This window comes from Streptomyces sp. bgisy130, assembly GCF_057708345.1.
Genome location: NZ_JBYISA010000010.1, coordinates 56,188 through 113,858 on the forward strand (window position 1 = coordinate 56,188; position 57,671 = coordinate 113,858).

The following is a 57,671-nucleotide window of genomic DNA, read 5'->3' on the forward strand; positions in this document are numbered from 1 at the left end:
CTCACCCGGCTCGGCTGGGCGCAGTTCTGGCTCGTCATGAGCAATGCCGTCATCGGCGGGGTCACGGTCCTGACCGGCCTGAACCCGTACATCGTCAGCTCGCACTTCCTCGCGGCCACGGCGCTGCTCACGGTCGCCGTGCTGAGCTGGAAGCGGGCGAGTGAGGGCGACGAGGAGCCGCGCGACCTGGTCGCCCGGCCGGCGCGGCAGCTGGCCTGGCTGCTGGTGGCCGCGACCGGCGCGCTCACCGTCATCGGCACGGTCGTCACCGGCACCGGCCCGCACGCGGGCGACGCCAAGAAGGTCCACCGCATCCCGCTGGACTGGCAGGAGATCACCCAGCTCCACGTCGACTTCGTCTACATCGTCGTCGGCCTGTCGGTCGCCCTGTGGTTCACGCTGCGCGCCGTCAAGGCACCGGCCGCCCCGCGCCGGACGCTCCTGGAGCTGTTCGCCTGCATCGCCGCGCAGGGCGTCATCGGCTACGTCCAGTACTTCACGGGTCTGCCCGAGATCGTCATCGGGCTCCACATGCTGGGCTCGTCCCTGGTGTGGATCTGGGTACTGCGGGTCTGTCTTTCCCTGCGCGACCGCGGTCCGCTCCTGGAGGAGGACCCCGGCGAGCCCGCCCCCTCGGGCGAGCACGAGGCACCGGAGCCTCAGGCGGCCTCCGCGCTCAGCCGGTAGACCCGCCGCGCCGTCCCGAACCCGACCGTCTCGGTGATCCGCCGCCCGTCCCCGGGCCCGCACAGGCCCTCGTCGGTCCACTCCCGTACGAGCCGCGCCATGGCCCGTACGAAGCACCGGGCGCCGGTCACATAGAGCTCGGGCAGCCCCCGGGCCCCGGACGAGAACAGCAGCTTGCCGAACGGTGCCCGGCTCAGCGTCTCCTCTGGGCAGGGCCCGGCGTCCGCGTACACATGGGCGTGCGCCGCGGCGAGCTGAGCCGCCCGCCGGTGGTGCGGTGCCTCGGGCAGCAGGACGAGGTCCGAGCCGATGCCGGTGGTGGCGCGCAGAAAGGCCGCCAGCGGCTGTGGATCGGGGCAGTGCAGCTGCACCGGCAGACCGGTCGCCACCGCGCTCCACAGCAGATGCCGTACGAGCGCGGGCTCCCCGAGCCGCTCCCCGGGCCGGCGGCGGCGCAGCCAGCGGTCCGCGGCCCGCCGCACCTCACCGGCCTCCGGGGCGCGCCCCTCGCAGTGGGTGGCGCGGGAGGCGAAGGCGGTGGCGTGCTGGGCCGCGGCGTAGAGGGCCTCGGCGGTGTAGCCGATGAAGGCATCGACGCTGCCGGAGGTGTCGGCGACCTGCTCGGCGAGCGGTTCGAGCCGCACCACCTCGTGGGCGTGGGCCGCGGCGGCGGTGGCGAGTTCGGTGGCCGAGGTCAGATCGCTGGGCGCCCCGGCCGCCAGCAGGAACGTGCCGATCCCGGAGCCGCGCAGCAGCATGCGTCCGGCCCGGTAGGCGCCCATCTCGCGGCGGCGTGCCAGGTAGCGGGCGGGCGGGCAGTGCGGTTCCAGGCCGAGCAGCGGGGGGCACCAGCGGCGTATCGCGAGGCCGGTGAAGCTGTCGAAGTAGCTGGTGCCGGCGGGGGCCGGGCCATGGGCGCCGGCCGCGGCGGCGAGGTGGGTCTCGAAGGAGCCGAGGCCGAGCTCGTCGTGCACCGCGCCGAAGCTGTACTGATCGATGAGCGGTGGCTGATCTACCAGGAAGGGAAGGCCGTCCATCCGCTTCTCCTCGCCGAGAGCCCGCCGGACGCGGCCGAAGCGCCGCACCTGGTGGGCTTAACGGACGAGGTGGTGGTGAGGTAGCGGGCTCCGCTTCCGGCGTACGCTCCGGCGCACGGCGCCCGGGCAGCGCGCGTCAGGCGTTGGACGGGCCGCCGACCTGGATGCCCGCCATCCGGGACCACTCGTAGCGGCCGGTGCGGACCTTGGCGGCGAGGTCGCCGTCGAAGTCGTCCTGAAGGGTGATGCCGGACGCCGTGGCGGCGTCCTTGGCGGAGTCGAAGGAGTCCGCGACGAGGTTGCCCCACTCGCCGTTGGCCCCGACGAGGGCGATCCGGACGCGGCCGCGGCCGATGTGCGCGAGCTGGCCCTCGGCGCTGCCGCCGTGGCTGTCGGCGAAGGCGCGGATCTGCTTGGTGAGCCTGGCCGTGCGCCGGCCGGCCCGCTTGTCGGCCGCCGTGCCGGCCGCCGCCTCCACCTGCTCTTCCGCCTGCTGGGTGTCTGCCATACCCAGCATGCTACCCGCGAGTACTGCTTTTGGTGAGGGTGATCCCCCACACCTCTCAGCGAAGGAAGGGGTCCACGGCGACGGCGACGAACAGCAGCGACACATAGGTGATGGACCAGTGGAACAGCCGCATCTCCTTGAGCTTGGCGCCCGTGATGCCGGCCTTCGCGCGGGCCTGGAGACCGTGCGCCTCCTTGAGCCAGAAGGCTCCGCAGGCGAGCGCGACCGCGGTGTAGAACCAGCCGGTGTAGCCCAGCGGCTGGAGCAGCAGCGAGACCGCCACCATCACCCAGCTGTAGGCGACGATCTGCCGGGCGACGACCTTGTTGCCCGCGACGGCCGGCAGCATCGGCACCCCGGCCCGCTCGTAGTCGTCCTTGACCTTCATCGACAGCGGCCAGTAATGCGGCGGCGTCCAGAAGAAGATGACGAGGAAGAGGACGAACGAGGCCCAGGAGACGGAGTTCGTCACCGACGACCAGCCGATGAAGACCGGCATACAGCCGGCGATCCCGCCCCAGACGATGTTCTGGCTGGTCCGCCGCTTGAGGATCATCGTGTAAACGACGACATAGAAGAGCAGCGCACCGAGCGACAGCATCGCCGACAGCGGGTTGACGAGGACCCAGAACCAGGCCGTGGAGCCCACCGCGAGGGCGGTCGCGAAGACCAGGCATTCGCCGGGGCTCACGATGCCGGTGACCAGCGGCCGCTGGGACGTGCGGTCCATCAGCGCGTCGATGTCGCGGTCGAGGTACATGTTGAAGGCCGCGGCGCCGCCGGCGGAGAGGTAGCCGCCGATGCAGGTCGCCAGGACCAGCCACAAATCGGGCACACCCTTGGCCGCCAGGAACATCACCGGCACAGTGGTCATCAGCAGCAGCTCGATGACCCGTGGCTTGGTCAGCGCCACGAACCCTTTGACACGGGCCCCGAACGGCCGCTCACCGGGATTCCCGGGGACCTGAGAGAGCTCCCCCACAGCCTTGACGGCGTGGGCGGTGCCCCCACCCGCAGGACGGGATTCGACGGCCGTCACGCACACCCCTGGAAGTAACGTCAGCGGCCTCTGCCGCAGAAGAGAAAGGCATGCAAGCCCATCCAGCGGTGAAGACGCGGTGCAGGGCTTGCGCGTACCACGCCACTTTAGACGTTGGCCATACAGCGATCTTCGCGGGGGTGGGGTCGTGTTGGGCGGCGGGCGGGGTCGCACCCCCGGTACCTTTCCCCGGCCGTTCGCCCGGCGTTCAGGAGGCGAACCGGACCGCTGCCCGGCAGTCTGGTCGTATGGCTCGCGCAACTGGGACCGGAACGCCCGAAGTCCTGATTTGGTTGCCCAAAGCGACGGGCCGCGGTGACCGCGCCGCACCGACTGAGCGCCGAAAACACCGACTGAGCGTCGAAAAGACGCACGCACTCGCGGGGGTAGGCTCGACACCGCCTGGCGGACATACCGTCCGCGGCATTCGACATGTGGAGAGGAGCCCTGACTCAGGGTGAGCACCAAGCCGACCACCACAGATCTCGAGTGGACCGAACTGGATCAGCGGGCAGTGGACACCGTCCGTGTCCTGGCCATGGATTCCGTGCAGAAGGTCGGTAACGGCCATCCCGGTACGGCCATGAGCCTGGCGCCGGCCGCCTATCTTCTCTTCCAGAAGCTCATGCGGCACGACCCGGCGGACGCGAACTGGACCGGCCGCGACCGGTTCGTCCTCTCCGCGGGCCACTCCAGCCTGACCCTCTACGTCCAGCTCTACCTCGCCGGTTACGGCCTGGAGCTGGCCGACCTGGAGGCGTTCCGCACCTGGGGCTCGAAGACCCCGGGCCACCCCGAGTACGGCCACACCACCGGTGTGGAGACCACCACCGGCCCGCTGGGCCAGGGTGTCGCCAACGCGGTCGGCATGGCGATGGCGGCGCGCTACGAGCGCGGCCTGTTCGACCCCGACGCGGCGCAGGGCAGCTCGCCCTTCGACCACACCATCTACTGCATCGCCGGTGACGGCTGCCTCCAGGAGGGCATCTCCGCCGAGGCGTCCTCCCTGGCGGGCCACCAGAAGCTCGGCAACCTCATCCTGCTGTGGGACGACAACCACATCTCCATCGAGGGTGACACCGAGACCGCGGTCTCCGAGGACACCCTCAAGCGCTACGAGGCCTACGGCTGGCACGTCCAGCGTGTCGCGCAGCTGCCCAACGGCGACCTGGACCCGGCGGGTCTCGCCAAGGCCCTGGAGGCCGCCAAGGCGGAGACCGAGCGGCCGTCGTTCATCGCGATGCGCTCGATCATCGCCTGGCCCGCCCCGAACGCCCAGAACACCGAGGCCGCGCACGGCTCGGCGCTGGGTGACGAGGAAGTCGCGGCCACCAAGCGGGTCCTGGGCTTCGACCCGGAGAAGTCCTTCGACGTCGCCGACGAGGTGCTCGCGCACACCCGTGCCGCCCTCGACCGCGGCCGCGACGCCAAGAAGGAGTGGGAGAAGTCGTTCGCCGACTGGCGCGCCGCCAACCCGCAGCGTGCCGCGGAGTTCGACCGGATCGCGGCGGGCGAGCTGCCCGCGGGCTGGGAGGACCACCTCCCGTCCTTCGAGACCGGCAAGTCGGTCGCCACCCGCGCCGCGTCCGGCAAGGTGCTGCACGCGCTCGGCGCGATCATCCCCGAGCTGTGGGGCGGCTCCGCCGACCTCGCGGGCTCGAACAACACCACGATCGACAAGACCTCGTCGTTCCTGCCCGAGGGCAACCCGCTGCCGGGCGCGAACCCCTACGGCCGCACGATCCACTTCGGTATCCGTGAGCACTCCATGGCCGCGGAGATGAACGGCATCGCGCTGCACGGCAACACCCGCATCTACGGCGGCACCTTCCTGGTGTTCTCCGACTACATGCGCAACGCCGTCCGGCTGTCCGCGCTGATGCACCTCCCGGTGACGTACGTGTGGACGCACGACTCCATCGGTCTGGGCGAGGACGGTCCGACCCACCAGCCCATCGAGCACCTCGCCTCGCTGCGCGCCATCCCGGGCCTGAACATCGTGCGCCCGGCCGACGCCAACGAGACCGCCATCGCCTGGCGCGAGATCCTCCGGCGCTACACCAAGGAGTACGGCGTGGGGGCCCCGCACGGCCTCGCGCTGACCCGTCAGGGCGTGCCGACGTACCCCGCCAACGAGGCCACCGCCAAGGGTGGTTACGTGCTCTTCGACGCCGCCGGCCCCGAGGGGCAGGACGCCGCGCCGCAGGTCGTGCTGATCGGCACCGGTTCCGAGGTGCAGCTCGCCGTCGAGGCGCGCGAGCAGCTCCAGGCCGAGGGCATTCCCACCCGTGTGGTGTCGATGCCGTCCGTCGAGTGGTTCGACCAGCAGGACCAGGCCTACCGCGACAGTGTGCTGCCGCCGTCCGTCCGGGCCCGGGTCGCCGTCGAGGCCGGCATCGGGCTGACCTGGCACCGCTTCGTCGGTGACGCCGGGCGCATCGTCTCCCTGGAGCACTTCGGTGCCTCGGCCGACGGCAAGGTGCTCTTCCGCGAGTTCGGCTTCACCGCCGACGCGGTCGCCGCCGCCGCCCGGGAATCGCTCGAAGCCGCCGCGCGCTGACGCCCGTACACGACAAGTAGGAGATGCAGAACCCATGACAGACGCACTCAAGCGCCTCTCCGACGAAGGCGTCGCGATCTGGCTGGACGACCTGTCGCGCCAGCGCATCACGTCCGGCAACCTCGCCGAGCTGATCGACCAGCAGCACGTCGTCGGTGTCACGACCAACCCGTCGATCTTCCAGAAGGCCATCTCGGACGGCCACGGCTACGACCAGCAGGTCGCCGACCTCGCCGCCCGTAAGGTCACCGTCGAGGAAGCCATCCGCATGATCACGACGGCGGACGTCCGGGACGCCGCCGACATCCTGCGGCCGGTCTTCGACGCCACCGGCGGCCAGGACGGCCGGGTCTCCATCGAGGTCGACCCGCGCCTGGCGCACCACACCACCCCGACCATCGCCGAGGCCAAGCAGCTGGCGTGGCTGGTGGACCGCCCGAACACGCTGATCAAGATCCCGGCCACCAAGGCGGGCCTGCCGGCGATCACCGAGGTCATCGGCCTGGGCATCAGCGTCAATGTCACGCTGATCTTCTCGCTGGAGCGCTACCGCGAGGTCATGGACGCCTACCTGGCGGGCCTGGAGAAGGCCAAGGCCGCGGGCCTGGACCTGTCGCTGATCCGTTCGGTGGCGTCGTTCTTCGTGTCCCGTGTGGACTCCGAGATCGACAAGCGCCTGGAGAAGATCGGCACGGACGAGGCCAAGGGCCTCAAGGGCCAGGCCGCGCTGGCGAACGCCCGGCTCGCCTACGAGGCGTACGAGGAGGTCTTCTCCTCGGACCGCTGGGCCGCCCTCGACAAGGCCGGCGCCAACAAGCAGCGTCCGCTGTGGGCCTCGACCGGCGTCAAGGACCCCGCGTACAAGGACACCCTGTACGTGGACGAGCTGGTCGCCCCGGGCACGGTCAACACCATGCCGGAGGCCACCCTGGAGGCCACCGGCGACCACGGTCAGATCACCGGTGACACCGTGCGCGGCGGCTACGACGCGGCCCGGGCCGACCTGGCCGCGATCGCCGGACTCGGGGTCTCGTACGACGAGGTCGTCCAGCTCCTGGAGGACGAGGGCGTGGAGAAGTTCGAGGCGTCCTGGAACGACCTGCTCAAGTCCACGGAGGCGGAGCTCAAGCGCCTCGCTCCCTCGGAGGGCTGATCTCCCTTGACTGATTCCCACGGAGCCAACCCGCTCCGTGACGCCCTGGACCGACGGCTCCCGCGTATCGCGGGGCCGTCGGGCCTGGTCATCTTTGGCGTCACGGGCGATTTGTCCCGTAAAAAGCTGATGCCCGCCGTCTACGACCTCGCCAACCGGGGGCTGCTGCCCCCGGGTTTCTCGCTCGTCGGGTTCGCCCGTCGCGAGTGGGAGCACGAGGACTTCGCGCAGGAGGTCTACGCGGCGGTCAAGGAGCACTCCCGTACGCCGTTCCGCGAGGAGGTCTGGCAGCAGCTGGTCCAGGGCTGCCGCTTCGTCCAGGGCAACTTCGACGACGACGAGGCCTTCGAGACGCTCAAGGAGACGATAAACGAGCTCGACAAGGCGCAGGGCACCGGCGGCAACTTCGCCTTCTACCTGTCCGTGCCGCCGAAGTTCTTCCCCAAGGTCGTCCAGCAGCTGAAGAAGCACGGGCTGGCCGACCAGAAGGAGGACTCCTGGCGCCGCGCGGTCATCGAGAAGCCCTTCGGACACAACCTGGAGAGCGCACAGGAGCTCAACCGGATCGTCCACGAGGTCTTCCCGCCGCACGAGGTCTTCCGGATCGACCACTACCTGGGCAAGGAGACGGTCCAGAACATCCTGGCGCTGCGGTTCGCCAACACGATGTTCGAGCCGCTGTGGAACCGCAGCTATGTCGACCACGTCCAGATCACGATGGCCGAGGACATCGGCATCGGCGGCCGGGCCGGCTACTACGACGGCATCGGCGCCGCCCGTGACGTCATCCAGAACCACCTCCTCCAGCTGCTCGCGCTGACCGCGATGGAGGAGCCCGCCTCCTTCGAGGCGGACGCGCTGGTCGCGGAGAAGACCAAGGTGCTGGGCGCCGTCCGGCTGCCCAGGGAGCTCGGCAAGGAGACCGTCCGCGGGCAGTACGCGGCGGGCTGGCAGGGCGGCGAGAAGGCCGTCGGCTACCTCCAGGAAGACGGTATCGACCCCAAGTCGAAGACCGACACCTACGCCGCGATCAAGCTGTCGATCGACAACCGCCGCTGGGCGGGCGTCCCCTTCTACCTGCGTACCGGCAAGCGCCTGGGCCGCCGGGTCACCGAGATCGCGGTGGTCTTCCAGCGCGCTCCGCACTCCCCCTTCGACCACACCGCCACCGAGGAGCTGGGGCAGAACGCCCTGGTCATCCGGGTACAGCCGGACGAGGGTGTGACCGTGCGGTTCGGCTCCAAGGTGCCGGGCACCTCGATGGAGGTGCGGGATGTGTCGATGGACTTCGCGTACGGCGAGTCCTTCACGGAGTCCAGCCCCGAGGCGTACGAGCGGCTGATCCTCGATGTGCTGCTCGGCGACGCCAACCTCTTCCCGCGACTGGAGGAGGTGGAGCAGTCCTGGCGGATCCTCGACCCGATCGAGGAGTACTGGGACCGGCACGGGAAGCCCGCGCAGTACCCGGCGGGCACCTGGGGCCCGGCCGAGGCGGACGAAATGCTCGCACGAGACGGACGGAGCTGGCGTCGGCCATGAAGATCGATCTGACGGAAACCACCTCCAGCAAAATCAACAAAGCCCTGGTGGAGGGCCGCCGCGCGGTGGGCACTCCCACCAGCGGCATGGTGCTCACCCTCGTCATCGTCACCGACGAGGAGAACGCCTATGACGCCCTGAAGGCGGCCAACGAGGCGTCCCGTGAGCACCCCTCGCGCACCCTCGTCGTCATCAAGCGGGTCAGCCGGTCGCCGCGCGACCGCGCCAAGGCCCGGCTGGACGCCGAGGTGCGGGTCGGCACGGAGGCCGGCACCGGCGAGACGGTGCTGCTGCGGCTGTACGGCGAGGTCATCGACCACGCCCAGTCCGTGGTGCTGCCGCTGCTGCTGCCGGACGCCCCGGTCGTGGTCTGGTGGGCGGTGAACGCCCCGGCGGCCCCCGCACAGGACCCGCTCGGTGCGCTGGCCCAGCGCCGGGTCACCGACGCCTACGCCGACGAGCAGCCCATCCATGAGCTGTCCGCCCGCGCGGAGACCTACATCCCGGGCGACACGGATCTGTCCTGGACCCGGATAACGCCATGGCGCTCGATGCTGGCGGCGGCGCTCGATCAGGCTCCGTGCACGGTCACCTCGGCCGAGGTGACCGGCGAGGAGTTCAACCCCAGCTGCGAGTTGCTCGCCATGTGGCTGGCCGACCGGCTGAACGTCCCGGTCACCCGCAAGGTGTCCGAGGGCCCCGGTCTGACGGCCGTCCGGATGGAGTCCAGCATCGGCGCGATCGTGCTGGACCGCCCGGACGGCTCGCTGGCCACGCTCTCGATGCACGGCCAGCCCGACCGGGCGGTGGCGCTCAAGCGGCGGGAGACCGCCGAGCTGCTCGCCGAGGAGCTGCGCCGGCTCGACCCGGACGAGATCTACGCCCGGGCGCTGAAGTTCGGCGTGGACCGGCTCGGTCACGGCAACGGCGGGCAGCCGGCGGACGGGCAGCAGCCGGCCGCCGCCGAGGAGCAGGCATCGGACGGGAGCGGCCAGGCCAAGCCCGCGGCGAAGAAGGCCGCGAAGAAGGCGGCCGCCAAGTGAGTGCTCCGCAGGTCGTCGTGCACCGCGACAAGGAGCTGATGGCCAAGGCCGCGGCGGCCCGGCTGATCACGAAGATCGTGGACGCCCAGTCCGCCCGCGGCTCCGCCTCCGTGGTCCTGACCGGCGGGCGCAACGGCAACGGGCTGCTCGCGGCCCTCGCCGAGGCGCCCGCCCGGGACGCGGTGGACTGGTCCCGGCTCGATCTGTGGTGGGGCGACGAGCGGTTCGCACCGGACGGCGATCCGGAGCGCAACCACACCCAGGCCCGGGAGGTGCTGCTGGACAGCGTCCCGCTGGACCCGGCCCGGGTGCACCCCATGCCACCGTCGGACGGCCCGTACGGCCATGACGCCGACGCCGCCGCCGAGGCGTACGCGGCCGAACTCGCCGCCGCCGCGGGACCCGAGGACCACGGCCCGGTGCCGTCCTTCGACGTCCTGCTGCTGGGCGTCGGCCCGGACACCCATGTCGCCTCGCTCTTTCCGGAGCTGCCCGCGGTGTACGAGACGGAGCGGACGGTGGTCGGGGTGCACGGCGCGCCCAAGCCGCCGCCCACCCGTGTCTCGCTGACCCTGCCCGCGATCCGTGCGGCGCGGGAGGTCTGGCTGCTGGCGGCCGGCGAGGACAAGGCCAATGCCGCGGCCATCGCCCTCTCCGGTGCCGGTGAGGTCCAGGCCCCGGCGGCCGGCGCACGGGGCCGCAGCCGGACCCTGTGGCTGCTGGACGAGGCGGCGGCGTCCCAGCTGCCGCGCGATCTCTACCCGCCGGCTTCGGCCTGAGGATCACCGCAGCAAGGCCGTAGGCCCCGCGCCCCGAAGGGTGCGGGGCCTACGGCGTCAGCGCGACGGTCCTGCGGCGGTCCCGGGGATCAACGCCCGCGCAGCTCCCGGTACTTGGCGACCAGACCGGCCGTGGAGGCGTCCAGCCCCGGCACCTCGGCGCCCTCGGTCAGGGCCGGTTCGACGCGCTTGGCGAGCACCTTGCCGAGCTCCACGCCCCACTGGTCGAAGGAGTCGATGTTCCACACCGCGCCCTGGACGAACACCTTGTGCTCGTAGAGCGCGATCAACTGGCCCAGCACGGACGGGCTGAGCTCGCCGGCCAGGATGGTGGTGGTGGGGCGGTTACCCGGGAAGGTCTTGTGCGGCACCAGTTCCTCGGCCACGCCCTCGGCGCGCACCTCATCCGGCGTCTTGCCGAAGGCCAGCGCCTGGCCCTGGGCGAAGAGATTGGCCATCAGCAGGTCGTGCTGGGCGACCAGGCCCGGCTGGAGATCGGCGACCGGCTCGGCGAAGCCGAGGAGATCGGCCGGGATCATCTTCGTGCCCTGGTGCAGGAGCTGGTAGTAGGCGTGCTGGCCGTTCGTGCCGGGCGTGCCCCAGACGACCGGCCCCGTCTGCCATCCGACCCGGTTGCCCTGGCGGTCCACGGACTTGCCGTTGGACTCCATGTCCAGCTGCTGGAGATAGGCGGTGAACTTGGAGAGGTAGTGGCTGTAGGGCAGCACGGCATGCGACTGGGCGTCCCAGAAGTTGCCGTACCAGATACCGAGCAGCCCCAGCAGCAGCGGGGCGTTCTCCTCCGGCGGGGCGGTGCGGAAGTGCTCGTCGACGAGGTGGAAGCCGGCCAGCATCTCGCGGAAGCGCTCCGGGCCGATCGCGATCATCAGCGACAGGCCGATCGCGGAGTCGAAGGAGTAACGGCCGCCGACCCAGTCCCAGAACTCGAACATGTTGTCCGTGTCGATGCCGAACTCCGTCACCTTCTCGGCGTTGGTCGACAGCGCCACGAAGTGCTTGGCGACCGCCTCTCCCCCGGCGCGCAGACCGGTCAGCAGCCAGTCGCGGGCCGAGGTGGCGTTGGTGATCGTCTCGATGGTGGTGAAGGTCTTCGAGGCGATGATGAACAGCGTCTCGGCCGGGTCCAGATCGCGGACCGCCTCGTGCAGATCGGCGCCGTCCACATTGGAGACGAAGCGGAACTGCATGTCCCGGTGGGTGTAGGCGCGCAGCGCCTCGTACGCCATCGCCGGGCCCAGGTCCGAGCCGCCGATACCGATGTTGACGACGGTCTTGATGCGCTTGCCGGTGTGGCCCTTCCAGTCGCCGGAGCGGACCCGGTCGCAGAAGATGCCCATCTTCGTCAGGACGTGCTGCACGCCGGGGGTGACGCTCTCGCCGTCGCTCATGATGACCGCCGAGCCGGGCGCGCGCAGCGCGGTGTGCAGCACGGACCGCCGCTCGGTGATGTTGATCTTCTCGCCGCGGAACATCGCGTCCCGCAGCTCGGCCACGCCGGACGCCGCGGCCAGCTCGCGCAGCAGCCCCAGCGTCTCGTCGGTGACCAGGTGCTTGGAGTAGTCCAGGTGCAGATCGCCGACCTGGAGGGTGTAGCGCTCGGCGCGCGCCGGGTCGCGCTCGAACAGCTCGCGCAGATGCACCTCCGCCATCTGCTCCCGGTGCTTGCCCAGCGCCGTCCACTCAGGCATCTGATCGAGCCTGCTGCGGCCTTCTGCGTTCATCTCGGACATCAGCCTTCTTCATCTCGTACCGGCCCCGCCATCTCCCAACCTAATTGATCAGCGCCTGGTAGGAGGTATCTGTCCGCTGTCGGACGGGGCGCCGTCGGCCGTCTGAAGAACCGGTGTCAGCGCGACGGTGCCCAGGGCCAGCAGAGCGGCGGCCAGCAGCGCGGGGGCATTGGGCCCGAAGGCCGTGGCGGCCGCGCCGCCGCACACCGCGCCGAGCGGTGTCCCGGCGACGGAGACCGTACGGAAGGCGGAGCTGATCCGGCCGAGCATCCCGGCCGGACTGCGCTGCTGCACGGCCGTGGTCTCCAGGACGTTCCACACCATCCCGGCGAAGCCGAACAGGCCCAGGAGCAGCGCTGCGAGCCAGACCGAGCTCAGCGCCCCGAGGCCCACCAGGGTCACGGCCTGGAGCACTCCGGCGAGCAGCAGGGTGCGGCCCGCGCCGCCGGCCACGGCGACCGTCCGGACCGCGAGGAGCCCGCCCAGGACCATCCCGATGCCGTAGCCGGTGGTCACGACGACATAGCCGAAGTCCCCGGCGCCCAGCCAGCCCTTGACGACCACCACCAGGGTCGCGATCAGCGCGCCGATGCCGACATTGCCCAGCGCCACCGACACACAGAACGCGCGCAGCACCCGGTCGCGCCACAACTGCCGTATCCCCTCGGCGATTTCGCGCCGGACGGTGCGACCGGCGGTGGCCGGCCGCTGGGCCGGAGGGCCGGTGCGCAGGGAGGCGACGAGGGCGGCCGCGACGAGGTAGGTGGCCGCGTCGGCCAGAAACGGGAGTGCGGCACCGAGCGCGATCAGCACCGGGGCCAGCGGTCCGCCGACGAACCGGCCGGCCAGCTCCTGACCAGTCATCAGCCGGGCGTTGGCGGCGGCCAGTCGCTCCTTGGGCACCACCGCGGGCAGCAGGGCCGTGGCGGCGTTGTCGAACAGGGTCTGGAGGGTGGTGAGCGCGAAGGACAGCGCGAGCAGCAGCCCGATACCCGCCCGGTCGAGCGCCACGGCCACGGCGAAGCCGGCCATCAGCAGCCCGCGCAGCACATCGACCGCCCACATCGCCCGCCGCTGGTCCCCCTGGTCGGCGACCGCGCCGCCCAGCAGCCCGAAGAGCAGCCAGGGCACGAAGCCGCAGGCCGTGACGAGCGAGATCAGCAGCGGCGAATCGGTCAGGGTGTAAGCGAGCAGCGGCAGCGCCGTGCCGCGCAGGGCATCGCCAAGGCGGGAGACGGCGGCGGCGCCCCACAGCCGGCCGAAGCCGCCACGCGGGGCGAGCCCGCCCGCCGCTGTCGTGTGCCCCGCTCCGGTGCCCGTCCCGCTGTCCGCCATGCCGCCCCCCGTCCGCATCGTGCGCGTACGGAAAACGGTAGGGGCAGCCACTGACAGTGGCCCTCGGGCGACTTCCCCATCCGCTACCTCAGATGCGGCCGCGGAGCGCGCGGACGGCTCGCGGGAGGGCGCACGGACGCGGCCGGCCCGGCCGGAAGGGGTGTGTGTCCTTCCGGCCGGGCCGGCCGTGTCAGGTGCTGGTCCGTCAGATCTCGCCGCGGAGCTTGGCGAGTGCCTCCGCGAGGATCGCCTCACCGTCGGCGTCGCTGCGACGCTCACGGACATAGGCGAGGTGGGTTTTGTACGGCTCGGTGCGCGGCGGGTCCGGCGGGCTCTCCCGGTCCTTGCCTGCCGGGAAACCACAGCGCGGGCAGTCCCAGGTGTCCGGAACCTGCGCATCGCCGGCGAAGCTGGGCTGCGTCTCGTGCCCGTTGGAGCACCAGAAGGAGATGCGGGTGCGCGGCGCGGACTCGCCGCGCTCGGCCTCCCCCATCGGCCCCGCCCCGACCCGACTTCCTCGGATCGCGTTGCCACTTGCCACGGTCGTAACTCCCTGCGTAATGGTGCTGCACAGCCTCTCGCAGCAGCTGCGCTGCGGAACGCCCCAGTCTACGTAAGGCCCAACGCGCGTCCAGTGGCTGGAGTTACCCGTCCGAGGACGCCTCCCTCATGATAGGCCGCACCTCCGACACTGTGTCAGTTGCTGAGCTTCATCAGGATGCCGAGCACGACGATGCAGGCGAACCACAGCAGACCGATCACGATGGTGATGCGGTCGAGGTTACGCTCGGCGACCGAGGAGCCACCCACCGAGGACTGCATGCCGCCACCGAACATGTCGGACAGGCCGCCGCCCTTTCCCTTGTGCATGAGCACCAGCATCATCAGCAGCAGGCTGAAGACGATGAGGGCGATCGAGAACCCGATGACCACGGCTGGACCAACTCTCTAGGACTGACGGACGGACTTATGGATCACGATATACGGAACAAATGGTGCGGGGCCGGGGGCGGTGCCGCTGCACCGGTCCCGGCCCCGACAGGGTACGACGAGGGTTCCCCCTCGTCATAGCTGCTACTGGTCGCGGAAACGGACGATCTTCACGAACTCGTCCGCGTCCAGCGCCGCGCCGCCGATCAGCGCGCCGTCGACGTCGGGCTGCGCCATGATCGCCGCGACATTGCCGGACTTGACCGAGCCGCCGTACTGGATGCGGACCTTGTCGGCCAGCTCCTGGCTGTAGAGCTCGGCGAGACGGCCGCGGATCGCACCGCAGACCTCCTGCGCGTCCTCGGGGGTGGCGACCTCACCGGTGCCGATGGCCCACACGGGCTCGTAGGCGATCACGATGGTCTCGGCCTGCTCGGCCGGGATGTCCGCCAGACCGCCGTCGACCTGGGCGAGGGTGTGCGCGACCTGGTTGCCGGCCTTGCGGACGTCCAGGCCCTCGCCGACGCACAGGATCGGGGTGATGCCGTTGCGGAAGGCGGCCTTGACCTTGGCGTTGCAGATCTCTTCGTTCTCGCCGTGGTACTGGCGGCGCTCGCTGTGACCGATGGCCACGTACGCGCACTTGAGCTTGGCGAGCATCGGGCCGGAGATCTCACCGGTGTAGGCGCCGGAGTCGTGCGCGGAGAGATCCTGGGCGCCGTACTTGATCTTGAGCTTGTCGCCGTCGACCAGCGTCTGCACCGACCGCAGGTCGGTGAACGGCGGCAGGACCGCGACCTCGACGGCGTCGAAGTCCTTGTCGGCGAGGGCGAAGGCGAGCTTCTGGACGTGGGCGATGGCCTCGAGGTGGTTGAGGTTCATCTTCCAGTTGCCCGCCATCAGCGGGGTACGGTCAGTCACGTTGTTCAGTCCTCCAGAGCGGCGAGGCCGGGGAGCGTCTTGCCTTCGAGGTATTCGAGGCTGGCGCCACCGCCGGTCGAGATGTGGCCGAAAGCGGTCTCGTCGAATCCCAGCAGACGCACGGCGGCTGCCGAGTCACCGCCCCCCACGACCGTGAAGGCGGGCGAGTCCAGCAGCGCCTGGGCGACGGCCTTGGTGCCGCCGGCGTAGTCGGGGTGCTCGAAGACACCCATCGGGCCGTTCCAGAAGACCGTGCCCGCGTCGGCGAGCTTCGCAGCGTACAGCTCACGGGTCTTCGGGCCGATGTCCAGGCCCTCCTGGTCGGCCGGGATGGCGTCCGCGGCGACGGTCCCGGGGTGCGCCGGGGCCTTGGTCTTCAGGTCCGGGAATTCGGCGGAGATCAGCACATCGACGGGGAGCACGAACTCCACACCGCGCTTCTCGGCGCGCGCCAGGTACTCCAGGCAGGCCGGCACCTGGTCCTCCTGGAGCAGCGAGATGCCGACCTCGTGGCCCTTGGCCTTGAGGAAGGTGTAGGCCATCCCGCCGCCGACCAGGATGCGGTCGGCCTTCTCGATCAGCTGGTCGATGACGGCCAGCTTGTCGGAGACCTTGGCACCGCCCAGCGCGACGACGTAGGGGCGCTTGACGTCCTCGGTGAGCTTCCTCAGGACGCCGACCTCGGTGGCGATCAGGTCGCCGGCGGCGTGCGGAAGGCGCTTGGGCAGGTCGTACACGGAGGCGTGCTTGCGGTGCACGGCGCCGAAGCCGTCGCCCACATACAGGTCGGCGAGGGCGGCGAGCTGGTCGGCGAAGGCGCCGCGCTCGGCATCGTCCTTGCTGGTCTCGCCCGCGTTGAAGCGGAGGTTCTCCAGCACGGCCACCTGGCCGTCGGCCAGGCCCGCGACGACGGACCGGGCGGACTCGCCGACCGTGTCGGTCGCGAACGCCACGTCCTGCCCGAGGATGTCGCCCAGCCGCGCGGCGGCCGGGGCCAGCGAGAAGGCCGGGTCCGGGGCGCCCTTGGGACGGCCCAGGTGCGAGGCGACGATCACCTTGGCGCCGCGCTCGACGAGCTTGGCGATCGTCGGGGCGACGGCACGGATCCGGCCGTCGTCGGTGATGGTGGTGCCGTCCAGCGGCACGTTCAGGTCGGCGCGGACAAAGACGCGCTGTCCGGCGACCTGGAGGTCGTCGATCGTCTTCATGAGAAGTGACTCCGTGTTTGCGTAGCTCGGCCATGGGACGGGGCCCGTACGACGCTTCATCGCGTCATACGAGCCCCGTCCTCACATCTCGGTGCCTCGGGCGTCAACCAGTGATCAGAGCTGGCCGCCGACGAACGTGGTGAGGTCCACCAGGCGGTTGGAGTAGCCCCACTCGTTGTCGTACCAGCCGACGACCTTGACCTGCTTGCCCTGGGACATGGTCAGCGAGGAGTCGAAGGTACACGAGGCCGGGAAGTTCACGATGTCCGAGGAGACGATCGGGTCCTCGGTGTACTCCAGGATGCCCTTGAGCTGGCCCTCGGCGGCCTTCTGGAAGGCGGCGTTGATCTCGTCCTTGCTGACCTCGCGGTCGAGCTCCAGGACCAGGTCGGTGACCGAGCCGGTGGGGACCGGGACGCGCATCGCGATGCCGTCCAGCTTGCCCTTGAGCTGCGGGAGGACCAGGGCGGTGGCCTTGGCGGCACCGGTCGAGGTCGGGATGATGTTCTCCGCGGCGGCACGGGCGCGGCGCAGGTCGCTGTGCGGGAAGTCCAGGATGCGCTGGTCGTTGGTGTACGCGTGGACCGTCGTCATCAGGCCCTTGACGATGCCGAAGTTCTCGTCGAGAACCTTCGCCATCGGCGCCACACAGTTGGTGGTGCAGGAGGCGTTGGAGATGACGTGGTGCTGGGCGGCGTCGTACTTGTCGTTGTTGACGCCCATCACGATCGTGATGTCCTCGTCCTTGGCGGGCGCGGAGATCAGGACCTTCTTGGCACCGGCCGCGATGTGCTTCTCGGCGTCGGCCTTCTTGGTGAAGATGCCGGTCGACTCGATGACGATGTCCGCGCCGAGCTCGCCCCAGGGGAGGTTCGCCGGGTCGCGCTCGGCCATCGTCTTGAAGGTCTGGTTGCCGACCGTGATGGTGTCGTCGGTGTGGCTGACGTCCTGCTTGAGGCGACCCAGAATGGTGTCGTACTTCAGCAGGTGAACCAGGGTGGCGTTGTCGGTCAGGTCGTTGACACCGACGATCTCGATGTCCGCACCCTGCTCCAGGAGCGCGCGGAAGTAGTTGCGACCAATGCGGCCGAATCCGTTGATGCCTACGCGGATCGTCACGAACCGATCTCCTCGTTAGGTACGCCGATGGGGCACCGGCGAGCTGTATGGGCTGTCCCCGACCGCCTCCGACCCTACCCCCAATAAGAGACGTACGTGACATTGACAAACGGGCCTTCGTACCCTCAAACGAGCAGCCACAGAAGGGCTTCTGACCCCTCAAACGAGCGAGCCCAGAAGCGCTCCCGGACCCTCAAACGAGCGGTTTGAACTGCCCTCGTGCGCGCCCTCCCGCGCCTCCCCCGACGGCACCGTTTCGGGAGTGACGCCAGGGGCGCGCGGGGATGCCCGGCGGGGTGCGAGGCACCGGTCGTCAGCCGACCATGCCCTCGGCGAGTTCCTCGGTGAGGTTGGACTCGGTGCCGGGGATGCCCAGGTCCTGGGCCCGCTTGTCGGCCATCGCCAGCAGCCGGCGGATCCGGCCGGCGACCGCGTCCTTGGTCAGCGGCGGATCGGCGAGGGCGCCCAGCTCCTCCAGCGAGGCCTGCTTGTGCTCCATGCGCAGCCGGCCGGCCGCCGCGAGATGCTCGGGGACCTCCTCGCCGAGGATCTCCAGGGCCCGCTGGACCCGGGCGCCCGCGGCGACCGCGGCGCGCGCCGAGCGGCGGAGGTTGGCGTCGTCGAAGTTGGCCAGGCGGTTGGCGGTGGCGCGGACCTCGCGGCGCATCCGCCGCTCCTCCCACGCGAGCACCGACTCATGCGCGCCGAGCCGCGTCAACAGGGCACCGATCGCGTCACCGTCCCGGACCACGACGCGGTCCACCCCGCGCACCTCACGGGCCTTGGCGCCGATGCCGAGCCGGCGGGCGGCACCGACCAGGGCGAGCGCCGCCTCGGGCCCGGGGCAGGTGACCTCCAGCGACGAGGAGCGGCCCGGCTCGGTCAGCGAGCCATGGGCCAGGAAGGCGCCGCGCCAGGCCGCTTCGGCGTCACAGGTCGCGCCGGAGACCACCTGCGGGGGCAGCCCGCGGATGGGGCGGCCGCGGCCGTCCACCAGGCCGGTCTGGCGCGCCAGCTGATCGCCGCCGGCCACCACCCGTACGACATAGCGGCTGCCGCGCCGCAGGCCGCCGGGGGCCATCACCACCAGGTCGGAGCTGTGCCCGAAGATCTCCAGGATGTCCTTGCGCAGCCGCCGGGCGGCGATGCCGGTGTCCAGCTCCGCCTCGATCACGATGCGCCCGCTGACCAGGTGCAGACCGCCCGCGAACCGCAGGATCGACGAGACCTCCGACTTCCGGCAGCAGGTCCGGGTGACGGGGAGCCGGGAGATTTCATCCTTCACCGCTGCCGTCATCGCCATGGGCCGATCCTTCCATGCATCCGAAAAATACGGTCGTACGCGGCTGCCAGCAGCTCCGGGTCGTGCCGGTCGGGGGCTCCCCCGGCGCTCGACCGGGCGTCGTCTCCTTGTGCGGCGACCGCCGCCAGCTCGACCTCGCTGCCGACCAGCTGCTTCGCGGCAACCGTCAGACCTTCGGTGTCGGGCACGGCGGCCTTGTCGGCCAGCACCACGTCGAAGGCGAGTTTAGGGGCGTGTCGGGCCAAAACCTCCAAATGACGCTGCGGGGAGAAGCCATCGGTTTCGCCCGGTTGGGGCGCAAGGTTGAGCGAAAGGACCTTTCGGGCCTTGGTCTCCTCCAGCGCCTCCCGCAGCTCCGGCACCAGCAGATGCGGGATCACAGAGGAGAACCAGGAGCCGGGGCCGAGCACCACCCAGTCGGCGTCCCGCACCGCGGCGACCGCCTCGGGGACGGCCGGCGGGTCCACGGGGACCACATGGACGGACTGCACCTCGCCGCGGGTGAGCGCGACGGTGGCCTGGCCGCGGACCGTCGTGATCGCGTCCGGACGGTCCTGGTCATGACCCCTGACCTGGGCCTGGAGCTCCAGGGGCACCGCCGACATGGGAAGCACCCGGCCGTGCGCGCCGAGCAGCTTGCCGACCAGATCGAGCGCCTGGACATGGTCGCCGAGCTGCTCCCACAGGGCGACGATCAGCAGATTGCCCACCGCGTGGTCGTGCAGCTCGCCCTCGCTCTGGAAGCGGTGCTGGATCACCCGGGACCAGGTCTGGCCCCAGTCGTCGTCGCCGCACAGCGCGGCCAGCGCCTTGCGCAGATCGCCGGGCGGCAGCACGCCGAGCTCGTCGCGGAGCCGGCCGCTGGAGCCGCCGTCGTCGGCGACCGTGACGACGGCCGTCAGATCACCGGTGATCCGGCGCAGCGCGGTCAGCGAGGCGGACAGGCCCATGCCGCCGCCCAGCGCCACCACCTTGGGGGTGGCGCCCTTCGTCGTACGGACGCTGGGAACGAATCTGCGGACCCGGCGAAGCCGTGGTGTACGCCCGGTCACTCGCGCCCCATGTCCCGGTGGACGACGACGGTTTCCACTCCTTCGGACACCAGGCGGTGGGCGAGCTTCTCGGACATCGCGACGCTGCGGTGCTTGCCGCCCGTGCAGCCCACGGCGATGGTCACATAGCGCTTGCCCTCCCGGCGGTAGCCCTCGGCGACGATCCGCAGCAGCTCGGCGTAGCCGTCCAGGAACTCCTTGGAGCCGGGCTGGCTGAAGACGTAGTGGGAGACCTCGTCGTTGAGACCGGTGAAGGGGCGCAGCTCGGGGACCCAGTGCGGGTTGGGGATGAAGCGGCAGTCGATGACCATGTCGGCGTCGACCGGGAGGCCGTACTTGAAGCCGAAGGACATGACCGTGGCGCGCAGCTCGGGGACCTCCTCGCCGGCGAACTGGGCGTCCATCTTGGCGCGCAGTTCGTGGACGTTGAGGCTGGAGGTGTCGATGACCAGGTCGGCGTCGCCGCGCAGCTCGCGCAGCAGATCGCGCTCGGCGGCGATGCCGTCGACGATCCGGCCGTCGCCCTGGAGGGGGTGCGGGCGGCGCACCGACTCGAAGCGGCGCACCAGGGCCTCGTCGGAGGACTCCAGGAAGACGATGCGGCGCTTGACGTTCTGCGCGTCGAGGGTGGCCAGCGATTCCTTGAGGTTGGCGAAGAAGCGGCGGCCGCGGACGTCGACGACGACCGCAATCCGGGCGACATTGCCCTGCGAGCGGGCGCCCAGCTCGACCATCGGTGCGATCAGCTCGGGCGGGATGTTGTCGACGACGAACCAGCCGAGGTCCTCCAAGCACTTCGCGGCCGTACTGCGGCCGGCGCCGGACATCCCGGAGATGATCACCAACTCGGGGATCGCGGCGCTCTCGCCCTGGTCGGTCGTGCCCGTACTCACCTGTGCACCGTCTCTCTCGGTTTCCTGCGGTTCCTGCGGTGTACTCATCGGTCCTGCCCCCGTTCTGCTGACAACGCGGCCGGTGGGGCCCCGTCATCCTCAATGATCTCTCCTGTGGCGGTGTTCACCGCGGGGGCGGACGGTGCCGCCCCGGCCAGCGCCGCGGCGACCGTCTCCGCCGTCTTGCGGCCGACGCCCGGAACCTCGCAGATCTCGTCGATCGTCGCGGCCCGCAGCTTCTTCAGCGAGCCGAAATGCTTGAGCAGCGCCTGGCGGCGGGTGTCGCCGAGTCCGGCGACGGCGTCCAGCGGCGAGGACTTCAGCCGCTTGGTGCGCTTGCTGCGCTGGTAGGCGATGGCGAAGCGGTGTGCCTCGTCCCGGACGCGCTGGAGGAGGTAGAGACCCTCGCTGCTGCGCGGCAGCACCACCGGGTCGTCGTCCTCCGGCAGCCAGACCTCTTCGAGGCGCTTGGCCAGTCCGCAGACCGCGACATCGTCGATGCCGAGCTCGTCCAGGGCCCGGCGGGCGGCCGCGACCTGAGGGGCGCCGCCGTCGACGACCACCAGCTGCGGCGGGTAGGCGAAACGCTTGGGGCGGCCGTCCTCGTCGGTCGGGCGGCCGGCCATGGGGTCCGGCTCCGGATCGTCCGGGCCGGCGGCGACGGTCGAGGCGGTGGCGCCGTTGTCGTCGACGCGGACGTCGTCGGCCGGCTCCTCCGTCCACTCGCCGGCCTTCTGCTTCTCCTGGAGATAGCGCTTGAAGCGGCGGCCGATGACCTCGTGCATGGACCGGACATCGTCCTGGCCCTGGAAGGTCTTGATCTGGAAGCGGCGGTATTCGCTCTTCCGGGCGAGACCGTCCTCGAACACCACCATCGAGGCGACGACGTCATCGCCCTGGAGGTGGGAGATGTCGAAGCACTCGATACGCAGCGGCACCGAATCCAGGCCGAGGGCCTCGGCGATCTCCTCCAGGGCACGGGAGCGGGTGGTCAGGTCGGAGGCGCGCTTGGTCTTGTGCAGCGCCAGGGCCTGCTGGGCGTTGCGGGCGACCGTGGCCATCAGGTCCTTCTTGTCGCCGCGCTGCGGGATGCGCAGCGAGACCTGGGAGCCGCGGCGCCCGGTCAGCCACTGGGCGACCGGGTCGACGGGCTCGGGCAGCGCCGGGACCAGGACCTCCTTGGGGACGGCGTCGCCCCGCTCCTCGCCGTACAGCTGCTGGAGGGCGTGCTCGACCAGATCGCCGGTGGTGACCGCCTCGACCTTGTCGGTGACCCAGCCGCGCTGGCCGCGCACCCGGCCGCCACGGACGTGGAAGATCTGGACGGCGGCCTCCAGCTCGTCCTCGGCGACGGCGATCAGATCGGCGTCGGTGGCGTCGGCGAGCACCACGGCGCTCTTCTCCATCGCCCGCTTGAGCGCCCCTATGTCGTCACGCAGCCGGGCGGCGCGCTCGTACTCCATCTCCTCGGCCGCTTCCTGCATCCCGCGCTCCAGGCGGCGGATGTAGGCACCGGTGCGGCCGGCCATGAAGTCGCAGAACTCCTCGGCGAGTTCATGGTGTTCCTCGGCGGAGATCCGGCCGACGCAGGGGGCCGCGCACTTGCCGATGTAGCCGAGCAGACAGGGGCGGCCGATCTGGGCGGAGCGCTTGAAGACACCGGCGGAGCAGGTCCGTACGGGGAAAACGCGGAGCAGCAGGTCGACGGTCTCGCGGATGGCCCAGGCGTGCCCGTACGGACCGAAGTAGCGCACGCCCTTCTTCTTGGCGCCGCGCATGACCTGGACGCGCGGGAACTCCTCGTTGAGGGTCACCGCGAGATACGGATAGCTCTTGTCGTCGCGGTACTTGACGTTGAAGCGGGGGTCGAACTCCTTGATCCAGGTGTATTCGAGCTGGAGCGCCTCGACCTCGGTGGTGACGACGGTCCACTCCACGGAGGCGGCGGTGGTGACCATCGTGCGGGTACGCGGATGGAGGCCGGCCAGGTCCTGGAAGTAGTTGGCCAGCCGCTGGCGCAGGCTCTTCGCCTTGCCGACGTAGATGACCCGGCCGTGCTCGTCGCGGAACTTATAGACCCCCGGCGAGTCGGGGATCTGTCCCGGCTTGGGTCGATAGCTGCTGGGGTCTGCCATGCCCACCACCCTACTGACCGCCACCGACAATCACGGCCGGGACCGGGTGCGTTCCTGGGTGGGGGGAGTGGCTGGGTGGGGGTGGCCTGGGTGGTTGGGGGGTGAGGTGACGGGGTGGGCGTGGCCGGGGTGGCTGGGGGCCGGTAGGAGGGCGGCGGGAGCGCGTGGCGGGGTCCGTGGCAGGTGGGCGTGGCGGGTTCCCGTAGCGCGTGCGCGTGGCGGGTTCCCATGGCGCGTCCGCGTGGCGGGTTCCCGCGGCGCGTTCGCGTGGCGGCTCCCCCCACCCCCGAACCCACCCCCGCCCCCTCCCCCCGAAGGGGGAGGAGGGGGAGGGGGCGGGGGAAGCGTCTGCCCGCCGTACGGACGGCATGCGGCGGGCAGACACGCCCCGTCAGCCGCCACGCGAACGCGGCGCGGGCGCGGGCCGGCTGCCGGACAAGCCGGGGCCGACGCGCCGGGCTGGGCGCGCCACGCGGCCCCGCTCAACCGCTGCGAACGCAGGCGCGGGCCCGCTCAACCACTGCGACGCAAGCGCGTCCCTCAGCCGCTGCGGCGCCGGCGCAGGGCCGCCGCGGCGGACAGCCCCAGGGCCAGCAGGGCGGCGGCGCCCGCCACGGTCGTGGCCGCGGTCACCGGCAGGCTGTCATCCGTGAACGCGCCCGCCGTGACGGGCTGCTGGGCCGGCGCCGCCTGGGCCTGGTCCTGGGGCTCCTTGGCGCCGGCCGCGGCCTCCGGCCCGTAGCCGCCGGCCTCGCCGCGCCGGTCGTACGCGGAGCCCGGCAGCTTGTCCCCGTAGGCCTTCGCCACCCGCTTCCGGTAGGCGGCGACGGTGGTGCCGTGCGCCCCGACGGCCTTGCGGGCGTCGGCGTCCAGTGGCTCGATCCGGTCGCCGCGCTGTACGTACCAGGCGTCGATCTGCGGCTCGTGGAAGACCGTGCCGCCCTTGGACCGCGCTGCCCCGGCCGCGGTGTAGCGGGTCTCGTCGTCGCCGTCGGCGATGTTGACGACCTTCCAGGCGGCGCCCTGCCGCACGGTCCATACGGAGGCCGTGCGGCCGTCGGCGGCGACGGCCTTGCTGGCGAGGAACTCCAGGCGGGCGACGGGGGCCGCGGTCCGGCCGCGGACGAAGTCCGGTGACAGGAGGTAGACGGGGACCGTGCCGCCCTCGATGCGCGGGGCGCCCTGTGCCGCGGGGGCCAGGGCCGGTGCGCCACCGCGCTTGCGGTCGGCGGCGAAGAAACGCGCGAGGGTGTCCAGAGTCGCGGGGGCGGCGGCCGCTTCGTGGGCGGCGGTGACGCTCGCGCGGGCCGGGGCCTGGGGCGTGGGGACGGGCGCGGCCACGGCGGCCTGCGGGGCGAGGCCGATGAGGGTGGTCGCGAACGCTCCTGTGGCGACGGCGCGGAGGGTGGTACGGACGGCGGTGCGCTTCGTCATGGCCTCAGGCTCCTATCCGGTAGAGGGAGTGCGTCCAGGAGAAGGAGCTTCCGTTCACGTAGTAGTCGAAATCGCCCCAGTTGTAGCGGGAGTTGGTCGCCCAGGGATCACCCCAGTAAATCCAGTTTCGATCTGTGTCATAGCCATAGACCACGTGCATATGGCCGCCGCCGGAGGACCACTGGATGCGGGTCTCGACCGGCCGCTTGGCGTCGATCTCGCTCTGTACGGTGCCGGGGCGGAGCCAACCGGACACATAGGAGCCGGAGTTGATGCCCATCCAGTTGAGGGCGGTCTGCACATTGCCGAGGGTGGCCTGGTCGTTGGGGCAGCTGCTGCCCTGCTGGCGGTTGAAGGCGGCGTTGCAGAACTGGTTCTGGCTGTAGTTCTTGCCGAACCAGGTCGCGATGGTGTTGCCGGAGGCGGCCCAGCACCAGTTGGTGTTCTCCTGGGCCTGCATGGCGATGTCGAGGCGGTTGGCGGCGAAGCGCGGTGCGGCGGCCGGCTCCGCGGCGGTGGGGGTGTGCGCCGGGGGCGTGAGGGGCGCGGCCGAGGCGGCGGTGGTGCCCGTGAGCAGGGTCAGTGCGGCGGTCGTGAGCGCTGCGGCCGACAGCCATCTGCGACGGGAACGGCGTGCGTGGGGTGCACGGGTCATGGCGTTCCTCCCGAACATGGGGGGTGAGGGGGTGAGAGGAGCGCATCCGGATGCTGCTGAGGAGCATCAGGTGTTGTCGCAGGCAGGTCAACACGCTTCAATGCGGAAGGACATGGGGGTGTGGACGGACGGGCCCGGATGTGAACGGCCGGTGCCCGGCGTACTGCGGTGAACGGACAGGCAGAGTGTGCAGCGCGCGATCCGGTTGTGAACGTTCACCCGCGCGCCGGAGGAGCAAGGCAATGGCACAGAACACCCCGCAGTCGGCCGAGCTGGCACAGCTGCTCCAGACCGGTCCGTTCCATCTCGCGCTCCGCTCCGCGCTCACCGTGCGCGGCCTCGCGCTCACCCGCGTCCAGCACAAGCTCGCCCAGCGTGGCATCACCATCGGCGTGACCAGTCTGAGCTACTGGCAGCAGGGCGCCCGGCGGCCACAGCGCCCCGAGTCGCTGCGGGCGGTGCGCGCCCTGGAGGAGGTGCTGGACCTGCCCGCGCACTCGCTGCACCGGCTGCTGGTGCCGGAGGGCAGCGCCCGCCCGGAGGCCGAGCGGCCGCTGGCCCGCTCGTACCGCTCCCTGGTGGCGCCCGCCGCCGCGCTACAGCAGCTGTTCGCCGAGCTGGAGACGCCCGTGGACGGTGGGCTGCACACCGTGGGCCATCACGAGCGGGTCGCCATCGGCCCCGGGCGTGAGCTCCTGGCCCGCGAATCGCTCCAGGTGGTCCGGGCACACCGGGACGGCGTGGACCGCTATGTCGCCATCCACCGGGGCGAGTCGGGCTGCGCGACGTCCGGGGTCCGGGTGCGGGCCGCGGAGAACTGCCGGCTGGGCCGGGTCCGCGGGCACGCCGAGACCGGGGTGGTGGTCGCCGAGCTGCTCTTCGACGCCCGGCTGCGGGCCGGTGACACCCATGTCTTCGGCTACGTCTTCGAGGACGGCAGCGGCGGTCCGAGCACCGAGTATCTGCGCGGCTTCACCTTCTCCGGCGGCCAGTACGTCCTCCAGGTGCGCTTCGACGAGGCGGCGCTGCCGGTGCGCTGCCGCCGCTTCGCCCAGACCTCCGCGGGCGCCCCGCGCAGCGGACAGCAGGAGCTGACGCTCAGCGGACGACACCGCGCCGTGCACCTCGTGGAGCAGGGGGTACGGCCCGGGATACTGGGCATCGCCTGGGACTGGGGGTGAGCCCCGCGGGTCCGGCGGGCCGCCGCGTCAGCCCGCGATCAGCTTGCCGTCCTTGGCCTTGACCGGGACCTCGGGCAGCGGCTCGGACGCCGGACCCTGGAGGACCTTGCCGGTGGTGACGTCGAAGCGGCTGCCGTGGCAGGGGCAGCTGCCCTCCTTCTTCTCGACGTCGGACAGGATGCAGTCGGCGTGTGTGCACTTGGCGCTGAAGCACTTGTAGGTGCCCTTGGCGGGCTGCGAGACGACGAGCCGGTCCTCGCGGTAGAGCTTGGCGCCGCCGACCGGCACCTCGGCGGCGGCCCCGAGGTCGACCGGCTCGTCGGGCACCGCCAAGGCGTTCGCGCCGGAGTCCCCCGGGGAGCAGGCCGCCAGCCCGAAGCCGGCGGCCCCGGCGAGCGCGGCCCCCCGCAGCACGGTTCGGCGGTCGGGGGACTGGCTCATGGCTGCTCCAGAGGTCAGGGGGTCAGAGGCGGCGGCTCCCGACGATACCGGCACAGATCGTTCCGCTTCCGTCCGGGCCGGGCACCGGGTCGCCCCTTGGGCGTAAACGCTTACGCAAGCGTTTACGTTTAGGATCGGGGCTCGTAGTGTGGGGGCTTCGCGGGACGAGGTCCGGGAAGTCCGGGGCGCCGCCGGGGTGCCGCACACGCGGGAGGAAGAGCGGATGACGACGATGGCGGATGTGGCGCGGCGGGCCGGGGTCTCGGTCGCCACGGTCTCGCATGTGCTGAACGGGACCCGGCCGGTGCGCCCCACCACCCGCGCCGCGGTGCTCGGCGCCATCGACGAGCTCGGCTACACCCACAACACCCTGGCCCGCTCCCTGGTCACCTCCCGCACCCGCTCGATCGGCCTCGCGGTCTCCGCGATCAGCAACCCGTACTTCACCGAGATCCTCCAGGGCGTCGAGGCCGGCGCCCTGGCGGCCGGCTACAGCCTGCTGATCGCCGATCCGCACGACGACCCCCGGCATGAGCGCACGGTCGTCCAGCTGCTGCACGAGCGACGGGTGGACGGTGTGATCGTCGCGCCGTCCGCGGAGCCCGCGGAGATGGTGGAGTATCTGGGCCGGCGCGCGGTGCCGGCGGTCTTCCTGGACCGGTTGGTCGGCGACGCGCACGACCAGGTGTGCGCCGAGAACACCGGCCCGGTGCGTCAACTGGTCGAGCATCTGGCCGACTTGGGGCACACCCGGATCGGTCTGGTGGCCGGCCTCCCCGGGCTGAGCACCACGACCGAGCGGGTCGAGGGCTACCGCGAGGGGCTCGGTGCCCGCGGTCTGCCGTTCGTGCCCGCACTCCTCGCCGGCGGCAACTCCGAGGCGGCGGGCGCCCAGGCCGCCACCCGGCAGCTGCTCGCCGCGGCGGACCCGCCCACCGCGCTGATCACCGCCAACAACGCGATGACCATCGGCGCGCTGCGGGCGCTGCGCGAGCTGGGCCGGGAGGTGCCCCGCGACACCGCCCTGGCCTGCTTCGACGACTTCTCGTGGGCGGAGCTGTTCACGCCCCGGCTGACCGCGATCGCCCAGCCCAGCAGGGACGTCGGGGCGGCGGCGGTCCGGCTGCTGCTGGAGCGCCTGGCGGAACCGGACCGGCCCCCGCGCACCCTCCGCCTCCCCTGCACCTTTGTGCACCGTACGTCGTGCGGCTGCGCCGAAACCGCACCGGCCGCCCGCCCGGCCGCACCCCAGGCCACCCAGGAAAGGAACCGCACCCCGTGATCGTCGTCGCCGGCGAGGCACTGATCGACCTCGTCCCCAGCCCGCAGACCGCTCCCCCGCCCTCCCCCGACGGGGGCTCCCCCGCCCCGGGCGGCCCGTTGCCGGCGTTGCTGCCGCGGCGCGGCGGCGGCCCGTACAACACCGCGGTCGCACTGGGGCGGCTGGGCTCGCCCACCGCGTTCTGTTCCCGGATCTCGACCGACGCGTTCGGTGAGGCGCTGCTGAGCGGGCTGCGTGCCGGGGGTGTGGACACCTCGCTGGTGCAGCGCGGCAGTGAGCCGACCACCCTCGCCGTGGCGGACATCAGCCCGGACGGGTCGGCCGGCTACGGCTTCTATGCCGACGGCACCGCCGACCGGCTCTTCGCCCTGCCGCCGGCGCTGCCCGCCGCGGTCCGGGCGCTCTCCCTGGGCACCTGCTCGCTGGTCCTGGAACCGGGCGCGAGTGCCTATGAGTCCCTGCTGCGCAGGGAGGCCGGCCGCGGGGTCTTCACGGCGCTCGACCCCAACATCCGGCCCGGTCTGATCCCCGACCCCGACGCCTACCGGGCCCGCTTCCGCTCCTGGCTCCCCGACGTCGCCCTGCTGAAGCTCTCCGAGGAGGACGCGCTGTGGCTGGCGGGGTCCGGCGAGGGGCCGGGCGGTGCCGTGGGCGGGGGCCGGGACGCGGTCCTCACGGTGGCGAAGGAGTGGCTGGCGGCAGGGCCCGCGGCGATCGTTCTCACCCATGGCGGGGACGGTCTGACGGTGCTGACGCCGGGCGGCGGCGAGCTGACGGTGCCCGGCGAGCGGGTCACCGTCGTCGACACCATCGGCGCCGGCGACACGGTCAACGCCGCGCTGCTGCACCGGCTGGACGCCCACGACGCCCTCTCACCCGCCGCCGTCGCCGCGCTCGGCGCCGAGGACTGGCAGGACATTCTGCGGTTCGCCGCCCGCGCGGCCGCCGTCACCTGCTCGCGGGCGGGCGCGGAACCGCCGTTCGCCGCGGAGGTGGCGGCGTAGCCGGAGCGGGGGCCGTGGGGCCCGGTGGGGTCCGGCGGCGTGGCCCGTGGGCGGGGGCGGTGGGGCTCGGTGGGGTCCGGCGGCGTGGCCTGGAGCGGGGCGACGCGTGGCCCGGAGGCGGGTGGCGGGTGGCTCGCTCCGGCGCACCGTCAGTCCTGGCGCCCCGGCAGCACGACGGGCCGCCACCGCCCCCGTCGTACGGAGAGCGGTGACGGCCCGGCGGGCGCGGCCCATGGGTGTCAGGAGGTCCGGCGGGCCCGCGCCGTGGTCTTCTTGGCCACGGTCTTCTTCGCCACGGCCTTCTTGGCCACCGGCTTCTTGGCGGACGCCTTCACCGGCGCGGCATCGCTGACGCGGTCACCGAGGATCTCCCGCAGGAACTTGCCGGTGTGGCTGGCCGGGATGGACGCGATGTCCTCCGGGGTGCCTTCGGCGACGACCAGGCCGCCGCCGTTGCCGCCCTCGGGGCCCATGTCGATGACCCAGTCGGCCGTCTTGATCACATCGAGGTTGTGCTCGATGACGATCACCGTGTTGCCCTTGTCGACCAGGCCGGCCAGCACATTGATCAGCTTGCTGATGTCGTCGAAGTGCAGACCGGTGGTCGGCTCGTCGAGGACATAGACCGTGCTGCCCGTCGAGCGCTTCTGGAGCTCGCTGGCCAGCTTGACGCGCTGCGCCTCACCGCCGGAGAGCGTCGGCGCGGACTGCCCGAGCCGGACATAGCCGAGGCCGACCTCGTTGAGCGTCTTGAGATGCCGGGCGATGGTCGGCACCGCCTCGAAGAAGCTCAGGGCCTCCTCGATGGGCATGTCCAGCACCTCGGCGATGGACTTGCCCTTGTAGTGGACCTCCAGCGTCTCGCGGTTGTAGCGCGCCCCGTGGCAGACCTCGCACGGCACGTACACATCCGGCAGGAAGTTCATCTCGATCTTGATGGTGCCGTCGCCGGAGCAGTTCTCGCAGCGGCCGCCCTTGACGTTGAAGGAGAAGCGGCCCGGCAGATAGCCGCGGACCTTGGCCTCCATCGTCTCCGCGAAGAGCTTGCGGACATGATCGAAGACACCGGTGTAGGTGGCCGGGTTGGAGCGGGGGGTGCGGCCGATCGGCGACTGGTCGACATGCACGACCTTGTCCACCAGATCGTCCCCGGCGACCCGGGTGTGCCGGCCAGGCACCGACTTGGCGCCGTTCAGCTCGCGCGCGAGGTGGGTGTAGAGGATGTCGTTGACCAGCGTCGACTTGCCGGAGCCGGAGACTCCGGTGACCGCGGAGAACACCCCGAGCGGGAAGGAGACGTCGATGTCGCGGAGGTTGTTCTCCTTCGCCCCGTGCACCGTCAGCTGCCGCGCCGGGTCGGCGGGCCGCCGGATGTCCGGTGTCGCGATGGCCTTCTTGCCGCACAGATACTGGCCGGTGACCGAGTCCTTGTTGGCCAGCAGCTGCTTCATCGGGCCGCTGTGCACGACCTTGCCGCCGTGCTCACCGGCGCCCGGGCCGATGTCCACGACCCAGTCGGCGACCTTGATGGTGTCCTCGTCGTGCTCCACGACGATCAGGGTGTTGCCCATGTCGCGCAGCCGGACCAGGGTTTCGATCAGCCGGTGGTTGTCGCGCTGGTGCAGCCCGATGGACGGCTCGTCGAGGACATAGAGCACGCCCACCAGGCCGGAGCCGATCTGGGTGGCGAGGCGGATGCGCTGGGCCTCACCACCGGAGAGGGTGCCGGCCGCGCGGTTCAGCGAGAGGTAGTCCAGGCCCACGTCGACCAGGAACTTCAGCCGCTCGTTGACCTCCTTGAGGACCCGCTCGGCGATCTTCTTCTCGCGCGCGGTGAGCTTCATCTCCCGCAGGAAGTCGGCGCAGTCGCTGATCGACATGGCCGCGACATCGGCGATCGACTTCTGCTGGACCGTGACGGCGAGCACGATCGGCTTGAGCCGGGTGCCCTCACAGGTCGGGCAGGGCACCTCGCGCATATAGCCCTCGAAGCGCTCCCGGCTGCTGTCGCTCTCCGCCTCGGAGTGCCGCCGCTTGACGAACGGCACGGCGCCCTCGAAGGGGGTGGTGTAGGCCCGCTCGCGGCCGTACCGGTTGCGGTAGCGCACCTCGATCTGGGTCTTGTGGCCCTGGAGCAGGGCCTTCTTGGCGCGGGCCGGCAGCCCGGCCCACGGGATGTCCGTACGGAATCCGAGGGCGTCCGCCAGCGCACCGACCAGGCGGCCGAAGTACTCCTTGGTGTGCCCGTGCGACCAGGGGTGGATCGCGCCCTCGTCGAGGGAGCGGTCCTCGTCGGGGACGATCAGCTCGGGGTCGACCTCCATGCGCGTACCGATACCCGTGCAGTCCGGGCAGGCGCCGAAGGGCGAGTTGAAGGAGAAGGAGCGCGGCTCCAGCTCCTCGAAGGAGAGATCGTCGTAGGCGCAGTACAGATGCTCCGAGTACATCCGCTCGCGCTGCGGGTCGTCCGGCTCCAGGTCGACGAAGTCGAGGATGACCATGCCTCCGGAGAGCCCGAGGGCGGTCTCGACGGAGTCGGTCAGCCGCCGCTTGGCGGTCTCCTTGACCGTGAGGCGGTCGACGACCACCTCGATGGTGTGCTTCTCCTGCTTCTTCAGCTTGGGCGGCTCGGCGAGATGGATCGTCTCCCCGTCCACCCGCGCCCGGCTGTAGCCCTTGGTCTGGAGGTCGGAGAAGAGATCGACGAACTCGCCCTTGCGCTCGCGCACCAGCGGGGAGAGCACCTGGAAGCGGCTGCCCTCGGGGAGTTCGAGCACCTTGTCGACGATGGCCTGCGGCGACTGCCGGGCGATCGGCCGTCCGCACTCGGGACAGTGCGGCTTGCCGACGCGGGCGAAGAGCAGTCGGAGGTAGTCGTAGACCTCGGTGATCGTGCCGACCGTCGAGCGGGGGTTGCGCGAAGTCGACTTCTGGTCGATCGACACCGCGGGGGACAGGCCCTCGATGAAGTCCACATCGGGCTTGTCCATCTGCCCGAGGAACTGCCGGGCGTAGGAGGAGAGCGACTCGACATAGCGCCGCTGCCCCTCGGCGAAGATCGTGTCGAAGGCGAGCGAGGACTTGCCCGACCCGGAGAGCCCCGTGAAGACGATGAGGGAGTCGCGGGGGAGGTCGAGCGAGACGTTCTTGAGGTTGTGCTCGCGAGCGCCACGGACGATGAGACGGTCGGCCACGCCGGTCGGCACCTTTCTTGAAGGGGGCGGGGGCCGCGGCTCTGCGTCCGCCGCTCGGAGTGAGCAGGGGCGGCGGAGCGAGCGGAGCCCCGCCCCAGGGTAGGGGGCCCGCCGCGGCACTGTCTTTGGGATGCCACACACGAGCTTATAGCACGCGCATTCGATTTACCGGACTCGCAAGCCCTCTTCACCCGAACGTGTGGCGGCCGCACAATCTCCCCGCCCCGCCGCACGCCCATACGCTGCGGAAACGCCCCCGTCAAGCGAAGCCGGGCAGCGCCCGCTCCAGCGCATCGAACGTGCGCCGCAGCACCTCCGCCTGCTCAACGGCCACCTCGTCCACCGGGTCACCCCCGAGCTGCCGGGTCGCGGCGTCGACGTATGCCACCCGGATCGCCGCGACGGTCAGGGCCGCGGCCAGCCGTGCGTCATGACCGGGCCGCTCCGCGTCGCCCCCCGCGGCCTCGGCGAGCAGCGCGGCGAGCGCGCCCTCCGTCTCCTCGACCGCCTCCCGCCCCCGCGCCCGCAGCGCCGGGGAGTCCAGCACCGTGCGCCAGAAGTGCTCGAACCCCTCCCCCACCCCGCCCAGCGGATGCCGCTCCGCCAGCAGGGCCAGCACCAGCCGGCGCAACGCGGCAAGGGGCGACTCCCCCGCGCCGCGCTCCCGGACGGCGCGGACGATCAACTCCCGGGCCTCGGGGATCCGGTCGAGGAAAAGGTCCTCCTTTCGCGGGAAGTAATTGAAGACCGTCATCGTCGACACCTCGGCGGCGCGGGCCACCTCGGCGACCGTGACGTTGTCGAAGCCGCGCCGGATGAACAGCAGGGTGGCCTCCCCGGAGATCCGCTGCCGGGTGCGCAGCTTCTTGCGCTCGCGCAGGGTCAGCCGCCCCTCGTCCACCCCGAAACCGGTCTCCGGCTGCCGGCCCCCGGGCCGCTCGCCGCCCGCCGCCCGCTCACCGCCGCGCCGTTCCTCATCCACCATGGGCGGAATTTTAGCCACTTTTGAGTCAGCATAAATTTTTAGTGACTACACTTACTTCCATGACGCATGACGCAGACGTAGTGGTGGCGGGGGGCGGCCCGGTGGGGCTGATGCTCGCCTGCGAACTCGCACTGGCAGAGATATCGGTGGTCGTCCTGGAGCGGCTGACCGAAGTGGACACGACGATCAAGGCGGGGGCGATCAACTCCCCCAGTTCGGAGGCGTTTTACCGGCGCGGGATGCTGCCCGGCCTGGTGGAGGCACAGCGCGCGGCCTTCGAGAAGTTCAGCTCGTTCCTGCGACAGCGGCAGGCCGCCGGGGCCTCATCGGTGCGGCGGCCGCCGAAGTTCGCCGGGCATTTCGCGGGCATCATGCTGCGCGGCGATCTGCTGGACGAGTCCGACCCGGACTTCGACGGCCACGGGCCGGCCGGTGAGGTCGGCCTCGTACCGCAGGAGGCCCTGGAACGGCTCCTCGGTGCCCGCGCCGCCGAACTGGGCGTCGACCTGCGCCGCGGGGTGACCCTGACCGGCTTCGACGCCGGTGACGACGGCGTGCACGTACACACCTCGGACGGGTCGCTCCGCGCCGGCTGGCTGGTCGGCTGCGACGGCGGCCGCAGCACGGTCCGCCGGCTCGCCGGCTTCCCGTTCCCCGGCACCGCGCCCGAGATCACCGGCCGTCAGGCCCTGGTGGAGATGACCGGCGCCGAGGGGCTGGGGGCGGGCTGGAACTGGACGGAGACCGGGACGTATGTGCACGGGCCGATGCCCGGCCGGATCCTCACCGTGGAGTTCGACGGGCCGCCCGCGGACCGCGAAGCCCCCGTCACCGCCGAGGAGTTGGAGGAGTCCCTGTACAAGGTGTCCGGGGTGCCGGGCGTCAGGATCCACAAGGTGCTCTCGGCGACCCGGTTCACGGACAACGCGCGCCAGGTGCCCGACTACCGCTCCGGCCGGGTACTACTGGCCGGTGACGCGGCCCATGTGCACTCGCCGTTCGGCGGCCAGGGGCTGAACCTCGGTATCGGTGACGCGATGAACCTCGGCTGGAAACTGGCCGCCACGGTACGCGGCCGGGCGCCGGAGGGGCTGCTCGATACGTACACGGCCGAGCGGCACCCCCTGGGCGCGTGGGTGCTGGAGTGGACCCGGGCCCAAGTGGCCCTGATGCGGCCGGAGTCGCACGCGCGGGCGCTGCGCGGAGTGCTCGCCGAACTGACCGGAACCGTCACCGCCACCACCTTCTTCGCCAAGAAGATCTCCGGGGTCTGCCAGCGCTACGACCTGCCCGGCGACCATCCGCTGACCGGCCGCAGCGCACCGGACCTGGAACTCTCCGACGGCACCCGGCTCGCCGACCATCTGCACGACGGGCGCGGGCTTTTGCTCGACCTCGCCGATGACGTCGAGGTGCGCGCCCACGCCGCGGGCTACGGCGACCGGGTGCGCGTGCGTACCGCGGACTGCCCCGGGCGGCCCGGCCTGGCCGGACTGCTGGTGCGGCCGGACGGCTGCACCGCCTGGGCGGCGGACTCGGGCGCCCCGGGCACCCGGGACGAGCTGGCCGCGGCGCTCCGGAGCTGGTTCGGCACGCCGGACGGCGCGACGGCCTGACCGGCGCGGCGGGTGGCGCGGACCGGCCGGACCAAGCGGCTGATACGCGCCGCCCGCCCCGCCCGCGTACGCCCCGGCCGGCGCCGGCCGACTCCCGCAGCCGCCCGGACGGCGCTAGCGTCGCACCATGACCCTCACCCCGCCTGACTTCCCGCACGATGTGGCAGCCGTCCGCGAGGCCACCGACCGGCTACTGGTCTCGGTGAGCAAGCTCGACGACGCGGCGATCGGCGAACCGTCGCTGCTCCCCGGCTGGACCCGCGGCCATGTCCTCGCCCATCTGGCGCGCAACGCGGACGCGCTGGGCAATCTCCTCACCTGGGCGCGTACGGACGTGCGGACACCGATGTACGCCAGTGCCGAGGCGCGCGAGCGCGATATCGAGCGGGGCGCCGGACGTCCGCTGGCGGCGCAGCTGGAGGATCTCCGCGAGACCGCCTCGCGCTTCGACACGGCGATGGAGGCGCTGCCGGCGGCCCGCCGGGCGTTCGAGGTCGAGATGCGCAACGGCGTCGTCGAGCGGGCCGACCGGCTGCCGCTGCGCCGGCTGGCCGAGCTCGAACTGCACCATGTCGACCTCGGCGTCGGCCACACCCTCGACCAGCTGTCCCCCGCGTTCGTCGACCGTGAGCTGGACTTCCTGTCCACGATCAAATTCGCCGGGCACCCGGACCTCCCCCCGCTGGAGCTGCGCGCCGACGACGGCCGCCGCTGGCGCACCGGCGGCCCGGCCACCGGGCCGGACGCCGCGGCCGCGCCCCTGGTGGTGACGGGCTCCGCGACCGCACTGGTCGGCTGGCTCACCGGCCGTGGTGACAGCGGCAAACTGGACAGCCACGGCTGCGTACTGCCTGCCGTACCGCCGCTCTAGAGTGGTGCCATGGGCTACAGCGGAGCAGTGAAGGTCGGCGGACCGGCCGACGTGCACGAGCTGACCGACCTGATGATTTCCAAGGTCGCGGTCGGTCCGATGAACAACAACGCCTATGTGCTGCGGTGCCGGGCGACCGATGAGCAGCTGCTGATCGACGCGGCCGCCGAGCCGCACACCCTCCTCTCGCTGATCGGCGACAGCGGTATCGCCTCCGTGGTCACCACCCACCGGCACGGTGACCACTGGGGCGCGCTGCGGGAGGTCGTCGATGCGACGGGCGCGCGGACCTTCGCGGGGCGGTACGACGCCGAGGGCATCCCCGTCCCCACGGACGTGCCGGTCGAGGACGGCGACACCCTCACCGTCGGCCGGGTCGAACTGACCGCGCGCCACCTGGTCGGGCACACACCGGGCAGCATCGCGCTGGTCTACGACGACCCGCACGGCGCCCCGCATCTGTTCACCGGGGACTGCCTGTTCCCCGGCGGCGTCGGCAACACCTTCGGCAGCGCCGAGAACTTCGCCCGCCTCATCGACGACGTGGAACACAAGCTCTTCGGCGAACTGCCCGACGAGACCTGGGTGTACCCGGGCCACGGCAACGACACCACACTCGGCGCGGAGCGCCCGCAGCTCGCGGAGTGGCGCAAGCGCGGCTGGTAGCACGGCGGACGGCGGCCCCGTCCGCCGCGTTCGGCCCCGTACACGACGCCGGCGCCCGGCCCCGCCCCGGAAGGGAGCGGGAACCGGGCGCCGTCGACGCTTTTGGGGCCTGGGTACCGGCCTCAGGCGTCTATGCGCTCCTTGGCCGTGGCCTCGGCCGCGGCCTGCTTCTTCGAGGCGCGCAGGCTGGTGATGGTCGTGACGACCAGGACCGCGCAGATGACGCCCAGCGAGACCGGAATGGTGATCTCCGGGACCGGCACACCGGACTCGTGCAGGGCGTGCAGCACCAGCTTCACGCCGATGAAGCCCAGGATGACCGACAGGCCGTACGAGAGGTGGACCAGCTTCTTGAGCAGTCCGCCGATCAGGAAGTACAGCTGCCGCAGACCCATCAGGGCGAAGGCGTTGGCGGTGAAGACGATGTACGGGTCCTGGGTGAGGCCGAAGATCGCCGGGATGGAGTCCAGGGCGAAGAGGACGTCGGTGGTACCGATCGCCAGCATGACGATCAGCATCGGCGTCATCAGCCGCTTGCCGTTCTCGACGATGAACAGCTTGGTGCCGTGGTACGTGTCGGTCGACGGGAAGCGCTTCTCGACCAGCTTCAGGAAGCGGTTCTCCTCGAACTCCTCGTCCTCCTCCCCGGCGCGCGCCTCCTTGATGAGCTTCCACGCGGTCCAGATGAGGAACGCGCCGAAGAGGTAGAAGATCCAGGAGAAGTTGGCGATGATCGCGGCGCCCGCACCGATGAAGCCGGCCCGCAGCACCAGCGCGATCAGCACACCCACCATCAGCACCCGCTGCTGGTAGATCGCCGGGACCGCGAACTTCGCCATGATCAGCACGAAGACGAAGAGGTTGTCGACGCTCAGGGACTTCTCGGTGATGAATCCGGCGAAGAACTCACCGGCCGGTGCGGTGCCGCCGAAGAGCAGCAGCCCGACGCCGAACAGCGCGGCGAGGGCGATCCAGACACCGGTCCAGATTCCGGCCTCCTTGAGGGAGACCTCGTGTGGTTTGCGGCCGCCGATGAAGAAGTCGGCGGCGATCAGGGCGCAGAGACCAAGGATGGTCAGCACCCACAGGTTCAGGGAAACGTCCACTGCTCCTCCGGCAGAGTCGTACGGCACTCACAGCGTCGTCGCTGCCGGAGGTCTCTTCCGCCCCGTCCGCCCGAAGGGGGACGGGACCGACGCCCCGGGATCTCGTCACACTCGCAATCCGTGATGACGGGTACGTCGTGGTGGGAATACTCCCCTCCGCACCAAGAAGCGTAAAGGAAGCCCAAGGAATAGTAAAGAAATAGGCAAAATAGCTGGTCAGGAGGGTCGGCGGGCGGCCGCGAGCCGGCCCAGCACCTGACGCACCACCTGGCTGCCCGAAGGGGCGAGCGGCGGCTCGTACGTCCAGGCATGGCCGACCCAGGGGTCGGCGAGGTGCGCCTCGGGCACCGGAGTCAGGCGCAGCAGGGAACGCCACAGCGGGTCCAGGACCGGGCCGTACTCCCGGCTCTGGGCGCGGTCGGCGACCAGCATCAGATGCACCCCGACCGCCGGCCCCTCGTCGGCCAGATAGCGGAGCCGGGCGAGGGCGCGGTCATCGAAGCCGTGCGGGAAGTCATGGACGATCAGCAGCTGCTCGGCGGTGTCGAGATCGGCCGGCAGCGCGTCCGCGGCGCGGTGGCGGACGGCCATCTGGACGAGTTCCACCCGCCGGGTCAGCTCCTCCAGGACCGCCGCCACGCCCTTGGCGCCGGGCAGGGGGTAGGCGGGCAGGGCACCGCTCTCCACCAGCGGCGCCAGCGCGGGCGCGGCGGCTCCGGCCGGGTCGATGACCTGGACCGCGAACTCACCGGCGGGGTGGATGGCGAGCAGCCGGGCGGCGATCGCCACGGCCGCTTCCATGGACAGCCGGCGCCGCTCGGCCTCGTCGGGCGCCCCGTCCGTGAGAGCGCCGGGCAGCTCCCGCCGGCCGATGTCACGCTCGGGGCCAGGGTGGCCATAGCTGTCGGGCCCGCTGTCGATCCACAGTCCGCGCTCCAGTGGGAGCCGCACCAGCATGGGGATGCGCAGGTCCAGGACTTCCGGGAGGTGCACATCGCCCAGGCGCAGCGCCATCGGGCGCTCCAGCGGGGCGTGGTAGCCCTGCCACACGGGGTTGTCCCAACGGGCGAAGGCGGGCGGCAGCGCGGGCTCCACGACCTCCGACTCGGCCGTCAGCTGTGCGAGGTCGCGGTCGAGGGCGGCGCGGGCCTGGGTGACGAGGGTGGCGTGTTTGTCGCGGGCGGTGGCGCGCGCGGCGTCGCCCGCCGTGCCGAGTCGGTTGCGCGGGTCGGCGAGGGCCCGGTCGAGCTCCTGCTCCAGGCGGGTCTCGGCGAAGTCGGCGGCGCTGCGGTAGGCGGCGACCGAGCGCGCCAGGTCCTCGAACATGCCCCAGACCTGGTTGTAGAGCCGCTCGTCCATGCTCCAGCCGGCGGCGTCACCGGCCACCGGCTGCGGGGAGCCGTCCGGTGCGGTGGGGCCCGTGGCCGAGGTGGGCGGGCCGGCCGGGCGCGGGGAAGACGGGGCGGCGGCGGCCGGGGCAGGGGTGCTGCGCCGGCCGGGGTGCCGGTAGTCGATGGGGCCGCCGTCCGCCGGGGCGGGCGGGAGGTCTCCGGCCTTGGAGCCGGCGGGGGACTTCGCGCCTACGCCGGTCCCGGGGCCTGCTGCGGCTCCGGTCCCGGATGCGGCTCCGGCGCCGGTTGCGGAAGGTGTCGGGCCGTCAGCTGCCGGGGCGGGTGCGGGGGACGGCTGGTCCGGGGCGGGCGCGGCGGCCGGGCCGGTGCCGGGCCGTTCGGACCGGCCGGCCGTCATGGGGGCGGGCGCGGGGACCGCGCGGGCCTGCCCCCGGCCGACCGCCTCCTCGATCTCCGCGGCCAGCTCCGCCGCCTGTGGCAGCCCCTGGTCCCGCAGCATCGCTGGGAGGCCGTCGGCGTAGCCCTGGCCCACCGCGCGCACCTTCCAGGCGTCCTGCCTGCGGTAGAGCTCCACGGCGACGACGGCGGACTCGGCGCCCAGGCCGGTGATCGTGTAGCGGACGAGGCCGGTGCCGTCGAGGCCGGTGACCGTGACGGCGGGTGCGGCGGCGGCGCCGAAGGCGGTCAGCCCGCCGATCCCGCTGGGCAGCGCCAGCAGCACGCTCACCCGGTGGACGGCGGCGGGCAGCGCGTCGAGATCCACCGCGATGCGGTGCTCGGCGGCCGCCTGGCGGGGAACCTCGATGCCGGTGCGGCGGGGCGCGCCTGGGTGGGCCACCGCCTCGACGCCGGAGAGCCTGCCCTGCTCGTCGCCGAGGGTCACCCCGGCCACGACGGGACCGCCCGCCGCCACCCGGATCTCCACCCGTGTCCGGTCCAGTGGATGGTTCTGCCCCCGGACCAGCTCGGCCGTCATCGTTGTTCCCCCTGGTAGTGATGGCGTTCCCCGGGCCGGACGCCGGGCCGGGGCCCGGAGCGGCGGCGGCGCGGCCCGGTGCGCGCTGCCACGACGGTGGTGACTACAGGTGCGGCACGATCGCCGGCACGAGGTCCTGGAAGGTGCGGCCGACGCAGGGCTCACCGATGGCGGTCATCTGCCAGCCGCCGCCCGCGCGGTGCACCTTGGACATGACCTGTGCGGTGTAGTCGCCGCCGCCCGTGAGGGTGTAACGGGCCAGCTCCTGGCCGGTGGTCTCGTCCACCAGACGGCAGAAGGCGTCCTGCACCTCGGCGAAGGTCTGGCCGGTGAAGGAGTTGACGGTGAAGACGATCTGGTCGATGTGCACCGGCACCCGCGCCAGGTCGACCAGGATCGCCTCGTCGTCGCCGCCCTGGCCCGCGCCGCCGACCAGGTTGTCGCCGGTGTGCCGGACCGCACCGTCATCGCTGACCAGGTGCTGGAAGAAGACGACGTCTATCGGCTTCTTGTCGGCGAACAGCACCGCCGAGGCATCCAGGTCGATCTCGCTGGTCCGCCGCCCGAACAGGCCACGGCGCGGCGCCGAGCGCCACCCCAGCCCCATCCGCACCGCGGTCAGGGCTCCTCCGTCGGACTTCTCCAGGCTGATGCCCTGCCCCTTGGACAAATTGACCGACACGCGCCGTCCCCTCTCTCGTACTGTCCCCGCCCGGCTTCCGGCGGCCCTTCGACCCTACGCACGGCCGCGGGCCGGGCACGCACAAGGCCCGCGTTTTGTGGCGCTTCTGCAACACACCGGTCCGCTGAGCACACCGCGCTCACGTGCGGCGATGCCCGCACCCGGCCGACGGGTCCGCCACCCGGACGGCCCGGCCGGGTATCGCCCCCCGGACTCCCCCGCAGCGCACGCCGCCCCCTTACTTCACCCCGGCCTCCCTCATTTGCCGCAGCTCCTTCTTCAGTTCACCCACCTCGTCACGCAGCCGGGCGGCGACCTCGAACTGGAGCTCCGCCGCGGCGGCGCGCATCCGCTCCGTCATCTCCTCGATGAGCGCGGCCAGTTCGGCGGCGGGACGGTCCGTCAGCTCCGCGCCGGCCTTGCCGCCCTTGCCCTTCGCGCCCTTGGCGCCGAGCGCCGGGACCGGGGCCTTGCCCTTGGCGTCCTTGGCCTCGGAGCCCTTGCGGTAGCCCGTGCCCAGCAGCTCCTGGGTGTCGATCTCCTCGCGGGCGAGGGTGGCGACGATGTCGCCGATCTTCTTACGGAGCGGCTGCGGGTCGATCCCGTTCTCCGTGTTGTACGCCAGCTGCTTCTCCCGGCGGCGGTTGGTCTCGTCGATGGCCTTCGCCATCGCCGGGGTGACCTTGTCGGCGTACATGTGCACCTGTCCGGAGACATTGCGCGCCGCGCGTCCGATGGTCTGGATGAGCGCCGAACCGGAGCGCAGGAAGCCCTCCTTGTCGGCGTCCAGAATGGCCACCAGGGAGACCTCGGGAAGGTCGAGGCCCTCCCGCAGCAGGTTGATGCCCACCAGGACGTCGTACTCACCCGATCGCAGCTCCCGCAGCAGCTCCACCCGGCGCAGGGTGTCCACGTCGCTGTGCAGATAGCGGACCTGGATGCCGAGCTCGAGGAAGTAGTCCGTGAGGTCCTCGGCCATCTTCTTGGTGAGGGTGGTGACCAGGATGCGCTCGTCCTTGTCCGTACGCGTACGGATCTCGTGCACCAGGTCGTCGATCTGCCCGTCGGTGGGCTTGACCACCACCTCCGGGTCGACCAGCCCGGTCGGACGGATGATCTGCTCCACGAAGCCGTCGCCGCGCGCGAGCTCGTACTTCCCGGGGGTCGCGGACAGATAGACGGTCTGGCCGATGCGCCCCAGGAACTCTTCCCACTTCAGCGGCCGGTTGTCCAGGGCGGACGGCAGCCGGAAGCCGTGCTCGACCAGGGTCCGCTTACGCGAGGCGTCGCCCTCGTACATGGCGCCGATCTGCGGGACGGTGACATGCGACTCGTCGATGACCAGGAGGAAGTCGTCGGGGAAGTAGTCGATGAGGGTGTTGGGCGCGGAGCCGGGGTCACGGCCGTCCATGTGCATCGAATAGTTCTCGATGCCCGAGCAGGAGCCGATCTGCCGCATCATCTCGATGTCGTAGGTGGTGCGCATCCGCAGCCGCTGGGCCTCCAGATGCTTGCCCTGCTTCTCCATCGTGGCGAGGCTGTCCGCCAGCTCGGCCTCGATCCCCGCGATGGCCCTCTCCATGCGCTCGGGGCCCGCGATGTAGTGGCTGGCCGGGAAGATGTACAGCTCCCGGTCGTCGCTGATCACCTCGCCGGTGAGCGGGTGCAGGGTGGACAGCGCCTCGATCTCGTCGCCGAACATCTCGATCCGCACGGCCAGCTCTTCGTAGACCGGGAAGATCTCGATGGTGTCGCCGCGCACCCGGAAGGTGCCACGGGTGAAGGCGACGTCGTTGCGGGTGTACTGGATGTCGACGAAGCGGCGCAGCAGCTGGTCGCGGTCGATCTCGTCGCCGACCTTCAGCGGCACCATCCGGTCGACGTACTCCTGCGGGGTGCCCAGGCCGTAGATGCAGGACACCGAGGCGACCACGACGACATCACGCCGGGTGAGCAGCGAATTCGTCGCGGAGTGGCGCAGCCGTTCGACCTCCTCGTTGATGGAGGAGTCCTTCTCGATGTACGTATCGGACTGCGGGACGTACGCCTCGGGCTGGTAGTAGTCGTAGTAGGAGACGAAGTACTCGACGGCGTTGTTCGGCAGCAGTTCGCGGAATTCGTTGGCGAGCTGGGCCGCGAGGGTCTTGTTGGGCGCCATCACGAGCGTCGGGCGTTGCAGCTTCTCGATCATCCACGCGGTGGTCGCCGACTTGCCGGTGCCGGTCGCACCCAGCAGGACGACATCCTTTTCACCCCCGCGGATGCGCCGCTCCAGCTCGGCGATGGCCGCCGGCTGGTCGCCATTGGGCTGGTAGGGGCTGACGACCTCGAAGGGCGCCACCGTGCGTTCGATCTTTGATACGGGCCGCATGGGATCCACCGTACGACCCAGCACTGACAATCGACGTGGCCCATGCTCCGACCTGCGGCTTTACCGCGGGGGCGGCTGGGGCCCGCGGTGGCATCGGGCGTTCGGCGCGGGCGCCGGACGGTGGCAGAGGCCGGGCGGAACGGCGGGACGGCGGTGAGCGCGGGGCGGCGGGCACCGCGTCGCGGCGGGGCGGCGGCGGGCCGATGCGGCGGGGCGCGGCGGTGAGGTGGCGGTGCCCGGCGGGCCGGGAACGCCACGGGATCAGGGCGTACGCGGGACGCCGCGCAGGATGTGCCATCTGCGTCCCCGGGGCTCCCCCTTGTTCCCGGCCGGAGGAAAGTCCGCGAGCGCGTCGCGCCCGCACCGGGAACCCGACGCGCCGGTCCACCTCGCGAGTGTTCGACCAAAACCGGTCGTAAGGACGAGGGGTGACGCATCATCGGCCAAGATGCGCGGATGCCGCGCCTCCGGCAAGTTGGACGGCGGCGGAGCGTACGTCTGTGGCACGGCTGATCCGGGCATCCTGCAACTGCGCGACGCTCCAGAACGGAACACCGGCCACGTCTCGTTCAGGTCCCGGACACCACACGACCGCCTCCCGCTACGGCCCGGCTGCGAGCCTCTGTCCGTCCGACCCCGTTCACGTCACTTCACGTCAGCTCACGTCCACGACGTCACGAGGAGCCCGTATGCGTATTCGCCCCGTCGCCACCGTTGTCGCCGGTGCGCTCATGGGTCTGTCCACGCTCGTCCTCTCCCCGACCGCCGCCCAGGCCGCGCCGGCCGGACACACACCGCTGACGGTCGCCCACCGCGGCGCCTCGTCGTACGCGCCCGAGAACACCCTCGCCGCGATCGACGCGGCCGACCGGCTCGGAATCGAGTGGGTCGAGAACGACGTACAGCGCACCAAGGACGGCGAGCTGGTCATCCTCCACGACAACTCGCTCGCCCGGACGACGAACGTCGAGCAGGTCTTCCCCGGGCGCTCGCCGTGGAACGTCTCGGACTTCACGCTCGCCGAGATCGAGAAGCTGGACGCGGGCAGCTGGTTCGGGCCGAAGTTCCGGGGAGAGCGGGTGCCGACCCTGGAGGACTACATGGACGAGGTCGAGCACAACGACCAGAGCCTCCTGATGGAGCTCAAGTCGCCGGAGCTCTACCCGGGCATCGAGCTCCAGACCCTCACGGAGCTGCGCCGCGGGGGCTGGCTGGACAAGGGGCACGTGAAGCACCGTCTGATCATCCAGAGCTTCAACGCCGACGCGCTCAAGACCGTGCACACCCTCCGGTCGGACCTCAAGACGGGCTTCCTCGGCAATCCCTCCGTCGCCGACCTCCCGAAGTTCGCGAAGTACTGCGACCAGATCAACCCCGTCCACACGGCGGTCACCCGGGAGTACGTCGCCGCCGTGCACGGTCTGCGCGGTCCGCACCGCCGGACGCTGGACCTGTACACCTGGACCGTCGACGACCCGGCGGTCGCGCTGAAGGTCGCCGGTCTGGGCGTCGACGGGATCATCACCAACAAGCCGGACGTGGTGCGGGACGCCCTGGAGAACCACGACGACGACTGAGCGGCCGGCGGCGACGGGGGGCGGGCGGCGCCGGGCGCCGGACCGTTCCCCGTCGCGTTGTCAGTGGTGCGTCCTACCCTGATCAGGTGACGTATGCAGAGCAGGATTCCAGGTCGGCGACCCCGCCGGACGCGGCACCGGACGCGGCGGCGCGTCGCGACTGGGCCTGGGGACGGCTGGCGACCCCCATCGGCCCGCTGCTGCTCGCCGCGACCCGGGAGGGCCTGGTCCAGGTCGTCTTCCATGCCGACGAGCGGACGAGCCGCGGTGCGCTGGCCCGTCTGGAGCAGTTCTTCGGCGGGCCGCCCCTCGCGGAGATACCTCATCTGACGACGGCCGCCGCCGAGCTGACCGCCTACTTCGACGGGGAGCTGCGGGCCTTCACCGTCCCCCTGGACTGGTCGCTGTCCTCCGGCTTCAACGCCCGGGTCCTGCACGCCCTGGCCGCGGGCGTCCCCTATGGCAGCGTCGTCGGCTATCAGGACCTCGCCGACCGGGTCGGGGAACCGGGCGCCGCCCGTGCCGTGGGTGCGGCGATGGGTTCCAATCCGCTGCCGGTCGTCGTCCCCTGCCACCGCGTCGTGGCCAGTGACGGCGGGATCGGCGGCTTCGGCGGCGGACTGGAGACCAAACGCCTGCTGCTCGCCCTGGAAGGTGTGCTGCCCGCCCCGCTCTTCTGATCCCGACCGTCGTCCGGCCTCGCCGAGGCCGGCTCCCATGAAGGGCAGCTTCATGTCCCGTCAGATCGCTCTGCTCCGCGGCATCAACGTCGGCGGCCACAACTCCTTCCCCAAGGCGAAGCAGCTGGAGCTGGCCGAGTCGCTGGGCTACGAGGACGTCTCGGTCCTGCTCCAGACCGGCAATATCGTCTTCGCCGACCCCGGTACGCCGCCGGAGGAGACGGCCCGGGTGCTCCATGACCGGATCGCCGCCGAGCTCGGCCTGACGGTGCCGGTGATCGTCCGGACCGCTGACGAGCTGGCCGCCGCCGTCGCCGCGAATCCGTTTCCGCAGGCCGTGCCGGAGCCCAAGAGCCTTCACGTCACGTTCCTGTCGGCGGTGCCGGCCGACACCTCCCGGCTCGACGCGCTCGACCCGGCCGCGTTCGCGCCCGATCAGTGCCGGCTGATCGGGCGCGAACTGTATCTGTGGTGCCCCGGCGGCATCGGCCGCTCCAAGCTGGCCGACGCGGTGAGCCGCGCGCCCCTCGGGGTCACTGCCACCGCCCGTAACTGGAACACCGTCACCAAGCTGCTGGCCCTGGCGGCTGCCTGAGCCCCCGCCACCGGCGCCGTCAGCGCCAGCCGTAGCGCTCGCGCAGCCGGTTGCCGACCAGGTTGAAGCGGCCCCGGTCCAGGGCGCAGGCCTCGCGCCGCATCCCGGCCGGGTGCACGCGCAGCACCCGGTCCACGGCGACCCATGAGTCGCGCCCCGCGCGATCCCATGGGCCGGCCCCTATCGGGACCCACTCCCGGTCGTTGTTGTGGCGCTTGCTGGACAGCTGCACGGCCAGCAGCGTGCCGCCCGCCTCCCGGGCGACGACCAGCACCGGACGGTCCTTGCCCCGGCCGTCGTTCTCCTCGTAGGGCACCCAGGTCCACACGATCTCGCCGGGGTCCGGGTCGCCGTCCGGGTCCGGCGCATAGGTCATCGTCACGGTGCCGACCGAGCGCGGCCGGGCCTCCACGGTGGCGGTGGGGCCCTGACTGCCGGGCAGCGCCTCGGGCTCGTCGGATGCAGGGAATGAAGTCACAGGGCCACGCTAACCGCCGTGCCCCAAGCGCCGGTCAGCGGTCCGCGCCCGGCGTCTCCACGGTCGATTGTCAGTGGTCGGCCTTACGGTTTTTTGCAGCGGGAGAAGCGCGCCGGGCGGGAACGAACACGCCTGCCGGGACGGCCACTTCGGACGCGGCGGGCGCTCACGCCGGTCCGCTCCAGGCCGGCCGGCGGGGATCGTCGGCCCGTACGACGACATCCGCCGCCTCCTCGGGCCGGGTCTCGGCCTCGTAGCGCGCGAAGGCGGGCAGGGTCCAGCGCTCGTCGTCCGGGGTGCGGCGGGCGAGCGCGGCCGGCGACAGCTTCAGGTGGACGGAGAGATCGAAGGGAAACCAGTGACCGAGCAACAGGGGACCGTGCAACAGCAGGACGCCGCCGGGCGGCAGCTCCACGTACGCGCTGCGGGTCGCCCGGTCCGCCACCGGATCCCACAGGTCGGGAAGCACCCGCCCGGTGCCGCCCGGCTCCAGCGGCTGGAAGATCTCGCGCCACAACGCCCGCCGGTCGAACCACTCGTCGTGGTAAGCGTCGGGGTCCTCCCGGCCGTATTCGAGCCGCAGCGAGGCGGGGCGCAGAAAGCCGAAGGTGCCGGCCTTGTGCACCGCCCGCCCCCGCAGCCGCAGTGCCTCGGCGAGCCGGGCGGCCAGCTCACCGGGCGATGCGGCGTGGGCCCCGTCGACGGCCACCCGCAGCCACGGGCTCCCGTCCTTCGCCTGCATGGCGACAAGCCGCTCGGCGAGCGCGTCGGTGAGCCGTTCCCAGGTGATCGCTTCGAGCCGCACCCCGCCATTCTGCACGGCCGCCCGGCGGGGGCCGGCTCATGAAGCGGCCGGCTGCCGGGGGCCGCGGGTCAGCCCTGGTCCGCGGCCGGGCGGGCTGCTCCGTAGCGGCTGAGTTCGGCCGCCGCCTCCTTCGTCGCCTCGATGACGCGGGCGGGGGCCACCGGCATCACGGACTTGAGCTTGAGGAGCAGGACCGCTCCCATGATGGAACCGTCCCACATGATCGGCGCCGCGCAGGAGTTCCAGCCGGCCATGCACTCCTCGTACCCGAGGGCGTGGCCGAGGTCGCGTACCTCCGCGAGGGAGTCCATCAGGGCGGCGTTGTCGCGGAAGACACCGGGTCCCGCCTGGTCCGGTACGGGCTCGGCCAGCACCCGCTGCTGGAGCACCTCCGGCAGGTAGGCGAGGATCGTCCGCCCGGAGGCGCCGGTGCGCAGGGAACGCGTCACGGACAGCACATCGCGTGGCGTCATGCCCAGCTCCGCCAGGTCGGAGTCGCCCACGGCCATGTCGACGCACTGCCGTTGGGCCCCGGAGAACGGAGCCACCATGTAGAGGAACGCCAGCCCGCCGTCGGTGGCCTGCCGCAGTTCGCGGAGCACCGTCTGCGAGATCTCGCCGTCGATCCGGTGGTCGAGCGCGGTGAAGGCGAGCTGTGCGGCCGAGGTCCGCAGCCGGTAGAGGCCGCGGTCCACCCGCTCGAAGATGCGCTGGTAGATGCCGGACTGAAGGATGCGGTAGACAACGGAGTCGTCCAGGCCGGTGAACTCGGCGATCTCACCGGGCCCATGGGCGGATCCGCCCAGCTCGGCGAAGGCCGTCTGCACGAGGAAGACCCGCTCGGCATGGCCGGATCCCGACGTCCGGGGACCCGCGGACGACGCGCCCTTGGGTGCCTGGCGCGCCTTCTTGGAGTGGCCCGCGGTACGCGGCGCCACGCCGGTGGCGGGCGCGGCGGCCGAGGCCGGCGCTCCCGTGGCTGTGGTGCTGTGACCCATCGTGTGCTCTCTCCCCTGGCAGTGATCCGCGCCCGAAGGCGCGCGGTATGTGCGGTACGGGCCGCTCCCCTTGCCCGCTGCTCCCGATGGACGGCCCCGGGCGGTGCTCCCACCACACCGGTACCCCTCCGGTCCCCCGGGCCGCCCGTATTACCGGGTGACGTCGAGCGCCAGCTTCCCGGTCGGGGTGCGGGCGGCCAGCTCGTGGTGCGCCCGCGCCGCCTCCCCGAGCCCGTAGACGGCGCCGGTCAGCGGTGTGAGGGTGCCTTCGGCGACCGCGTCGAACAGGGCCCGCATCGACGTCGGCAGCGCCGTACGGTCCGCGTAGAGCTGTGGCAGCCAGAAGCCGGAAACGGTGAGGCTGCGCTCCATCAGCTCCCGGGTGGGCACGCTCGCCAGCTCGCCGCCCGCGAAGCCGTACACCGCGAGCCGGCCGCGCGGCGCGACGGCGGCGAGGGTCCGCTCGAAGGTGACGCCACCGGTCATCTCCAGCGCCGCCGCCACGGGACCGCCGGCCGCGTCCAGGATGCGCTCCGTCAGATCCTCGGCGGTCGAGTCGACCACCGCGTGGGCGCCCAATTCCGTAGCCAGTTTGCGCTTTTCCGGGGAGCCGGCGAGACCGATGACCTTGGCGCCGGCGCGCGCGGCGAGCTGGACGGCCAGCGAACCGACGCCGCCCGCCGCGGCGGGCACGACCACGGTCTCGCCCTCGGTGAGGCGCAGCGAGGTGAACAGCAGATGCCAGGCGCTGTTGCCCTGGAGCGCCAGTGCGACGGCCTGTTCGTCGCTGATGGCGTCGGGGACGTCCCAGGTGACGCGCCGGTGCAGCAGCGTCCGCTCCGCGTATCCGCCGCCGCGGCACAGCCCGACGACGCGCCGTCCGCCGTCGACCGTCCCCACGACCTCGTTGCCGGGTACGTACGGCAGCTCGACGGGCGCGAGGTAGGAGTCGCCCCGGGCGTGCACATCCGCGTAGTTGATGCCGGCCAGGGTCACGTCGACCAGCGCGTGGCCGCCGCGCGGCGCGGGCTCGGGCACGTCCTCGAGGCGCAGCACGTCCGGGCCGCCGAATTCTCGCATCACAATCGCGCGCACGACTCTCCCTCGGGTTCTCCAGTGCGGTGCCCGCACAGGGTAGGCACGGCGGCCAACTGCCCGCGGTCACCCGATCATTTCGCGCCAACCATGCGGGGCTCCGGACGGCCCCGCCCCTGTTCCCACGAGAATTTCCCGCCCGCTTTCTCGCGTCGCGAGAAAACGACACGGCGGTTTCCGCCCATTGCGCCGTTTTGCTGCGCATCTACCCATGGGTATCCCGGGGGTGGCTGCCTCGTGTCTCTCGCTCAAACCCAGCTGTCGGATGTGATCGCCGCCGCCTACGATCCCGAAATGTGTCCGCCGTCGACCACATGTGACGGCCGCGTCCCCCGGGGCGGAGCACGCTCCGCGAGGCAGTTGTGCCCGCCCACCGCACCCGGTGATCCGGGCGGGTGGCGGAGGAGGACGTGGCTGTGCGCACGGCGGGGCGGGCACGGCCTGAGGGGGAATCATGATGGGGAAATCGGGGGGCGGCAGGCCGGCGTTCGCGTCGGTCTGCCGGGACCCACAACGCGCACAGCCGCTCCCACCGGCAGCGCTGCGCCTTCTGCGGACCGCCTCCGCATCCTTGCCGTCCTCGTGGGCGGCAACCTTCACGACTTCCTTCGCGGCCGCCACCGACGCCGTCATCGCCGCCGCCCGCCGACGTTCCCGACCGTATGCGGCACCGCCCTTCCTGGACGTGTCCCGCTCCCGCCGGGGAACGGCGCGCCGCTGCCGAGAAAGGGACTGCCCATGAACGCGTCGAGCAGCAACGGTCTGGAGTTCACCCACCCTTACCTCGCCGTGGTGCTCGGCGGCGGCTTCACGGGCATGCTCGCGGCCGCGGCCCTGTCCGGACACGCCGATGTCATCGTCGTCGAACGGGAGCGGCTGCCGCGGACCCCCGCCCGCCCCACGGACCTGCCGCAGGCCCGGCACGCGCAGTTGTTGACGGCGGACGGTGTCCGGCTGATCGATGCCGTGCTGCCCGGAAGTGCCGCGCGCTGGCATCCGGAGGGCGCCCTCCGGATGCCGTTACCGGCGGACTTCGCCGGCCGCTCCCCGAAGGGCCGGCCGGGCCGCCGTACGCGCTCGCGGTATCTGCTCGCCTGCTCCCGCGACCTGCTCGACCGGGTCATCCGCCGGCAGGTGCCGGCCCTCCCGGGAGTGACCGTCCTCGACGGAACCGAAGCGACCGAACTGACCGGTACCGCCGAACACATCACCGGGGTGCGCGTCCGGGACACCACCAGCGGCGCCGGATACCTGCTGGACGCCGACCTCGTCGTCGACGCCACGGGCCGGCACTCCGCCTCCCCGGAGTGGCTGACCGCGCTGGGGCTGCCGGCCGCTCAGGAGGACGTGGCGGACTCCGGGATCGTCTCGGCGACCCGGATCTTCCGCGCCACCGAGGGCGCGGAGAACTGCCCGGTGCTCACCGCCCGTTCGGCGCTGACCGGCCCCGGCGCACGGCACCGCCGCCCGATTCCCGGGAAGACGGCGACGCTGGTCCCGATCGAAGGCGGACGCTGGCTGGTCACGCTCACCGGCACCGGGGACGACCGGCCCTCCGAACACGCGGGCCGCTTCGTGCCGTTCGCCCGCCGCACGGGCCATCCCGCCATCGCCGACCTCATCGCCGACGCCGAGCCGCTGAGCGAGGTACGGCTCACCCGCGACACCTCGGACCGGCGGCGGCGCTTTGAGCAACTGCCGTCCTGGCCGACGGGGTTCATCGCCCTGGGCGGCGCCGTGGTCTCGCTCGCCCACGACTGTGGGCAGGGCCTCTCCCTCGCCGCCCACGGTGCCGCCGCGCTGCGCGGGGCACTGCGACGGCACGGCATGGACGAGCCGTCCCTGGCCCGGAAGATGCAGCGGACCATCGGACGCCTCGCCCAGGAACCGTGGTCCGTGGCCACCGGCGACCTGCGCCACTCGCCCACGACCGGCCGGGCCGTCCGCCGCGGCTACCTCGACGTCCTCGCGCCCGCCGCCCCCGTGGCCCCGCTCCTGCGCCCCACCGCCGCGCTCGGTCTGCTCCGGGGCACGGCACGGACCCGGCCCACGGCCGGCAGCGCACCGGCCCGGCAGACGTCGTCCGAGCCGGTCCCGGCACCCCTCACAGCAGCGCCCGGAAGCCCGTCCGCCGCCGGTCCGCACCCTCCGACGGCCGGTGCCGCTCCGACCCTCTCGGCGCGGCCGGCCGCCGCGCTCTCGGCCGCGCCGCCCGCTCCGGGACAACCCCCGGTCCCGCCCCGTTCGCCCGGCTCCACACCCGACTCCCCCAGACGCCTCCCCCGCCCGCTCAGCTTCGGGCCGACGGCGCTGCGCCGGATCAACTGGGCCACTCGACGGAAACCGACCGACGGCTGACGGCTGACGGCTGACGGCTGACGGCTGACGGCTGACAGCTGACGGCTGACAGCTGACGGCTGACGGCTGACGGCTGACGGCTGACGGCTGACGGCTGACGGCTGACGGCATGATCGTGGGCACCACCCGTCCATCCGGGGGCCGCCCTCGCCCTTGATGGCACGGACGCATCGGGCGCGGGTCGGCTCCCGGGGGCGCGCGACGGTCGCCGAGGAAGCTCACCGGAACCGCTGCTCTCGTCACGGCCGGAGGCGTGCCCCTCCGCCAACGGGTCCATCCCCGCCGGGCTTTGTGGCCTCTTGGCGTGGTGCCGGGACTCCCAGGAGGCGGTGGGCGAGGGCGAGTGGCGCCCGGTGGTCACGGGTGGGAGTGGGTGCCGTGGCACGGTGGGTGGGGAGGCGCTCGACAGTCGTCGTGCCGGTGTCGGATTCCAGGGTCGGGGCGTAGCCGGCGGCGCGCAGCACGTCCAGGGTGGCGGCCGGCGGCCGGGCGCTGACCAGGACGGTCGGGGCGATGGCGCGCAGCCCGAGGTCGTGCAGCGCGCGGTGGGCGGCGAGTTCCTTGACGAGGGCCTCGTCGTCCGAGCGGATACAGCAGGCGGCGGGCAGGACGCGCATCCGGCCATGGGCGCGGGCGGTGTTCTGGATGAGGTAGTCGAGGGGCTGTGGCAGGGTGCCGGTCGCCGAGGCGCGGGTCAGGTCCGCCAGGAGGGTTTCGGCGGTATGGCCGCTGTCCAGCGCGCGGCGTACGGAGGCGGGCGTGAAGCGCCAGGTCACGGCGTGGTCCTCGGATTCGCGGTCGGCCGCGGAGGTGAGCAGGGCGGCGAGCCCGGCGGCGGGGCGGCCGGGCACGACAGCGGTCAGATCGGCCTGGAAATGGGCCTGTTCGAGGAGCGGCGGCAGCAGATCAGCGAGTGGCCGGTCCAGCGACCGGGGGTCGGTGAGCAGCGCGCGGCCGAGCGGGGTGAGGGTGCCGTGGGCGACCAGGCCCAGGTAGGCGGCTTCGTGGAGGGTGTGGGCGGCGCGTTCCCCGGCCATCGGCTGGTGGGTGACGGCGAGCGGGCGGTGCCAGTCCGCTGCCCGGAGGAGATCGTTCCAGGGGGTGTCGCAGCCGGCCTCCGGCTCCGGGGCTTCGGTGAACGGCAGTGGCGGGAGGGGAACTCCCGCGCCGTGGGGGACGGCGGCCAGCGCGGCGAGGAGGGCGTGCCGGAGGGCAGGCGCGTGCCGGTCGTGGCCGCGGACCAGCGCGGTCGGGGTCTCGCCGAACGGGGTGTGGGTGGGGATGTCCCACAGCCCTGACCAGGCGGCCAGGACGGGGGCGAGACGGGCGCCGGGCGGTCGGCCGAGCCAGTCGTCGTAGGCGCCGGTGGGGAGCGCGGTGATGCCGGACGGGGTACGGGTCAGCGCGATCAGGTCGGCGGCGAGCGCCAGGTCGAGGAGGAGGCGGGTGTGCGGTTCGGTGGCGCCGGCCGCCTTGGCCAGCCGTTTGATCTCCCGTACGGCCAGCCCGCCCGACTTGCGCAGCGCGGCGGGCTGCGTCGCCAGGGAGGCCAGCAGGCGGTCCAGGGTGGCGGCGAGGGTTGCCGCGGCGGCCCGGGATTCGTCGTACGGCGAGGTCGGCGGGACGGATGCGGCGGGCGTCGCGGGGCCGGCGGGGTCGTCCGGGGTGGGCGGCGGGGCGTCGGCGAGGAGCGGGCCGGGGGCGTGGGCGGCAAGTAGTTGCGGGGTGCGCGGCGGGACGACGATCGCGCCGTCCTCGGTGGGCGCGGCGAGTCCGTCGTCGTAGAGGGCGTGCAGGGCGGCTTCGGCGGCGGTGCTGGCGCGGCCGGGCGGGGTGGCGCCGAGGGCGGCGAAGACGTCTTCGGGCGGGACGGGTTCGGTGGCCAGGTGGGCGAAGGACAGCCGGTGCGCCATCAGGGACTGGTAGTCGGCGCCCGGGGCGGGGGCCGCGGGGCCGGGGGCGGCACTCCGGGCGCGCTCCTGGCTGATGCGGGCGGTGGCAGTGAGCACCTGGAGCCGGAGGTGATCGAGGTGCAGCACCAGGTGGTGGAGGGTTTCGTAGGACCACAAGGCGCCCGCCAGGCCGCGTAGTTCGGTGGGGGCGGGCCGGCGGGCGAGCGGCTCGGCATGGCGGGTGAGGAGTGCGGCGAGCTGTTCGGGGGTGCGCCGGGCGAGGGACCGGGTGAGTGCGTCGAGACCTTCCACGGCGTCGAGGTTAGTCATCGCGCGAGCAGGGCGGTGAGGGCGCCCACGGGGTCGGGGTCGGCCGGGCCGGTGGGCCACCAGTCCTCGGTGCCGGGCTCGGATTCGTACGGATACCAGCGGTGGTCGTGGCCGAAGCGGAGCTGGATGCCGCGGTCCGGGTCGGTGAGGTGGTTGTGGCGCGGGCGCAGGGACGGGAGGTCCGCGGCGAGGAGGGCGCTGCGGGCCCGGTCGAAGTCGCCGGCCGGAGGGTTCCAGGTGGTGTCGAGGAGGGCGAGACCCTCGGGTCCGCCCTGCCGCCAGGCGGCGACGGAGCGGGCCACATCCGTGGGCGTACGGCCGGTCGCGGCGGCGAGGTCACGGTAGAGGGCCCGGGTGGTGGCGGTCAGGCCGGCGGTGGGGTGGGCGGTGGCCGTCAGGCGGATGGCGTCCTCCCATGGAGGCAGTGACGGGAACGGGCTGTGGACGGCCGGGCGTCCGGAGCCGGGGCCCGGGGGCGCGGCGGCGGTCACGCAGGCGTGGGCGCGGGCGGCGGCGTCGGCGGCCAGGAATTCGAGGGCGGCGGGGTCGAAGGGCAGGCCGTCGCCGTCCGGCAGGGCCGGCGGGCGGCCGGGCTGTGGGGGCGCCGGCAGCGGTGGCGGGAGCGGCGGCCGGGGACGGTCGGCGAGCGCCACTCTGGCCAGGACGCCGTGAGAAGCGGACGTCTCCGGTGCCGCACGCTCTCCGGAGGCCACCTCAACGGACGTTCCCGGAATGGCAGTTGGCGTCGCCGGACGGCCTTCGGGCCCTTGGCCGTGTGGGGGCGGCGAGGTGGAGGCGACGGTGTGGGCGCGGGCTTCGTGGGCGGTGCGGGCGGCGTTGCGGCGGGACAGCTCGTCGAGGAGTTCGCGTTCACCGCGGCCGCGCATCAGCAGCAGCACGAACGGGTCGGCGTCCAGGAGGCGGGCCACCTGGAAGCAGAGTGCGGCGGCGTGCTTACAGGGCCTGCCGTGGTCGGGGCACGAGCATCGGGGGACGAGGTCGCCCGGCCCGGGCAGGAGCGGGGTCTCACCGTCGGCCAGCGCCCGGGGCAGCTTCTTGGCCAGCAGGGCGGTCAGTTGGTCGGGCTCGGCGGCGATGGCATCCAGGAGGCGGTCCCACTCCTGGTCGCTGAGGGTCCGGAGGCGGATATCGGCGCTGTAGGGCCGGGGCTTGCTGCCGCGTACGGTGGCGACGATGCGGCCCGGGGTGACGTTGATGGTGTCGACATGGCCGTCGCGGGCGTACGTGCGGCCACGGGCGAGCCGGGCGCTGTCGAGCGCGGTGGTCTCCAGTGCGTCCAGCCAGGCGCTGCCCCACCAGGATTCGGCGAACAGCCCCCGGGCACCGGGCCGGACCGGCAGGGGCGGGAAGGTACGCGAGCGGTCCGCGCGGGCCTGCCGGTCCGCGGCGGCGGCGCGCCCGGAGGTGCGGCGAGGGTTCATCCGGGCCTCCTGAGGGAGACGAGGTCGGCCAGTTCGGCATCGGAGAGCTCGGTGAGCGCGGTCTCGCCACCCGAGAGCACCGAGTCGGCGAGTGCCCGTTTGGCGGTGAGGAGTTGGGCGATGTTGTCCTCGACGGTGCCCTCGGCGATCAGCCGGTGGACCTGGACGGGCTGGGTCTGGCCGATGCGGTAGGCGCGGTCGGTGGCCTGCTCCTCCACCGCCGGATTCCACCAGCGGTCGTAGTGGATCACATGTCCGGCGCGGGTCAGATTCAGGCCGGTGCCCGCCGCCTTCAGGGACAGCAGGAAGACCGGTGCGTGCCCGGACTGGAAGCGGTCGACCATCTTCTCCCGTTCGGCGACGGGGGTGCCGCCGTGCAGGAGTTGCGCCGGGATGCCGCGGGTGGCCAGGTGCCCTTCGAGCAGCCGCGCCATGCCCACGTACTGGGTGAAGATCAAGGTGGCGCCGCCCTCGGCGAGGATGGTGTCCAGGAGTTCGTCGAGGAGTTCGAGCTTCCCGGAGCGGGCGGCGAGACCGGGCGCGGCTTCCTTCAGGTACTGCGCGGGGTGGTTGCAGATCTGTTTGAGGGCGGTGAGCAGCTTCATGACCAGGCCACGGCGGGCGATGCCTTCGGCGGTCTCGATCCGGGTGAGGGTCTCGCGGACGACGGCCTGATAGAGCGCGGCCTGTTCGCGCCCCAGTGCCACCGGGTGGTCCGTCTCGGTCTTGGGCGGCAGTTCGGGCACGATCCCCGGGTCGGACTTCTTACGGCGCAGGATGAACGGGCGCACCAGCCTGGCCAGCCGCTCGGCCGCCGCCGGATCCTCGCCGCCCTCGACCTCCCGGGCGTGCAGTGCGCGGAACGTCTTGAGGGACCCGAGGAGCCCGGGGATCGTCCAGTCGAGGAGGGCCCACAGCTCGGAGAGGTTGTTCTCCACGGGCGTGCCGGTCAGGGCGATCCGGGCGGGGGCCTTGATGCTGCGCAGCGCCTTGGCCGTCGAGGAGCGCGCGTTCTTCACGTGCTGGGCCTCATCGGCGACGACCCAGGCCCATGACCTCCTGGCCAGTTGGGTGGCGCTGCTGCGCATCGTCCCGTAGGTCGTCAGCACGAAGCCGCCGTCGAGGCCGTCGAGGCTGCGGCCGGCGCCGTGGAAGCGGCGTACGGGCGTGCCGGGGGCGAAGCGCTCGATCTCGCGCTGCCAGTTGCCCAGCAGGGAGGCCGGGCAGACCACGAGGACCGGTGCGCTCGGGCGCCGGTGCCGATGGAGCGCGATGACGGTGAGGGTCTTGCCCAGGCCCATGTCGTCGGCGAGGCAGCCACCGAGACCGAGGGAGGTCATGGTGTCGAGCCAGGCCATGCCCCGTAGTTGGTAGTCGCGGAGGGTGGCCCGCAGTCCGGGCGGCTGGGGCAGGGGGCGGGCCTCGCTGGTGAGGCGTCCGCGCAGGGCGGCGAGGGCGCCCTGGGGGACCACCTCGACCTCTTCGCCGTCCACCTCGGCGGTGCCGTGGAGCGTCGCGGCGAGGGCGTCGACCGGCTCCAGATAGCCCAGTTCGCGCTTACGGGCCTTGCGGACAAGCCCGGGGTCCACCAGGACCCACTGGTCACGCAGCCGGACGACGGGGCGGTGCGCCTCGGCGAGGGCGTCCATCTCCGCCTCGGTCAGCGGCACTCCGTCCATCGCCAGTTGCCAGCGGAATTGCAGCAGTTCACTGGTGTCGAAGAAGCCGAAGCCGTCCGCGGCCGAGCCCGGCGCCGGGCGCAGCACCGCCGCGGCGGTCAGCCCGCGGGCGATCTCCCTGGGCCAGTGGACGGTGACTCCCGCGGCGCCCAGGCGTGGCGCGGCTTCCCCCAGCAGGTCGCCCAACTCGTCCTCGCCGAGCGGCAGTACGTCGGGAACCGGCCGCTCCAGGAGGCGGGTGAGCGGGGCCCAGATGCGGGCGGCGCGGCGCAGCGCGAGGAGGGTGTCCACCCGGGAACGCGGCCCGAAGTGGTCGGGGCCTTCGCCTTCCCACAGGTCCCGGGCGTCGGCGACCAGGGTGGGGTCGGTGAGGCTGTGCACCTGGAGGACGGCGGCGGCCGCACTGCGCTCTTCGGTGCCGCCCGCCGCGCTCTCCTCCGCCCGGTCGAAGAGCTTGTGCGGGGCGAGGTCGAGACGCAGGGAGAGCCGCACACCGGCGTCGATACCGGCCGCCACCTCGGCGGCCCATTCCCGTGCACCGGGGAGATGTTGGGGCGCGCGCGCGGCGAACGGGGCAGCGGCCACCAGTGCGGCGGCGGGCGTGCGGGGCAGCGCATCGACGACCGCGTCCACATAGAGCCGTACCAGGACCGCGGGATCGGTCACCTGAAGAGGACGGCTGCCGGGGATCGGCACGGCATGGGCCTCGGCGGGCATGGCGGCGGCGATGGCCCGGAGGTGCGCGATGTCCTCGGCGTCGAGCGGGCCGGCGCGCCAGGCGTCGGTGTCCTCGAGGGTCAGTCCGGGCAGTATGCGGCCACGCGCGGCGAGATGCAGCGCATGCAGGGTGGCCGCGCCCCAGCAGGCGGCGGCCGGATGGGCCGTCGGATCGTGCCGGGCACGGACCAGCAGGGGGACGGCCTCGGCCGCCGGG

At 72.0% G+C, this 57,671-nt stretch carries 46 protein-coding genes (2 of these 46 only partly in view); 16 read left to right on the forward strand and 30 right to left on the reverse strand.

The features are described 5' to 3' along the window. Positions 1-687, forward strand: the 3' portion of a protein-coding gene (locus AC3EUV_RS15930) for a COX15/CtaA family protein (RefSeq protein ID WP_432145362.1). Its footprint begins 318 nt before the window's first position; 687 of the gene's 1,005 nt are visible here — the last part of the coding sequence; the start codon falls outside the window, past its left edge; it ends in the stop codon at positions 685-687. On the opposite strand, the gene AC3EUV_RS15935 is transcribed toward AC3EUV_RS15930, so the two are convergent. From AC3EUV_RS15935 to AC3EUV_RS15945, 3 genes are all read right to left on the reverse strand, one after another. Further along, positions 660-1,724, reverse strand: a complete 1,065-nt coding sequence (locus tag AC3EUV_RS15935; RefSeq protein ID WP_435603188.1) for an amidohydrolase — start codon at positions 1,722-1,724, stop codon at positions 660-662. The two genes, AC3EUV_RS15930 and AC3EUV_RS15935, sit on opposite strands and share 28 nt — an antisense overlap. A gap of 136 nt (positions 1,725-1,860) precedes the next feature. Continuing rightward, a complete protein-coding gene (locus AC3EUV_RS15940) occupies positions 1,861-2,241 on the reverse strand; it encodes a hypothetical protein (RefSeq protein ID WP_432145364.1) in 381 nt (126 codons plus the stop codon). Positions 2,242-2,287: 46 nt separating this feature from the next. Next, positions 2,288-3,271 carry a heme o synthase gene (locus AC3EUV_RS15945; RefSeq protein ID WP_432145365.1) on the reverse strand — a complete coding sequence of 328 codons (984 nt, stop codon included), beginning with the start codon at positions 3,269-3,271 and terminating at the stop codon, positions 2,288-2,290. Positions 3,272-3,728: 457 nt separating this feature from the next. On the opposite strand from AC3EUV_RS15945, the gene tkt reads away from it, so the two are divergent. Genes tkt through pgl form a run of 5 tightly spaced genes read left to right on the forward strand, consistent with a single transcriptional unit; the run spans position 3,729 to position 10,345 of the window. Further along, positions 3,729-5,831 carry a transketolase gene (gene tkt / locus AC3EUV_RS15950; protein WP_432145366.1) on the forward strand — a complete coding sequence of 701 codons (2,103 nt, stop codon included), beginning with the start codon at positions 3,729-3,731 and terminating at the stop codon, positions 5,829-5,831. Positions 5,832-5,865: 34 nt separating this feature from the next. Next, positions 5,866-6,984: a transaldolase gene (gene tal, locus AC3EUV_RS15955; RefSeq protein WP_432145367.1), complete on the forward strand. Its 1,119-nt coding sequence runs from the start codon at positions 5,866-5,868 to the stop codon at positions 6,982-6,984. 6 nt (positions 6,985-6,990) lie between these two features. Continuing rightward, entirely contained in the window at positions 6,991-8,523 is a 1,533-nt protein-coding gene (zwf, locus tag AC3EUV_RS15960) for a glucose-6-phosphate dehydrogenase (protein ID WP_432145368.1), read from the forward strand. Then, a complete protein-coding gene (opcA, locus tag AC3EUV_RS15965; RefSeq protein ID WP_435603189.1) occupies positions 8,520-9,566 on the forward strand; it encodes a glucose-6-phosphate dehydrogenase assembly protein OpcA in 1,047 nt (348 codons plus the stop codon). The genes zwf and opcA overlap by 4 nt, the downstream gene beginning before the upstream one ends. Next, positions 9,563-10,345, forward strand: coding sequence for a 6-phosphogluconolactonase (pgl, locus tag AC3EUV_RS15970; RefSeq protein WP_432145370.1), 783 nt, complete (start codon positions 9,563-9,565; stop codon positions 10,343-10,345). The genes opcA and pgl overlap by 4 nt, the downstream gene beginning before the upstream one ends. An 89-nt stretch (positions 10,346-10,434) precedes the next feature. Here the strand turns inward: pgl and pgi are convergent, their stop codons facing one another. The 13 genes from pgi to AC3EUV_RS16035 all read right to left on the reverse strand — a co-directional run bounded on the left by pgi (position 10,435) and on the right by AC3EUV_RS16035 (position 25,081). After that, entirely contained in the window at positions 10,435-12,087 is a 1,653-nt protein-coding gene (pgi, locus tag AC3EUV_RS15975; RefSeq protein WP_432145399.1) for a glucose-6-phosphate isomerase, read from the reverse strand. A gap of 57 nt (positions 12,088-12,144) precedes the next feature. Further along, a complete protein-coding gene (locus AC3EUV_RS15980; RefSeq protein ID WP_435603190.1) occupies positions 12,145-13,431 on the reverse strand; it encodes an MFS transporter in 1,287 nt (428 codons plus the stop codon). Positions 13,432-13,636: 205 nt separating this feature from the next. After that, positions 13,637-13,972: an RNA polymerase-binding protein RbpA gene (locus tag AC3EUV_RS15985; protein WP_078518748.1), complete on the reverse strand. Its 336-nt coding sequence runs from the start codon at positions 13,970-13,972 to the stop codon at positions 13,637-13,639. A 155-nt stretch (positions 13,973-14,127) separates the two neighbouring features. Further along, a complete protein-coding gene (secG, locus tag AC3EUV_RS15990; protein ID WP_042161713.1) occupies positions 14,128-14,364 on the reverse strand; it encodes a preprotein translocase subunit SecG in 237 nt (78 codons plus the stop codon). A gap of 141 nt (positions 14,365-14,505) precedes the next feature. Continuing rightward, positions 14,506-15,282 carry a triose-phosphate isomerase gene (tpiA, locus tag AC3EUV_RS15995; protein WP_398833848.1) on the reverse strand — a complete coding sequence of 259 codons (777 nt, stop codon included), beginning with the start codon at positions 15,280-15,282 and terminating at the stop codon, positions 14,506-14,508. 5 nt (positions 15,283-15,287) lie between these two features. Continuing rightward, positions 15,288-16,490: a phosphoglycerate kinase gene (locus AC3EUV_RS16000; RefSeq protein ID WP_432145372.1), complete on the reverse strand. Its 1,203-nt coding sequence runs from the start codon at positions 16,488-16,490 to the stop codon at positions 15,288-15,290. A 114-nt stretch (positions 16,491-16,604) separates the two neighbouring features. Beyond that, positions 16,605-17,609 carry a type I glyceraldehyde-3-phosphate dehydrogenase gene (gap, locus tag AC3EUV_RS16005; RefSeq protein WP_387247940.1) on the reverse strand — a complete coding sequence of 335 codons (1,005 nt, stop codon included), beginning with the start codon at positions 17,607-17,609 and terminating at the stop codon, positions 16,605-16,607. A gap of 313 nt (positions 17,610-17,922) precedes the next feature. Beyond that, positions 17,923-18,912 (reverse strand): DNA-binding protein WhiA, encoded by a 990-nt coding sequence (gene whiA, locus AC3EUV_RS16010; RefSeq protein WP_018091880.1) that lies wholly within the window; start codon positions 18,910-18,912, stop codon positions 17,923-17,925. Beyond that, positions 18,903-19,964, reverse strand: coding sequence for a gluconeogenesis factor YvcK family protein (locus AC3EUV_RS16015; protein WP_432145373.1), 1,062 nt, complete (start codon positions 19,962-19,964; stop codon positions 18,903-18,905). Before AC3EUV_RS16015 ends, whiA begins: the two co-directional genes overlap by 10 nt. Continuing rightward, positions 19,961-20,905 (reverse strand): RNase adapter RapZ, encoded by a 945-nt coding sequence (rapZ, locus tag AC3EUV_RS16020; RefSeq protein ID WP_432145374.1) that lies wholly within the window; start codon positions 20,903-20,905, stop codon positions 19,961-19,963. Before rapZ ends, AC3EUV_RS16015 begins: the two co-directional genes overlap by 4 nt. Next, on the reverse strand, positions 20,902-22,992 hold the full coding sequence (uvrC, locus tag AC3EUV_RS16025; RefSeq protein WP_435603191.1) for an excinuclease ABC subunit UvrC: 2,091 nt from the start codon (positions 22,990-22,992) through the stop codon (positions 20,902-20,904). The genes rapZ and uvrC overlap by 4 nt, the downstream gene beginning before the upstream one ends. A gap of 540 nt (positions 22,993-23,532) precedes the next feature. Beyond that, positions 23,533-24,426: a hypothetical protein gene (locus AC3EUV_RS16030; protein ID WP_432145376.1), complete on the reverse strand. Its 894-nt coding sequence runs from the start codon at positions 24,424-24,426 to the stop codon at positions 23,533-23,535. Between the two features lie 4 nt (positions 24,427-24,430). Continuing rightward, positions 24,431-25,081 (reverse strand): papain-like cysteine protease family protein, encoded by a 651-nt coding sequence (locus tag AC3EUV_RS16035; protein ID WP_432145377.1) that lies wholly within the window; start codon positions 25,079-25,081, stop codon positions 24,431-24,433. A gap of 242 nt (positions 25,082-25,323) precedes the next feature. Between AC3EUV_RS16035 and AC3EUV_RS16040 the strand changes: the two genes are divergently transcribed. Next, positions 25,324-26,262: a hypothetical protein gene (locus AC3EUV_RS16040; RefSeq protein WP_432145378.1), complete on the forward strand. Its 939-nt coding sequence runs from the start codon at positions 25,324-25,326 to the stop codon at positions 26,260-26,262. 27 nt (positions 26,263-26,289) lie between these two features. On the opposite strand, the gene AC3EUV_RS16045 is transcribed toward AC3EUV_RS16040, so the two are convergent. Continuing rightward, entirely contained in the window at positions 26,290-26,703 is a 414-nt protein-coding gene (locus AC3EUV_RS16045) for a Rieske (2Fe-2S) protein (RefSeq protein WP_435603192.1), read from the reverse strand. Positions 26,704-26,926: 223 nt separating this feature from the next. On the opposite strand from AC3EUV_RS16045, the gene AC3EUV_RS16050 reads away from it, so the two are divergent. Together AC3EUV_RS16050 and AC3EUV_RS16055 are read left to right on the forward strand one after the other, a co-directional pair. Then, positions 26,927-27,985 (forward strand): LacI family DNA-binding transcriptional regulator, encoded by a 1,059-nt coding sequence (locus tag AC3EUV_RS16050; RefSeq protein WP_432145380.1) that lies wholly within the window; start codon positions 26,927-26,929, stop codon positions 27,983-27,985. Next, positions 27,982-28,989: a carbohydrate kinase family protein gene (locus AC3EUV_RS16055; RefSeq protein ID WP_432145381.1), complete on the forward strand. Its 1,008-nt coding sequence runs from the start codon at positions 27,982-27,984 to the stop codon at positions 28,987-28,989. The genes AC3EUV_RS16050 and AC3EUV_RS16055 overlap by 4 nt, the downstream gene beginning before the upstream one ends. Positions 28,990-29,228: 239 nt before the next feature. Here AC3EUV_RS16055 and uvrA read toward each other — a convergent pair whose 3' ends face one another. Together uvrA and AC3EUV_RS16065 are read right to left on the reverse strand one after the other, a co-directional pair. Then, positions 29,229-32,183 (reverse strand): excinuclease ABC subunit UvrA, encoded by a 2,955-nt coding sequence (gene uvrA / locus AC3EUV_RS16060; RefSeq protein WP_432145382.1) that lies wholly within the window; start codon positions 32,181-32,183, stop codon positions 29,229-29,231. A 259-nt stretch (positions 32,184-32,442) separates the two neighbouring features. After that, positions 32,443-33,168 (reverse strand): TetR/AcrR family transcriptional regulator, encoded by a 726-nt coding sequence (locus AC3EUV_RS16065; RefSeq protein ID WP_432145383.1) that lies wholly within the window; start codon positions 33,166-33,168, stop codon positions 32,443-32,445. Positions 33,169-33,227: 59 nt separating this feature from the next. Here AC3EUV_RS16065 and AC3EUV_RS16070 point away from each other — a divergent pair, with 59 nt between their 5' ends. The 3 genes from AC3EUV_RS16070 to AC3EUV_RS16080 all read left to right on the forward strand — a co-directional run bounded on the left by AC3EUV_RS16070 (position 33,228) and on the right by AC3EUV_RS16080 (position 36,321). Continuing rightward, positions 33,228-34,784, forward strand: a complete 1,557-nt coding sequence (locus tag AC3EUV_RS16070; RefSeq protein WP_432145384.1) for an FAD-dependent monooxygenase — start codon at positions 33,228-33,230, stop codon at positions 34,782-34,784. A 127-nt stretch (positions 34,785-34,911) separates the two neighbouring features. Beyond that, a complete protein-coding gene (locus tag AC3EUV_RS16075) occupies positions 34,912-35,655 on the forward strand; it encodes a maleylpyruvate isomerase family mycothiol-dependent enzyme (RefSeq protein WP_435603193.1) in 744 nt (247 codons plus the stop codon). A gap of 9 nt (positions 35,656-35,664) precedes the next feature. Further along, positions 35,665-36,321 carry an MBL fold metallo-hydrolase gene (locus AC3EUV_RS16080; RefSeq protein ID WP_435603194.1) on the forward strand — a complete coding sequence of 219 codons (657 nt, stop codon included), beginning with the start codon at positions 35,665-35,667 and terminating at the stop codon, positions 36,319-36,321. A 122-nt stretch (positions 36,322-36,443) separates the two neighbouring features. Here AC3EUV_RS16080 and AC3EUV_RS16085 read toward each other — a convergent pair whose 3' ends face one another. The 4 genes from AC3EUV_RS16085 to uvrB all read right to left on the reverse strand — a co-directional run bounded on the left by AC3EUV_RS16085 (position 36,444) and on the right by uvrB (position 42,808). Then, positions 36,444-37,427: a TerC family protein gene (locus AC3EUV_RS16085; protein ID WP_432145387.1), complete on the reverse strand. Its 984-nt coding sequence runs from the start codon at positions 37,425-37,427 to the stop codon at positions 36,444-36,446. Between the two features lie 216 nt (positions 37,428-37,643). Next, a complete protein-coding gene (locus AC3EUV_RS16090) occupies positions 37,644-39,755 on the reverse strand; it encodes a TerD family protein (protein WP_435603195.1) in 2,112 nt (703 codons plus the stop codon). A gap of 103 nt (positions 39,756-39,858) precedes the next feature. Beyond that, positions 39,859-40,437, reverse strand: a complete 579-nt coding sequence (locus AC3EUV_RS16095) for a TerD family protein (protein ID WP_432145389.1) — start codon at positions 40,435-40,437, stop codon at positions 39,859-39,861. Between the two features lie 238 nt (positions 40,438-40,675). Then, positions 40,676-42,808 carry an excinuclease ABC subunit UvrB gene (uvrB, locus tag AC3EUV_RS16100; RefSeq protein ID WP_432145390.1) on the reverse strand — a complete coding sequence of 711 codons (2,133 nt, stop codon included), beginning with the start codon at positions 42,806-42,808 and terminating at the stop codon, positions 40,676-40,678. 689 nt (positions 42,809-43,497) lie between these two features. Here uvrB and AC3EUV_RS16105 point away from each other — a divergent pair. From AC3EUV_RS16105 to AC3EUV_RS16115, 3 genes are all read left to right on the forward strand, one after another. Then, positions 43,498-44,385, forward strand: coding sequence for a glycerophosphodiester phosphodiesterase (locus AC3EUV_RS16105; protein ID WP_432145391.1), 888 nt, complete (start codon positions 43,498-43,500; stop codon positions 44,383-44,385). Positions 44,386-44,471: 86 nt separating this feature from the next. Then, positions 44,472-45,065, forward strand: a complete 594-nt coding sequence (locus tag AC3EUV_RS16110; RefSeq protein WP_432145392.1) for a methylated-DNA--[protein]-cysteine S-methyltransferase — start codon at positions 44,472-44,474, stop codon at positions 45,063-45,065. Between the two features lie 52 nt (positions 45,066-45,117). Continuing rightward, positions 45,118-45,660, forward strand: coding sequence for a DUF1697 domain-containing protein (locus AC3EUV_RS16115; protein WP_435603196.1), 543 nt, complete (start codon positions 45,118-45,120; stop codon positions 45,658-45,660). Between the two features lie 19 nt (positions 45,661-45,679). Here the strand turns inward: AC3EUV_RS16115 and AC3EUV_RS16120 are convergent, their stop codons facing one another. The 4 genes from AC3EUV_RS16120 to AC3EUV_RS16135 all read right to left on the reverse strand — a co-directional run bounded on the left by AC3EUV_RS16120 (position 45,680) and on the right by AC3EUV_RS16135 (position 49,036). Beyond that, entirely contained in the window at positions 45,680-46,072 is a 393-nt protein-coding gene (locus AC3EUV_RS16120; protein ID WP_432145400.1) for a type II toxin-antitoxin system PemK/MazF family toxin, read from the reverse strand. Positions 46,073-46,304: 232 nt separating this feature from the next. Next, positions 46,305-46,943 (reverse strand): nucleoside/nucleotide kinase family protein, encoded by a 639-nt coding sequence (locus AC3EUV_RS16125; protein ID WP_432145394.1) that lies wholly within the window; start codon positions 46,941-46,943, stop codon positions 46,305-46,307. Between the two features lie 68 nt (positions 46,944-47,011). Then, positions 47,012-47,941, reverse strand: coding sequence for an IclR family transcriptional regulator domain-containing protein (locus tag AC3EUV_RS16130; protein ID WP_432145395.1), 930 nt, complete (start codon positions 47,939-47,941; stop codon positions 47,012-47,014). Between the two features lie 150 nt (positions 47,942-48,091). Beyond that, positions 48,092-49,036, reverse strand: a complete 945-nt coding sequence (locus tag AC3EUV_RS16135; protein ID WP_432145396.1) for a quinone oxidoreductase family protein — start codon at positions 49,034-49,036, stop codon at positions 48,092-48,094. 738 nt (positions 49,037-49,774) lie between these two features. Here AC3EUV_RS16135 and AC3EUV_RS16140 point away from each other — a divergent pair. Next, positions 49,775-51,394 carry an FAD-dependent oxidoreductase gene (locus AC3EUV_RS16140; protein ID WP_435603197.1) on the forward strand — a complete coding sequence of 540 codons (1,620 nt, stop codon included), beginning with the start codon at positions 49,775-49,777 and terminating at the stop codon, positions 51,392-51,394. A gap of 239 nt (positions 51,395-51,633) precedes the next feature. On the opposite strand, the gene AC3EUV_RS16145 is transcribed toward AC3EUV_RS16140, so the two are convergent. The 3 genes in view from AC3EUV_RS16145 to AC3EUV_RS16155 are tightly spaced (each overlapping or abutting the next) and all read right to left on the reverse strand, a layout consistent with a single transcriptional unit that may run on beyond the window. Further along, positions 51,634-53,616, reverse strand: a complete 1,983-nt coding sequence (locus AC3EUV_RS16145; protein ID WP_435603198.1) for a helicase-associated domain-containing protein — start codon at positions 53,614-53,616, stop codon at positions 51,634-51,636. After that, positions 53,613-55,058, reverse strand: coding sequence for an SWIM zinc finger family protein (locus tag AC3EUV_RS16150; protein ID WP_435603199.1), 1,446 nt, complete (start codon positions 55,056-55,058; stop codon positions 53,613-53,615). The genes AC3EUV_RS16145 and AC3EUV_RS16150 overlap by 4 nt, the downstream gene beginning before the upstream one ends. After that, on the reverse strand, positions 55,055-57,671 hold the 3' portion of the coding sequence (locus AC3EUV_RS16155) for a DEAD/DEAH box helicase (protein WP_432143227.1). Its footprint extends 326 nt past the window's final position; the window shows 2,617 of its 2,943 coding nt (coding positions 327-2,943); the start codon falls outside the window, past its right edge; the stop codon is at positions 55,055-55,057. The genes AC3EUV_RS16150 and AC3EUV_RS16155 overlap by 4 nt, the downstream gene beginning before the upstream one ends.

What these genes read in the sequence shown, in the direction of transcription:
- AC3EUV_RS16115 (WP_435603196.1), top strand. Translation starts at nt 45,118, where the DNA reads ATGTCCCGTCAGATCGCTCTGCTCCGCGGCATCAACGTCGGCGGCCAC.
- uvrC (WP_435603191.1), bottom strand. Translation starts at nt 22,992, where the DNA reads ATGGCAGACCCCAGCAGCTATCGACCCAAGCCGGGACAGATCCCCGAC.
- AC3EUV_RS15940 (WP_432145364.1), bottom strand. Translation starts at nt 2,241, where the DNA reads ATGCTGGGTATGGCAGACACCCAGCAGGCGGAAGAGCAGGTGGAGGCG.
- AC3EUV_RS16130 (WP_432145395.1), bottom strand. Translation starts at nt 47,941, where the DNA reads ATGGGTCACAGCACCACAGCCACGGGAGCGCCGGCCTCGGCCGCCGCG.
- AC3EUV_RS16040 (WP_432145378.1), top strand. Translation starts at nt 25,324, where the DNA reads ATGGCACAGAACACCCCGCAGTCGGCCGAGCTGGCACAGCTGCTCCAG.
- AC3EUV_RS16050 (WP_432145380.1), top strand. Translation starts at nt 26,927, where the DNA reads ATGACGACGATGGCGGATGTGGCGCGGCGGGCCGGGGTCTCGGTCGCC.
- AC3EUV_RS16030 (WP_432145376.1), bottom strand. Translation starts at nt 24,426, where the DNA reads ATGACGAAGCGCACCGCCGTCCGTACCACCCTCCGCGCCGTCGCCACA.
- AC3EUV_RS16045 (WP_435603192.1), bottom strand. Translation starts at nt 26,703, where the DNA reads ATGAGCCAGTCCCCCGACCGCCGAACCGTGCTGCGGGGGGCCGCGCTC.
- AC3EUV_RS16150 (WP_435603199.1), bottom strand. Translation starts at nt 55,058, where the DNA reads ATGAACCCTCGCCGCACCTCCGGGCGCGCCGCCGCCGCGGACCGGCAG.
- AC3EUV_RS16070 (WP_432145384.1), top strand. Translation starts at nt 33,228, where the DNA reads ATGACGCATGACGCAGACGTAGTGGTGGCGGGGGGCGGCCCGGTGGGG.
- tal (WP_432145367.1), top strand. Translation starts at nt 5,866, where the DNA reads ATGACAGACGCACTCAAGCGCCTCTCCGACGAAGGCGTCGCGATCTGG.
- AC3EUV_RS16075 (WP_435603193.1), top strand. Translation starts at nt 34,912, where the DNA reads ATGACCCTCACCCCGCCTGACTTCCCGCACGATGTGGCAGCCGTCCGC.
- pgi (WP_432145399.1), bottom strand. Translation starts at nt 12,087, where the DNA reads ATGAACGCAGAAGGCCGCAGCAGGCTCGATCAGATGCCTGAGTGGACG.
- AC3EUV_RS16065 (WP_432145383.1), bottom strand. Translation starts at nt 33,168, where the DNA reads ATGGTGGATGAGGAACGGCGCGGCGGTGAGCGGGCGGCGGGCGGCGAG.
- uvrB (WP_432145390.1), bottom strand. Translation starts at nt 42,808, where the DNA reads ATGCGGCCCGTATCAAAGATCGAACGCACGGTGGCGCCCTTCGAGGTC.
- rapZ (WP_432145374.1), bottom strand. Translation starts at nt 20,905, where the DNA reads ATGAGTACACCGCAGGAACCGCAGGAAACCGAGAGAGACGGTGCACAG.
- AC3EUV_RS16080 (WP_435603194.1), top strand. Translation starts at nt 35,665, where the DNA reads ATGGGCTACAGCGGAGCAGTGAAGGTCGGCGGACCGGCCGACGTGCAC.
- AC3EUV_RS16105 (WP_432145391.1), top strand. Translation starts at nt 43,498, where the DNA reads ATGCGTATTCGCCCCGTCGCCACCGTTGTCGCCGGTGCGCTCATGGGT.
- AC3EUV_RS16145 (WP_435603198.1), bottom strand. Translation starts at nt 53,616, where the DNA reads ATGACTAACCTCGACGCCGTGGAAGGTCTCGACGCACTCACCCGGTCC.
- AC3EUV_RS16090 (WP_435603195.1), bottom strand. Translation starts at nt 39,755, where the DNA reads ATGACGGCCGAGCTGGTCCGGGGGCAGAACCATCCACTGGACCGGACA.
- whiA (WP_018091880.1), bottom strand. Translation starts at nt 18,912, where the DNA reads ATGGCGATGACGGCAGCGGTGAAGGATGAAATCTCCCGGCTCCCCGTC.
- AC3EUV_RS16000 (WP_432145372.1), bottom strand. Translation starts at nt 16,490, where the DNA reads ATGAAGACGATCGACGACCTCCAGGTCGCCGGACAGCGCGTCTTTGTC.
- AC3EUV_RS15935 (WP_435603188.1), bottom strand. Translation starts at nt 1,724, where the DNA reads ATGGACGGCCTTCCCTTCCTGGTAGATCAGCCACCGCTCATCGATCAG.
- AC3EUV_RS15980 (WP_435603190.1), bottom strand. Translation starts at nt 13,431, where the DNA reads ATGGCGGACAGCGGGACGGGCACCGGAGCGGGGCACACGACAGCGGCG.
- opcA (WP_435603189.1), top strand. Translation starts at nt 8,520, where the DNA reads ATGAAGATCGATCTGACGGAAACCACCTCCAGCAAAATCAACAAAGCC.
- AC3EUV_RS16140 (WP_435603197.1), top strand. Translation starts at nt 49,775, where the DNA reads ATGAACGCGTCGAGCAGCAACGGTCTGGAGTTCACCCACCCTTACCTC.
- AC3EUV_RS16035 (WP_432145377.1), bottom strand. Translation starts at nt 25,081, where the DNA reads ATGACCCGTGCACCCCACGCACGCCGTTCCCGTCGCAGATGGCTGTCG.